The following is a 57,671-nucleotide window of genomic DNA, read 5'->3' on the forward strand; positions in this document are numbered from 1 at the left end:
TTGTTGATGCCCTTCCGGTAGTTATTCTTGGCATCAATCGGATCCATCAGCAGTTCGCCGGTACGGATCAGGTCGTTCAGAACCTGGTAAGCCAGGTACGGATAGACCGCTGTTGCACCAAAACCGAAGAGCACGGCGAAATGATGGGGATCGCGAGCCCAACCGGTTTCAACAACGATGTTGGAATCGCAACGCAGTCCTTTCTTGACCAGATGGTGGTGGACCGCACCGGTTGCCATCAGGGCATTGACCGGCAGTTCACCTTCCTTCAAATCTTTGTCGGTGAGGATCAGCAGCACCTTACCATCCCGGACGGCCTGTTCCGCTTCCTCACAAACCTGGCGAATCGCCTGCTCCAATCCCTGTTCCGGGCGGTAGCTCATGGAAATACGCGCGACCTCGAAACCCGGGCGCTCATTGTTGGCAATCTTGAGGAACTTGGCAGGCGACAGAACCGGTGTCGTCAGAATAATGCGGTCTGCGTGATCGGCGGTTTCCTCGAATACGTTGCGCTCGGCACCCAGACAGGTCTCCAGGGACATGACAATCGACTCACGCAGAGGGTCAATCGCCGGGTTGGTCACCTGGGCGAACTTCTGCCGGAAGTAGTCCGCCACGTGGCGTACCTTGCTCGAGAGCACGGCCATTGGGGTATCGTCGCCCATGGATCCAACCGCTTCCTGGCCGTTCTCCGCAAGCGGACGCAATACCTGGTCACGCTCTTCGAAGGAGACCATGAACATCTTCTGGTGCACCAGAAGCTCGTCGGAATCCATCAGCCTGAAATCCGGGGTGTCCTGATTCAGAGTGGTCTCGACGCGGAGAGCGTTTTCCCGCAGCCAGCGCTTGTAAGGCTGAGCGGTCTTGAGACGCTGATCAATGTCCTTGGTGTGCAGGACTTCACCGGACTCTGTGTCGATCGCCAGCATCTGACCCGGTCCGACACGGCCTTTGGCTACCACATCGTCCGGCTGATAACCGTAAGTTCCGATCTCTGAGGCCAGCGTGATGAAATCATCCTTGGTGATGACCCACCGGGCCGGGCGCAGACCATTCCGGTCGAGCATACAGACGGCATAGCGGCCGTCCGACATGACCAGACCGGCAGGACCATCCCAAGGCTCCATGTGCATGGAGTTGTACTCGTAAAACGCACGCAGCTCTGAATCCATGCTGTCGACATTCTGCCAGGCTGGCGGAATCATCATGCGGACCGCGCGGAACAGGTCAACACCGCCGGCAAGCAGCACTTCCAGCATGTTGTCCATGCTTGAGGAGTCAGAACCGGTGAGGTTCACCAGAGGCTGCAGGGTCTGCAGATCTGGCAATTCCGGAGAGCTGAACTTGGCGGCCCGGGCGATGGCCCAGTTACGGTTGCCGTCGATGGTGTTGATCTCACCGTTGTGAGCCAGATACCGGAACGGCTGGGCCAGCGGCCAGCGTGGCATGGTGTTGGTGGAGAACCGCTGATGGAAAACACAGATGGCGGTCTCGAGATCGGGGTCACCCAGATCCTTGTAGAAGTTGGCCAGATCTGCCGGCATCATCAGGCCTTTATAGGCCAGGGTGCGGTGTGACAGGCTACAGATGTAGAACTCGGGATCGTCGGCCATATCGCTTTCGGCGTGGCGACGGCCCACGAACAGACTGATCGCAAAATCACGCTCCGCCTTGCCACCAGGCACCACGAAGACCTGCTCGATACGGGGCAGGCAATCAAGCGCCATAGGACCGAGACAGCTGTCATCGACCGGCACTTCGCGCCAGCCGAGAATCTCCAGGCCCTGCTCGGTCAACCGTTTCTCGATGGCCGCACGACCAGCCGAAGCCTTGGCTTCGTCGGGGTTCAGGAAGACCTGGCCGACAGCAAAAAGATCACCCGGCTCCTTACCAAACGCTGCCTTGGCGGCTTTTTTCAGAAAGCCATCCGGGCTCTGGATCAGAAGGCCACAACCATCGCCGGTCTTTCCGTCTGCAGCGATACCACCTCGGTGGGTCATGCAGGTCAGAGACTCGATGGCAGTTTGCAACAACTTGTGGCTGGCCTCGCCCTTCATGTGGGCAATCAGACCGAATCCGCAGTTGTCCCTGAATTCATCGGGATGATACAAACCTGTCATCATAAGCGTTCTCTCGCGTAGAAATGCTTTTCAATCAAAGAGTTAATTGGCGCACAGCCAAACAACCACCCTTCGACACTGAAAATGGGGGCTGGCTATTTTACACACGTAGAAATACGTACTCAAATCGGCGTGACGTTATTGTGGGAAGCCGAAACCGGGATTACCAGTCGACAAGGTTATGGAACAACGAGTTAGCGCCGAAACAGCGGCGCTATAAATTGTCGACCGGACGCACCCAGGGTGACCTGGAAGCCAGCTCCTCTGGCAAACCAGCTGCCGCGGCATTTGCCGCCTCCCGGGTAGGAAACTCCCCATAGAATACCATAAACCAGGGCTGGCCTTGCCTTTCCCCGCGGGTGTAGACCAGATCACCAAGCTGTGAATAGCGGGAAATAACATTCAGAGCGGTCTGTTCGAGATTGCCGGCCACCAGTTGAATGGTCCAGCCTCCACGCGCCCGAACCTGATCAATCGCCGAAAAATACGCCGGGTTTGCCGGAGTGAAGCTCGGCGCGGCCTCTGGCTCTGGCTCTGGCTCTGGCTCTGGCTCTGGCTCTGGCTCTGGCTCTGGCTCTGGCTCTGGCTCTGGCTCTGGCTCTGGCTCTGGCTCTGGCTCTGGCTCTGGCTCTGGCTCTGGCTGGTCAGCTTCCGGCTCGGTTACCGGCTCTGTCAATACCGTTTCAGGCTCCACGGCAGGCTGGTCCTGCGACGGCTCTTCCGGGGATGGCACTGAATTCTCTGTTTCAGGCCCAATGGTTATACTCTTTCTCACCGGCTCCGGTGCTTTTACAGTCTCGCCGGCCACGGATTCATCATACTGGCGCGACACAAACCACCAGGAGCCCGCAAGGAGCACAAGGGCCAGCCCGGGCAAAAGGAACCGCTTCCACGGAACGTGCTTCGGGCGATCGACACTCGGCGAGGCCACAATGTCCAGCCAAACGCCCGGAGTCACACGCTTGAGTCGCGCAAAGCTACCCTGGCTCAGGGCGTGAATTTTGGAGACCCGGGCCGGACTCAGAAGTTCCCCTGCCTTGCCGCCGGCAGCGTGAACCCGTGGTTCCAGATAGGCAACGATTTCATCCCTGGTGAGAGGCCGCAGATGTATCTGGTGGACACTTGTGCTCGCATCATCCAGGCCCATCGACTGGACCAGACTATCCGTTCCGGCAAACACCGGGACGGCAGAAGAGCCACGCTCTGAAGCCAGATAGGCGGACAGGATAAGCCTTAGCAACTCCGTCGGCGCCCGGTCGGCATCGTCAATCAAAAGGACCATACGCTGGCCCTTTCGGACCCGCGATTCAGACCACTTGAAAAAGCCATAAACCAGGTCTCGGGGGCTGTCTTCCGGGCCGAGATTTGAGCGGGAAACCGCTTTCAGGTCCCGGGCAAGGGCCTGGACGCTGGTCAGCGCTGCCGCCGGTATACGGTGAAAGTCGAGTCTGGATGATTCGCTGCGGACCAGCTCCGCCAGTATTCGGGTTTTGCCCGAGCCAGCAGCTCCGGTCAATAACAGAGCCATATCACCGAAGCCGCATAGATGGCGCAACGCTTCCAGAGCGTGATGACGCATGGCATCCGGAAAGAACGGCGTCTCCATTTCCAGCGGGTTGGCACGGAGGCTGTAGCGCTGCTGCAACCTGGGGAACAGGCCTCCGCCATCAAGACTGTTCAAGCTTTCTTCAGTCACGGGTCTTCCTTGTCTTCTGGTCCGCTACCAAATCATTGATGCCTTCGGGCCGTCATCATGTCGAGCTGCAAAAACGTGCAAAGGTGAGAGCAAGGTTTTCAGGACTCGCTTCGGCTGTGACCACGGCGTCTCCAACCGACCGAAGCAGGACCAGCCTCAAAAGGCCATCCACGTTCTTCTTGTCGACAGCCATCAGCCCCATAAAGTCATCGGCCGTCATTGCAACCGGGGGCTTATCCGGTAAACCGGCCCGGAGGATCAGTCGGTTTATACGATCACAATCGTCACGGCTGATCATCCCTTCAAGCGCGGATAATTCGGCGGCCATCAGCATACCGGTGCCTACTGCTTCCCCGTGCAGCCAGTTGCCGTAACCGGCATAGGTTTCGATCGCGTGGCCGAAGGTGTGACCAAGATTCAGGATCGCCCTGAGGCCACCTTCGCGCTCGTCGAGTGCAACAATTTCGGCCTTGCAAGCGCAGGACCTGAAGATGGCTTCTGCCAGCGCCTCCGGATCAAGACTGACCAATGCATCCATATGCTCTTCAAGCCAGCCAAGAAAGCCCTGATCCCGGATCAGCCCATATTTGATAACTTCCGCCAGCCCCGCTGACACCTCTCTTGCGGGCAAAGTCTGTAGACTTGCCGTGTCTATCAACACCGCTTGCGGCTGATGGAAAGCCCCAACCATGTTCTTGCCAAGCGGGTGATTAATGCCAGTTTTGCCACCGACAGAAGAGTCGACCTGGGAAAGCAGCGTCGTTGGAATCTGGATGAACGGTACACCACGTTGATAACAGGCTGCTGCAAAACCAGCCATATCCCCGACCACACCTCCACCGAGGGCAACCAGAAGGGTTTTTCGGGTGTGGCGATGTTCAAGGAGACCGTCAAAGATGCTGTTAAGAGTCTGCCAATCCTTGAACCTCTCGCCATCCGGAAGTACGACGGTATCAACCCGCTTCCCCGGAAAGCTGGCTTTCGCCCGCTCAAGATAGAGTGGTGCCACAGTCTCATTGGTAACGATCATGACCTGCGCCCCGGAAACAAAAGCTGACAGATCCTGAGTGCCGAGAAGCCCCTCACCGATAAATATGGGGTAGCTGCGTTCACCGAGCTCTACCGAGAGCTCCCGATACCGATTAGACATGGTTGCGACCTTCCTTACGTATCTGCCTTTTGTGACGCGGCGTTTTCGGGTTCAGCCGATTGACCAGCTGACGCACCACCAGCCGGGGACTCTTTCTGTCCGTGAACATGATGATGTCCGCGAGACCTGAATACAGCGGATCGCGGATTGAGAAAAGTTTCCGCAAGACCGCCTCAGGGTCGTCGTTCTGTAGCAAAGGCCGATTGCGGTCCTTGCGTGTACGCTCTACCTGCTGCTCTATGGATGTTTTCAGATAGATGACCGTTGCATCTCTCTTGAGAATCGGGTGGTTTTCCTGGCGCATCACAGCTCCGCCACCAGTAGCCAGCACGGTTCGGTCCTCGTGGGACAACTCGTCCAGCATTGCTGTTTCCCGCAGACGGAAGCCGTCCTCCCCTTCAACATCAAATATCCACGGGATGTTGGCCCCGCACCGCTCTTCAATGATGCGATCAGAATCGAGGAAACGATAGCCGAGCTCTTTGGCGAGCATCCGGCCAATCGTGCTTTTCCCTGCTCCCATGGGGCCAACCAGGACAACGCGTTTCGGCAAAGACATAACTTCCGCTCAGTTTTGTTCAGGCGGGTGAGAATATCACAGGGCCGGTGATTGCATAAGTTCGGGGCCCGTCCTGGACAAAATTCAGGCACAAAAAAGCCGCCGGTTTTAAGCGGCGGCCTTTGAGCTAACCCGTTTAGCGCAGCAGATCGTTCTTGATGATCTTCGGTGTGATGAAGATCAGCAGTTCACTGCGCTCATCAATGTGTTCGGTGCGCTTGAAGATACGGCCCAGGTAGGGAATATCTCCGAGGAACGGCGTTTTGGTGGTCTGGGTCGCAACTTGCGACTGGAAGATACCACCCAGCACCACCGTCTCACCGTTGCCAACCAGAACCTGGGTGGTTACCTGGTTGGTATTGATCGAAGGAATACCGGCGGTAACTTCACCACGGGAGTCCTGGTTGACCACCAGATCCATAATAATCTTGTCATCCGGGGTGATTTGCGGCGTCACCTCGAGAGAAAGCACGGCTTCCTTGAACGAAACCGCTGTCGCACCGCTGGAAGCAGCTTGCTGGTACGGAATTTCCTCACCAGACTTGATCGACGCCGTCTGACGATCGGCAGTCACAACCCGGGGCTGGGAAACCACTTCAGCTTGACCATCACTCTCAAGGGCCGAGAGTTCAAGATCCACCAGGAAGTCGTCGCTGCCCCAACCGATTGCGAAGGAGGACGCTCCGTCACCACTCACTCCCAGATCTACCGCAAGTGCGCCGGGGAAAGACGTCTGGAAAGATCCCGGAGTCGCGGCGGAATCACGGGCATCTTGCACGCCATCAAGACCACCGCCGACCGAAAAGATGTTGTCTCCGCTAATGTCATATGCTGCGCCACCCCAGCGAACACCAAGGTTCTCAGCTACGTTGGTCTGGGCACGCACAATCCGGGCCTCAATAGAGACCTGCCGTACCGGCACATCCCATGTAGAGACCAGGCGGCGGATTTCATCAAGCTTTTCTGCAGTCTCACGAACACTGATGGTGTTGGTGCGGACATCCGAGGAAACGAAACCGCGATCAGAGATCAGTTCTTCGTCCTCTTGAATCAACCCAACGATATCGGCTGCCTTTGCGTAATTTACCTGAATAATATCCAGGCGAACCGGTGCCAATTCGGCGATCTGCTTGTTGGTCTCGAGCTCCAGCTTCTCCCTAGCTGCAATTTCATCGGCAGGGGCTACCAGCAACACATTACCGATCTGACGCTTATCAAGACCTTTGGTCTTCAGGATCAGATCAAGCGCCTGATCCCAGGGTACATTCTGAAGTCGCAGAGTGATGCTGCCACCTACGGTGTCACTGGCCACCAGATTCAGTCCAGTGAAGTCGGCGATCAACTGGAGCACCGAGCGCACTTCGATATCCTGGAAATTCAGGGACAGCTTGTCGCCGGTATACGGGAACTTCTCTTCCCGGCGGGATTCCGCTTCTTCCTGACTCAGCTCCTCGACACTGACGGTAAACTGAGTGCCAGACTGGTAAGCGATGTAGTCGTAGTTGCCCTGGGGGCTGATCTCAACAACGGCATTGCCATCTTCCACAAAGGTGTCAATGCGAGTAACCGGCGTGGCGAAATCCGTCACGTCGAGCCGGCGCCGCAGATCTGCAGGCACCGCAATACCATTCATCGTAAGACGAATTTTGCCGGAACGCTCTGTCAGGTCGACTGGCGTGCTGGAGCTGCCAAGATCCACAAGCACACGTCCTTCGCCGTCTTTGCCACGACGGAAATCGACGCCGGCAAGAGTATTAGATGGTGCCGCGTTGGTTGTTCCACTGCTCTGTGAAGAGGAGGTTGAGGCGCTGGCAACAACTCCCTCAGACTGCCCACCAATCGTCATGACCAGGGAGTTACCAGAACGAACTGTGTCATAGGGCACCAGCTCGACAAGGTTGAAAATCAACCGTGTTCGATCCTTGGTTTCGACCACGGTCATGCTCTGGGCATTACCCGACCCCAGAGGCACGCTTCGGCTATCAAGACCACTGGTCGTATCCCGAAGATCCACCGCGATCCGAGCGGGGCGCTCAATGGTGTAACCGGAGGGTTCCGGTGGCGCCCCATCAAATTGCAGTGTCACCTCAAGCCGCTCGCCCGGTAGCGACGAAAACGACACGTCTTCCAGCGTGACCGCGTTGGCCAGGCCGGATAACAACCCAAAAGCAATCACGCTGACGTATACATTGAGTTTTCTGAACATCGCTAGCCTCGACCCTAAACTTTTTTGTACGTGCATGTTTCTTTCAACTTTCATCCAGCCGCTCCTTAGCCTGCGCCCTCTTCCAGGGTCAGGGAGCGAGGACGCTCTACCCAGCCACCCCGGCCATTGGGAACGATTTCAATGAGCTCGATACGGGTTTCACTAACGCCCACAATGCGACCGTAGTTCTGCCCCATGTAATTTCCCGTGCGGACTCGATGGATCCCGCCGGTATCGTCTTCAATCAGAGCAAACAGATTACCCGATGCACCCTGAAGCGTGCCGACCATTTGAAGTGCTTTCAGGTCAAAATTCTCGAGAACCTCTCTGGGACGATCCAGATCCGGCTCCACATCACTGATCGGCTGTTCGTCCACCATAGTGAGCTGGACATCAATCGGCGGCTCAAATGGCGCCCGACGATCTGCCGCTGAGTAACTGAAAGCTTCGTACGCCTTGAACTCCGGCAAGGGCTCAACATACCCTCTCGGTTTTGCCCGCGTCTCGGCCATGAACTGATCAAGATCTGAAAATCCGCTGCCCTGGGAGCATGCTGTCAGGAGAGACACCAGACACACACCCAGCCAGGCTTTTACCGCATGCTTTCCTGTCATGCTCATTCTCCAGCCCGGTAGCGGTAAGTACGAGCCAAAACCTGCATATCAAGCCGGTCCGCATCTCCGCCAGTTGGTTTTATCGTCAAGTCGTGTAGCGTTACGATCCGTGGAAGGCTGGCAACGCTGCTGACAAATGATGCCAGCTCATGGTAAGAACCGGACACCCGAATATTGATTGGCAGCTCGGAATAGAAGTCCCGACGCTGTTCCGGTTGCAGCTTCACTTCCTGAAGTGCCAAACCACTACCCAAAGCCGTATTCGTAATGTCTTCAAGCAATCCTGGCACTTCGGTCTCACTTGGCAGCTGTCTTACCAAGGCGCCAAAGGTTTCTTCCATTTCCGCCATCTGGGCCTTGAAAACCTCAAGGTTTGCAACCTGATAGGCTTTCTCTTCATAAGTTTTCCGGAGTTCCTGCTCGGTGCGCTCTACACGCTCAAGTTGAGCATACTGATCCTTGATAAAGAACCAGTAACCACCTCCGGCAATCAGCCCGAAGATAATCAGAACTACGATGAACTTGATTGGAGCAGGCCAGATACCCGCGTTATTGACATCAAGGTCGTTGATATCAAATTCATTGAGACTTTTCAGAGAGTCCGCGAGGCTCATTACTTATCCTCCCCTTCGGGCTCGGGCGTTTTCTGTTTAACCGAGAGATTGAACTGGCTGTAACCGGCCCGGCGACTATCAGCTGCAGAGACATTCGAGAGGTTGGGATCCGTGAACCATTCGGAGTCCTCGAACTGGCGCATAAGCGTGGAAACCCGACTGTTAGACTCCGCCATCCCCACAATATCAACGCGCTCGCCGGTTCGCTTGAGATCGGTGTAGAACAAGCCATCGGGCAATGTCCGCACCAGTTCGTCGAAGACGCGCACGATCACGGGTCGCTTGCCCTGGAGATCCTGAATAACCTGCATTCTGGCAAGGAGCTCATCCCGCTTGCGCTTGAGGTTTTCGATCTCCTTGATCTGCTGATCCAGCTTTTTGGTGGCGGTCTCGATGTAGGCGTTGCGGGATTCCTGGTAGGCAATCCGGCTATCCATATCGGTTTTCCAGAGGAAGACCAGGCCGCCAGCAATGATCGCAGCGCCCAGAATCATGACCACAAACTGCTTCTGCTTCTCGGCACGAAGTTCCTCGCGCCACGGTCGAAGGTTAATCTTTGCCATCAGTCGAAGCTCCTCATTGCCAGGCCGCAGGCAATCATCAGGGAAGGCGCATCATTACTCAGTGCCGATGCGTTGACCCGTGACCCTACTGCCATGTCTGCAAAAGGATTCGCGACCATGGTCGGCGTTCCCGTCTTTTCTTCGACCATCTCCGTCAGCCCCTGAATCGAGGCAGTGCCTCCTGCCAGAACCACGTAATCGACAGCATTGTACTGACTGGCGCCAAAGAAGAACTGAAGTGCCCGGGCCACCTGCTGCACCACGGCTTCGCGGAACGGAGTCAGCACTTCGGATTCGTAGTCATCGGGCAATCCACCCTGTTTTTTGGCAAGACCGGCCTCTTCCAGAGACAGGCCGTAACGACGCTGGATCTCCTCGGTCAGTTGCTTGCCACCAAAAATCTGTTCGCGGGTGTAAACGGTTTTGCCGCCGGCCAGAACGCTCAGCGTGGTCATGGTCGCGCCGATGTCAACAATTGCCACCACCAGCTCCTCGCCCTGGGAGTCCAGCTGCGGCTCGATCAACGCGTAGGCCCGCTCAAGGGCGTAGGCTTCGACATCAACCACCTTGGTCGTCAAAGAGGCGATCTCGAGCGCATCTTCTCGAATGTCGACATTTTCCTTTCGGCATGCAGCCAAAAGAACATCTACCTGGTCGGGGTTGCTTTCGGAGGGGCCCTGAACTTCGAAATCGATGGCCACTTCATCCAGTGGGTATGGAATATACTGATCGGCCTCAAGGGCAATCTGGTCTTCCATCTCGAATTCGTTGAGGCCACCGTCCATCTGGATGACCTTGGTTATTACCGCCGAACCTGATACCGCAACTGCTACCTGCTTTACGCCGGAGCGGGACTTGGAAGCGACTCGCTTCATCACTTCGCCCACTGCTTCAACGTCCGTAATATTCTTTTCCACCACGGCATTGGCCGGTAACGGCTCCACCGCGTAGCTTTCGACCTTATAACGGTCACCCTGCTTTGACAGCTCCAGAAGTTTGACCGAGCTGGAGCTTATATCCACGCCCAGCACTGCACTGGATTTCTTTCCTAATCCAAACACGCGCTCACCCTATACCTGGTTAGATGCACCCGGTTACGTAACTTATGTGTTTTTTATTTAAGAGAATTTCTTCACCATTCCGTCTACAATGCCTGTTCTTCTTTAATTGAGAACTTTTGCAGCGGTGAAGAGACTCTTCCATCCTAAAGCAATTTCTCAAATGATAGACCTATATCCAACAGTTGTCAGAAAAAATGTCTCATTTGTTGCGCACATCTCGCCTTCTTGCCTGGTTGTTTCTTACCGGACTAAGTGTCGCCGTTATCGTAACCTCAGGCTTCTATCTTTACCTTCGTCCTGGCCTTCCGCCGGTACATCAGCTTCTGGACATCAAGCTTCAGACGCCATTACGGGTCTATAGCAAAGACAACAGATTAATAGCAGAATTCGGTGAAAAGAGAAGGACACCCATCACAATAGAACAGATCCCAACAATTCAGTTACAAGCCTTTATGGCGGCTGAAGACGCGCGCTTTTACGAGCACTTCGGGGTCGACATCAAAGGCCTGGCGCGGGCTGCCATCGAACTGATCTCCACCGGCGAGATCCAGTCCGGGGGCAGTACCATCACAATGCAGGTTGCAAAAAATTACTTTTTGTCACGGGACAGAACCTTTATACGGAAGTTCAACGAGATACTTCTGGCTCTTCAGATTGAACGTGAACTGGACAAAAACCGAATTCTCGAGCTCTACCTGAACAAGATCTATCTCGGAAACCGTGCATACGGGATTGCTGCCGCCGCTCAGGTTTATTACAACAAACCGGTCTCGGAACTTTCCCTGGCACAGATGGCGATGCTGGCCGGCTTGCCCAAGGCGCCCTCGGCCTTTAATCCACTGGCCAATCCCGACCGGGCGATGGTCCGCCGAAACTGGATCCTCGGACGCATGCAGGACCTGGGTTACATCACCCCGGATGCACGCGAGCTTGCGGTTTCTGCCCCCATCACTGCCAGCTATAACAGCACGGAGACAGAAGTCGACGCCGACTATGTTGCAGAAATGGCCCGATCCGAAATGGTTCGGCGGTTTGGTGAAGACGCCTATACCGACGGCTACACGGTTACCCTGACGGTTGACGGGCGGAAACAGCAGGTTGCCACTGAAGCCCTCAGGGACGGCCTAGAAGCTTATGATCGGCGGCACGGCTTCCGTGGTGCCATCGGGCAGATCGACCAGGAAACACTGGCAACCAGCGAACTGTCCGACCTGATTCTGAATTACCCACGCGTGGAGTCACTGTTACCTGCGATCGTCAAGGAAGTTAACGATGAAGCCGGCGAAGTCAGTGTTCACGTACGTCGCATTGGTCCAGCCATCATGCCTTTCGAGTCCATGACCTGGGCCAGGCGGTATAAAACCGAAAACCTCACCGGCCCAGAGCCGGAGAAACCTTCGGACGTAGTTTCCCGCGGCGATGTCGTCTATGTGCGCGCTCAAAACCCGGAAAAGACCACCCCGGAGAACGAGACCGACGATACCGAAACCCTGAACGACGAGACGGCGCGCCCCCAAACAGCGACCGTCACACTCGCACAGATTCCCAGGGCCGAGGGCGCCCTGATCTCACTCGAGGCCAAAACCGGTGCCATTGAGGCCCTGAGCGGGGGGTACAGCTTTGGCCAGAGCAAATACAACCGGGCAACCCAGGCACGAAGACAGCCGGGCTCTACGTTCAAACCCTTCCTTTACCTGAGCGCTCTGGAAAGTGGCATGACACCTGCGACCATCTACAACGATGCGCCCATTGTGTTCGATGACTCCGAACTGGAGACCGCCTGGCGGCCCCAGAACTCCTCTGGACAGTTCTATGGCCCCACCCGTCTCCGGGAAGCGCTTTACCGATCGCGCAACCTGGTTTCCATCCGGCTCCTGCGTGATCTGGGCATAGAGAATACTCTCAACTACCTGGCTAAGCTGGAAATTCCGACTGAAAACATGCCCGACGACCTGTCGCTTTCGCTCGGCAGCGGCCAGCTTACTCCCATGGAACTGGCCAGAGGCATGGCGGTGATCGCCAACGGCGGCTATGACGTTGAACCCTACCTGATCGATACCATCAGCGACTTCAGGGGCGAAACCATCTACCAGGCTCCGAAAACCATTCTGTGCGATGAAAACTGCGACGAGCTTGCAGAACAAGCAACATCGGGCATGGAGGAAGGCGATGCAAGCGCGGACGAGGAGTCGTCGGAAACGGGCGACCAATCGCCAGACGTCCGCGTGATGCGCAGACTGGCAGACGAACGTGCGGTTTTCATCCTGCACTCAATGATGCAGGACGTGATTCGCCGCGGCACCGGTCGCCGGGCACTGGCACTGGGCCGGGATGACATTGCCGGTAAAACCGGTACCACGAACGAGCAGAAAGACACCTGGTTCGCCGGCTTCAATCATGAAGTGGCCACAACCACCTGGGTAGGATTCGACCAACCGGCACCGCTTGGCAGACGTGAGTTCGGCGCCAGCACCGCGCTACCCATCTGGCTGGACTACATGGAAGTGGCCCTCGAAGGAGCACCCTCATCTCTTATGCCTCGCCCCAACGGCATCGTCAATATCCGGATCAACCCCGAAACCGGACAGCGGGCAAGGCCCGGTGAAGACGGCGTATTTGAGGTCTTCCGCGAAGAAGACGCGCCACCGCCGCTGACATCAGAAACCGAGAACGATGGTAACGGCGGTTCCGAGGAAGACGACCTCTCACGAAGAATCTTCTGACATTCTGAACAGGCATAAAAAAACCGGCGGGATCACCGCCGGTTTTTTTATTACCCTGAACGACAGATCAGATAATGTCGTCCATGGACTTGAGCGGGTAGTGCGCAGGGTATGCGTTACGGGCAACCCCGGAATCCACGGCAGCGCGGGCAACCGCCGCGGGCACCACTTCCAGCAAGCGGACGTCCATCGGCTTGGGAATGATGTACTCTTTCCCGAACTCGAAACTCTCCACACCGTATGCCTCGCAAATTTCCTGAGGCACAGGCTCCTTGGCCAGCTCACGGATTGCATTGACGGCCGCCACCTTCATTTCCTCATTGATCGCGGTGGCACGAACGTCCAGCGCTCCACGGAAAATGAACGGGAAACCCAACACATTGTTAACCTGGTTCGGATAATCAGAGCGACCGGTGGCCATGATCAGATCATCGCGGGTTGCCAGGGCAATTTCCGGGCTGATCTCCGGATCCGGGTTGGAGCAGGCGAAAACGATCGGCTTGGGAGCCATTTTCTTGAGCTGTTCAGCAGTCAGGAGATCCGGACCGGACAGCCCCAGGAATACGTCAGCACCATCAATCGCGTCGTCCAGAGTGCGCTTGTCCGTGTCGTTGGCGAACATTGCCTTGTACTGATTCAAATCATCACGACCAGAGTGGATCACACCCTTGCGGTCAAGCATGAAGATGTTCTCAGAACGAATACCGCAGCTGATCAGAATCTTCATGCAGGCAATGGCGGCAGCACCGGCACCCAGGCAGACCACCCTCGCCTCTTCAATCTTTTTGCCCTGCAGCTCGAGGGCATTGATCATGCCGGCTGCAGTTACGATGGCAGTACCATGCTGGTCATCGTGGAAGATGGGCACGTTGCACTTTTCGATCAGCGCGCGCTCAATTTCAAAGCACTCGGGCGCTTTGATGTCTTCCAGATTGATACCACCGAAGGTATCTGCAATACGCTCAACTGTTTCGATAAACGCCTGCGGGCTCTCGGAATTGACTTCAATATCGAAGACATCAATTCCGGCAAAGCGCTTGAACAGTACGCCCTTGCCTTCCATAACCGGCTTGCTTGCCAGCGGACCCAGGTTACCCAGACCAAGAATCGCAGAACCATCAGAGATGACAGCCACCAGGTTGCCCTTGGCAGTGTACTTGTATGCGTTCTCCGGGTCCTTTGCGATCTCGCGGACCGGTTCGGCAACCCCGGGGCTATACGCCAGGGAAAGGTCGCGGGAGGTCTTGGTTGGCTTGGTGATTTCGACACTCAGCTTACCAGGCCGCGGCTTGGCGTGATATTCAAGGGCTGCTTCTTTCAGATCTTGAGACATTGCCACTGTTCCGTTTGTCACGTTTAAAGGTAGTGAACCGCCGAAGCCAGAGAGCCTCAGATCAACTCCGAATCGAAGGCCCCTACTCGGCGGAGCGCGCCATTATGGCCCGCCAGCCCGGAAACGACAAGTGCCTCATGAACATTTTGTGAACAGTCAATAGGGCTAATTGCGTATGTATCTTATAGATACACTCTGACAACCGAGCACAAAAAAAACGCCCGAAGGCGCTTTTCCCGAATCCAGCTCAATCAGTCTTTCTTGGCGCCGATGCGACCACCGAAACGCTTCTGGAAACGGTCGATACGACCACCGGTATCCATAACTTTCTGCTTGCCGGTGTAGAATGGGTGGCACTGGGAACACACATCCAGCTGCAGATCATGGGTGTAGGTAGAACGAGTCTTGAATGTATTACCGCAAGAGCAGGTCGCAGTAATCTCTTCGTACTTCGGGTGGATACCTTCTTTCATGGCGAACCTCGTTAGGTCATGCCGCTACCTGATCACGGGGCATCGAATCTGCCCAGGCGCCAGGCACCGCACGTTTGAATCAATTGAGAAGACGGGGCACAATCATGCCCTGCCGGAAACAGACCGCGAATCTTACTTGCAATTAGTTCTGCAGGCAAGCACCACACTGACTTCCGGACTCGCCCACCTTGGATTTCGCGGCAGGCCGCCGACTAGACAGGATAAGGAAAAACCGTGACACCCGTCATCCCGTGGAGCACTCAGTGCCGTTGATCGCACGCATTGCCTTGAATCGTCCCCTGCGTCGACTCTTCGATTACATTATCCCGGAAGGCCTTGAACTGACGCCTGGTCAGAGGGTGCGAATACCCTTTGGCCGGCAGCAGGCAACGGGTCTTGTTGTTCAGGTGGGCGTTGAGCCTCCTCCCGGCATCACTCTCAAGGCTGTGGCAGGGGCAATGGAAAACTGGCCTGCATTGCCCGTGGAAACCTTCAAGCTTCTCAGTTGGGCAAGCGACTATTACCAGCATCCGCTCGGCGAATGCCTGTTCACTGCCCTGCCCCCAGCACTCAGACGAGGACGCATTGCAGAGGAAAAAAAGGATCAGTGGTGGCTGGCAATCGACAGCGGCTCGACGATTCCCGCGAATGCGCATAAACAAAAAGCCCTTTGGGATTGGCTGAACCAGCGATCCAACGGCGCCCCGACAACCGATATTCTGAGGGCGGGATTCAACCGGGCGCAACTCAAGGCACTGCAGGAGAAGCAACTGATCGAGGTTGTCTCGCCAGCCCGACCGGCGGATTTCAATGAAGCCCCCGAGCTGCTGGCCCGCCGACCCAGATTATCCGAGGCGCAGACATCTGCCGCCGAGCAGCTGGCTACCCCGGACGAAGGGTTTTCCGCCTTCCTTCTGTACGGCATCACCGGTAGCGGAAAAACCGAGATCTACCTTCATTACCTTAAAGAACACCTGGGAAATCAGGATCAGGCCCTGGTACTGGTTCCGGAGATCAATCTGACGCCCCAAACGGTCGCCCGATTCCAGCGCTATTTTGGCGCACGGATTGTCGTATGGCACTCAGCGCTGAACGACAGTGAACGTCTGACGACATGGCTGAAAGTGCGGAACGGCGAGCCCGTTATCCTTGTAGGTACGCGATCGGCTGCTTTGCTACCGTTCACCAACCTGCGAACCATCATTGTCGATGAAGAGCACGACAGCTCTTACAAGCAGGGTGAAGGTTTTCGGTACTCCGGCCGGGACCTGGCCGTCTACCGCGCACACCTGAACAAATGCCCCGTAATTCTGGGATCCGCCACTCCGTCGCTGGAATCCGTTCATAATGCAGAGCAGGCCAAATACCATCTGGTAAAGCTTGAAGAGCGCGCCGGCAATGCTGCGCCCCCGGTCATCAGCTTGCTGGATATCCGGAGTCGCCCATTGGAGGGCGGCCTCTCCCGCCCTGCCTTGAATGCCATCGAACAGATTCTGGCAAAAGGTGAGCAGGCGCTGGTTTTCGTCAATCGGCGAGGGTTTGCCCCGGTCATGATGTGCTTTGACTGCGGCCACATGGTTGAATGCCCGCGCTGCGACACTCGCCTGACCTACCACCGCCGGGACCGGGCGATGAGATGCCACCACTGCGACTACCAGACGGCGGCGACCGAGCAGTGCCCAAAGTGCAAGAGTGAGGCCTTCAAACCGGTTGGGCAGGGCACCGAGAGAACGGAGGACATTCTTGCCACGGCTTTCCCGGATACACCGGTGGTGCGAGTGGATCGCGACAGCACGCAGCGCAAAGGCAGCATCCAGGGCATCCTGAACCAGGTAAACACCGGCAAACCGTGCGTGCTTGTGGGCACCCAGATGCTGGCGAAAGGACACGACTTCCCGAATGTCACACTCGTGGTGGTGGTAAACGCGGATGGTGGGCTGTTCAGCGTGGACTTTCGCGCCCCCGAGCAACTCATACAGACCCTTCTGCAGGTCAGTGGCCGCGCCGGACGGGGCACAAAGCCCGGCAAAGTGCTTGTGCAAACCTGCCACAGCGACCACCCGCTGTTAAAGACACTGTGCGAAGGCCACTACCTCGACATCGCCGACCAACTCCTGAAAGAGCGGGAAGAAGGCCAATTCCCGCCATTCCGCGCCATGGCTATCTTCAGGGCAGAAGGCGACACCATGGAGAAAAGCTTGCAAGTGCTGGATACAATTAAGCCCCTCGCGAATACCACAGGCATCGAAACCTGGGGACCGTTGCCAGCCATGATTGCCCGGCGCGCCGACAAGCACCGCGCGCAACTGATCCTCAACGCCCGCAACCGGAAAAAGCTGAACAGCCTGCTTACCGGAATCTGTCAGGAACTGGACCAGAGAAAGCTGCCTGCCGGGGTCAAATGGATGATTGATGTTGATCCGCAGGAAACAGGATAATTTGAGCCGAGACTGCGGAATCCCGAGCCTTTTGCTTGCAGCCAAACTTTCCGCGATAATAGCCGCCTTCTGTTTTCAACGGGCCTCCTGCCCCGAATCCAATTCTCCTGTAAACCGAGTCATCTGACAGCATGAAAGAGACCGTTTCCGATCTGCTCCAGTCTGCACTGGCAGCACTCCAAGCCGATGGCACGCTGCCTGCGGACCAGTCCTTCACTCCACAGGTGGGCAATACCAAGGACAAGTCCCACGGCGACTATGCCTGCAACATTGCCCTGGTTGCCTCGAAAGCTGCCGGTTGCCCGCCTCGCAAACTGGCGGAGGCGCTTATCGAGAAGCTGCCGCAGAGCAACGCGGTGGAGAAAGTGGAGATTGCCGGGCCCGGTTTCATCAACTTCTTTATGAGCACGGCCAGTGCTTTTGAAGTGGTCAACACCATACTGAATGAAGGCGATCGTTTTGGCCGCAACAACCAGGGCCAGGGCGAAAAAGTTCAGGTGGAGTTTGTTTCGGCCAATCCCACAGGCCCACTCCACGTTGGCCACGGGCGTGGCGCGGCGATTGGCGACTGCCTTTGCCGGCTGCTCGAAGCAAACGGCTACGATGTGACCCGGGAGTTCTACTACAACGACGCCGGGGCCCAGATTGATAACCTGGCACTCTCAGTTCAGTCGCGGGTGAAAGGTCTGACGCCGGACGACGAGAGCTGGCCGGCGGACGGCTACCGGGGCGACTACATCGTTGATGTCGCCAAGGCCTACCTTGCCGGCGACACCGTTACTGCAGACGATCGGGAAGTGACCGCCAAGGCGGATCCGGAGGACCGCGATGCCATCCGCGAATTCGCCGTCGCCTACCTGCGGCGGGAGCAGGATCTGGACCTGAAAGCCTTCGGGGTTCAGTTCGATGTCTATTTCCTGGAATCCTCCCTGTACGAAGACGGCAAGGTCGAAGCCACGGTCAAGCGCCTGCAGGAAAATGGCTACACCTACGAGCAGGATGGCGCCATGTGGCTGAAGACCACCGAGTTCGGCGATGACAAGGACCGGGTCATGCGCAAGAAGGATGGTGGTTACACCTACTTCCTGCCGGATGTCGCCTATCATCTGGACAAGTGGCAACGGGGCTTCACCACCGTGATTAACGAACAGGGTGCCGATCATCACTCAACCGTTACCCGCGTCCGCGCCGGCTTGCAGGCACTGAATGCTGGCATTCCTCAAGGCTGGCCTGATTACGTGCTGCACCAGATGGTAATGGTGACCCGCTCCGGCCAAGAGGTAAAAATCTCCAAACGCGCGGGCAGCTATGTCACAGTCCGGGACCTGATTGATGAAGTGGGCCGCGATGCCACCCGATTCTTCCTGGCCGCGCGCCGCGTCGATTCACAATTGACCTTCGATATCGATCTGGCTCGCTCCCAGACCAATGAAAACCCGGTCTATTACGTTCAGTATGCCCACGCGCGCATCTGCAGCGTGCTTCGAAAACTGGCCGAGGAAGGTGTAGAGCGCAGTCGCAACGAATGTATTGGCGACCTCTCTCTGCTGACGCTTGACGAGGAAAAGGACCTGGCCAACCAGCTGGCCAAGTATCCGGAGCTCATTGCCAATTCCGCCGCGCAACGTGAGCCGCACCATCTCACGCACTACCTGCGGGACCTGGCGGGCCAGTTCCATACGTATTACAACGCCCACAAGGTATTGATCGAAGATACGGCGATTCGTGATGCCAGGGTCAGCCTCTACCTTGCCATCCGGCAGGTTATTGCCAACGGCCTGGACCTGTTGGGCGTCAGCGCACCGGAAGAGATGTAACACGAATGTCCCGAGATTACGCCCGCAAGGACAGGCCCGCCAAAGCGTCGGCCACGTCGCGCACGAAACCGGCGAGGCAGACAAAGCCAAAAGCGGCCCGCCCAAAACCCAAGGCCAGTGCCCGTGCCCAGCACGGCAGTTTGTCACTCAAGTGGATTCTGTCCCTGGCGGCCGTGGGCGGCTTCATCGGGTTTATCTTTTATCTGAACTCCCTTCCTGCAAACCCGGGTTCGCAATCGCAAGCGGTCAGTGAGAAGCCGGCCCAGAAATCTGCAAAGACGCCTCCGGAAACAGCCAAGGAAGAAGACAAGCCCGGGTTCCGGTTCTACGAGATGCTGCCGGAATCCGAGGTGGTACCGCCCAAAGTCGAAGAATACACGCCCGGACCAACGCAAACGGATTTCAATTATCTGCTTCAATCCGGCTCGTTCCGCAGCAAGGAAGACGCTGAACGACAGCGGGCCCAGATCGCCTTCCAGGGCTTGCGGGCAAGTACCCAGAGGATTGACCTGGACAACGGCTCCGTCTGGTACCGTGTCAACGTTGGCCCTTTTACATCCAGAAGCCAGATGAATTCTGCTATCGACAAACTGGTTTCCCTGAATATCCAGCCACTGGTCCGGAAGATCCCCAAGGAAGGCTGATCTTTCGGGCCTGGTGCGAACACCTTGAATTCGCACCAGAAGCCTCCATAACAACGGGATACCAATTTCAATCAGGCAATTGGAGCCCAAATGACTACCATTCTTTCCGTCAGGCGCGATGACGAAGTTGCCATGGGTGGCGACGGCCAGGTTTCCCTCGGCAATACCGTAATGAAAGGCAATGCCCGGAAGGTTCGCCGCCTCTACAACGGCCAGGTGATCGCCGGCTTCGCGGGCGGTACCGCCGATGCCTTCACCCTGTTCGAGCGATTCGAAGCCCAGCTTGAAAAACACCAGGGCAACCTCACCAGGGCTGCGGTGGAATTGGCGAAAGACTGGCGAACTGACCGTGCGCTGCGCCGGCTCGAGGCCTTGCTGGCTGTAGCGGACAAAACCGCCTCGCTGATCATCACCGGCAACGGGGATGTGATTGAGCCGGAACAGGGCCTGATTGCCATCGGGTCTGGCGGCCCCTTTGCCCAGGCTTCAGCCCGGGCCTTACTGGAAAACACAGACCTGTCCGCCCACGAGATAGTTGAGAAAGGTCTGGATATCGCCGCCGACATTTGTATCTACACCAACCACAATCGCACCCTTGAAGTGCTCTCCAAAAACGACTGATCCGGAGCGACCATGTCTGCAATGACTCCCCGTGAGATTGTCCACGAGCTCAACAAACACATCGTGGGCCAGGAAGAAGCCAAGCGGGCGGTGGCTATCGCCCTGAGAAATCGCTGGCGCCGGATGCAGCTGGACAGCAGCCTGCGCGATGAGATCACTCCCAAGAACATCCTGATGATCGGTCCCACGGGTGTGGGTAAAACCGAGATTGCCCGGCGCCTCGCAAAATTGGCCGATGCCCCGTTTCTGAAAGTGGAGGCCACCAAATTCACCGAAGTCGGCTACGTCGGCCGCGACGTGGAATCCATCATTCGTGATCTGGCGGATATGGCCGTCAAGATGCTGCGCGAAGCAGAAATGAAGCGTCACGAAGAACGGGCATTGGACGCGGCGGAAGAGCGCATCCTTGATGCACTGATCCCGCCGCCCCGGGATTTCGGTGAAGACAGCCAACGCAGTTCCGACTCCTCCACTCGCCAGCTGTTCCGGAAAAAACTCCGGGAGGGCGAACTGGATGACAAGGAAATCGAGATCGACCTGCGTAATTCCAGCGCAGGAGTCGAAATTATGGCGCCTCCGGGCATGGAGGAGATGACCAATCAGCTGCAGAGCATGTTCTCCAACCTGTCTTCCGACAAGCGAAAAACACGGAAGATGAAGGTTTCTGACGCCCTCAAGCGGGCCAAGGAAGAAGAGGCTGCGAAGCTGGTCAACGAAGAAGAGATCAAGCAGAAAGCCATTCAGGCCGTCGAGCAGAATGGCATCGTGTTCGTGGACGAGATCGACAAGGTCGCCAAGCGATCCGAGAATACCTCGTCGGATGTTTCCCGCGAGGGCGTCCAGCGCGATCTGCTCCCGTTAATTGAGGGCAGCACCGTAAGCACGAAATACGGATCTGTGCGCACCGATCATATTCTGTTCATCGCTTCCGGCGCGTTCCACCTGTCCAAGCCCTCGGATCTGATTCCGGAGCTGCAGGGCCGCTTGCCGATCCGCGTTGAGCTTCAGGCACTGACACCCGAGGACTTCAAACGCATCCTGACCGAACCGGATGCCTCCCTGGTGCAGCAGTACGAAGCGCTGATGCTGACCGAAGGTGTGAAACTGACCTTCCGGGAGGATGCCATTGCACGTATCGCCGAGGTTGCCTGGAAGGTGAACGAGAGCACTGAAAACATCGGTGCCCGTCGGCTGCATACCGTCCTTGAGCGGTTGCTTGAAACCCTTTCCTTCGATGCCGGTGACAAGGTTACCGATGGCTTCGAGGTAACCGCCGAATACGTCGATGAAAAGCTTGGAGAGTTGTCCGAAGACGAGGATCTGAGCCGGTACATTCTGTAGGCGTGAGCGAGGGGGCAGATGACACAGTCATCTGCCCCCTCGCCTACTGAACATTATTGCGCCTTTGAAAAGAGGTGCGAAACGTTAGTCAAGCCACCCGCCAACCGGCCCTTCTCGGCTTTTTTCTTCCTGCCCTTGGCCACATACAGTGGCAGCATTTCGCCGTATAGACTGGTACTGATCGTCCGCTGCTCGTCTTCAAGGCGATCCCGGCGAAGCTTGATGCCATATTTCGCCAGCTTGGGCTCCAGCTGATCTGCACGACTCAGAAGATCCCGCCGTGTCATCTGATAGGCGTGCTCACACACCATTCTACGGGACTGGAAGCTGAATACGTTGGAGAAGAACAGCTTGGCGTCGTCTCGGGTGGGTTCAAACAGCAGAATATCCTTGTCGGGATAATCCCGGGCATACTGGGCAATGCCCGACTGCATCCTTGAGTACACCATGGTCCTGAAGGTCTGTGACAGAACGTTTGGCATACCTGAGCGGGTCAGCTCGCCCGGCTTCATGGAGCCGGCCCGGACCGCCGCACTGGCGTCAATCGGCACCTGGGGATTCACGGCGAAAACCAGGTCGGCACCGTCTTCAAAAGCCACGGAGGCGTGCAAACCCTTGCGCAGTGTACCGTCCACATAATACCGCCCATCGATTTCCACTGGCACATACAACCCCGGCGAGGCAGTGCTGGCCTGAATCGCCTTGGAAATGGGCACATGGTCAAAACCGGGAGCGCCAAAACAGACCGCTTCGGTACTCTCAACATCGGCAGCCACGATGTAGAGGCTGCGCTTGAGCTGACGGAAATCATTGGTGCGCCCGAGCATGGTGAAGGCCCGTTTGAGATACTCATGCAGGCCTTCGTTATCAAACAGCCCGGCCGGCGCTGCCTGGGCCAGGATGGTCATGGCTTCCAGCAGACTCTGATCGTAGGGGTTGTTGACGAAGCGGCTTACCGCCGTGGAAACCAGGCCGGGAATTGCCAGCAATCGACTGCCAATCTCCCGGAAAGCCGGGCGATAGAATACTTCCGGATGGAACGGGTGCACTTCCGCCTCGTTGCGCACGAAAATCCGGCAAAGTTGCGCCGTGGTCATCTGGTTGGCGAGATTCGCCGCCACAAAAGAGCCGCCATTTACACCAACATAAACATCGATGTTGTTGAAATCGAGACCATCAAGTGCCTCATCCAGCGCCCGGAGCGCTCCGATTTCATAAATGCCGCCCAGAGGACCACCGCCACCAAGGGCAAGCCCGATGCGGGGAGCGGGTTTATGGTCAATTGGCGAGCTCATAGCCTTCCCTTTTCCGGATTAAGAATGCGGGCCCGTCGGGCAGGCCGCCGGATAATTCCATTCTCAAGATAACAACCGTATTTAGAGTGCGCACCCTATATTGCCCAAACCCGCACCTGCGATCAGGAAACGGCGGCCTCTGATACCGCCATGGCCGTTGACTTGCCGGGGCGCAGGTAACGGCCGAAGCCGGCATTACGCAACGCCAGGTCGACACAGCTCTTGATCACGTGAGGCGAGTCCAGCAACAACACATCTTCCAATAGCTGAATGGCCCACTCACGGCTGACACTGCGAATCACCGATTTGACCTTCGGCAAGCTGGCGGCGTTCATGGACAGGGAATCGTAACCCATGGCCATCAACAGCAGCGCACCGCCGGGATCACCCGCCAGTTCACCGCAGATGCCAACGGGCTTGCCCACCGAGTGAGCGTCCTGGGCGATTCGCACCAGCGCCTGGAGTACCGCCGGGTGATACGAGTGATAGAGCTGGGCAACCCGGGGATTGTTACGATCCACCGCCAGCAGATACTGGGTCAGGTCGTTGGAACCAACAGAGAGGAAGTCCACCCTGTCCGCCAGTTCCCGAATCTGGTAAACGGCAGCGGGGATTTCGACCATCACGCCCACCTTGGGCATGTGAATGTCGTAACCCTCTTCCCGAACCTCGTGGTACACCCGGTAAATCAAGTGCAGGGACTCCTCCACCTCCGAGATGTTGGAGATCATTGGCAGCATGATCTGGAGGTTGTTCAATCCCTCGCTGGCCTTGAGCATGGCCCGAACCTGAACCAGGAAGATCTCCGGGTGGTCGAGGGTAACGCGGATACCCCGCCAGCCCAGGAACGGGTTTTCCTCCTGGATCGGGAAATAGGTCAGCGCCTTGTCGCCGCCAATATCCAGCGTACGCATGGTAACGGGGCTCGGCGCGAAGGCTTCAAGCTGCTCCCGGTAATACTCTCGCTGCTCCTGCTCTGAGGGGAAGCGGTCCTTGATCATGAAGGGAACTTCGGTCCGGTAAAGACCGATACCCTCGGCACCGTGCGAGAGCGAGCGCACCACATCGGTCATCAACCCGGTGTTCACCAGAAGTGAGACCCGATGGTGATCGGTGGTTTCACAGGGCTTGTCCTTGAGAACTTCAAGCCCGCGAATAAGTTCGTCTTCTTCGTCGCAGATCGCCTGGTAGTAGGACCGGAGGTCTGCCGATGGCGAAGCAAAAATCTGGCCCTCAAAGCCGTCTACGATCAGCTCCTTGCCGTCGAGCTGGTTTACGGGAATATCGACCAGCCCCATAACAGTGGGCACGCCCATGGCACGTGCCAGAATGGCGACATGAGAGTTACTGGAGCCTTTGACCGACACCAGACCCACCAGCTGCCCCTTGGGGACCTCGCCAAGCATGGCCGGTGTCAGCTCTTCGCTGACCAGGACCGTGCGCTCGGGGTAGTTCAGGTGCTTCTGCTCGCCTTCCTGCAGATGAGACAGCAGACGGCGGCCCAGGTCCCGGATATCAACAGCGCGTTCCTGCAGGTAGTGATCGTCCATCATCTCGAAATGACGGATGTACTGCTGGACCACCTGCTTGAGAGCGCCCTGGGCCCAGATCCCTTCTCTGATCTTGTTCGACACTTCACCAGGCATGGCATCGTCACCCAGCATTCTCAGATAGACATCGAACAGGGCCTGCTCTTCAGGACGCAGCTGCGAAGCCAACCGCTTGGCAACCCGCTCGATATCTTCCCTGACCGCTTTCACCGAAGCTCCAAACAGGGCCAGCTCCTGATCGATATCGTCTGTGGGCTTTTCCGGAACCACATCAAGATCGGCAGACGGATAAACCACAACGCCACTGCCGATGGCTACGCCTGGCGCCCCGGGGACGCCATTGAAGCTGACATCATGAGCCTCCTCACCGGTCAGGGACAGACCACTGATGGCACCGGTGGCCTCACTGTGGGCTATGACCCCCGCCAGCTGTGCGGAGACTGTGACCAGAAAGGCTTCTTCGCCTTCATCAAAACACCGGGAACTTTCCCGCTGCTGGACAACGAGCACGCCCAGCACCCGGCGATGGTGAATAATCGGAACACCCAGGAACGAGCGGAAGCGCTCCTCACCAGTCTCGGGGAAATAGCGGTAGCGCGGGTGGGACGGTGCATCTTCAAGGTTGATGGGTTCTTCGCGGGAACCCACGAGACCGACAAGGCCCTCAGAGTAAGCCAGGCTCACCTGGCCTACCGCCTTGCGGTAAAGGCCTTCGGTGGCCATCAAAATGTAGCGGTTGGTCGCAGGGTCAAGCAGATAGACGGAACAGACCTCGGTTCCCATGGCTTTCTGCACCCGCGATACAATGATATCCAGCGCCTCCTGCAGATCGCGGGCGCTGTTTACCTCTTGTACTAGACTTCGCAGAATGCTCAGCATGGCGGTGTCAGTCCGTCATTTCTGGTGTTCCTGTAAACGCCGATTCTGCTCCGCCCGATGCCACTGCTCCATGTTGTAGAACAGTCGCGGCGCAAGCTCTCTCAGCGCGCGTCGATACACTTCTCGCTTGAATGAAACCACCTGCCCCAACGGATACCAGTAGCTTACCCACTGCCAGCCGTCGAACTCCGGTGAATCCGTACCATCCACGCAAACCTGCGCGTCCGGCGATAACATCCTCAGCAGGAACCATTTCTGTTTTTGGCCCACACAAACGGGGTGGGAGTTTTGGCGTACCATCCTCCTCGGGAGTCGATACCTCAGCCAGCCTCGGGTGCAACTGATGATTTCCACATCGCTTGCACACAGGCCGATTTCCTCTCCAAGCTCCCGGTACAGTGCATCCTCGGGCGATTCATCATGTTTGATGCCACCCTGGGGGAACTGCCAGGAGTCCTGCCCTATTCGCCTTGCCCAGAGAACTTCTCCTCTGTGATTGGCCAGAATGATTCCGACGTTGGGTCTGAAACCGTCTGAATCGATCACGGCACAGTCCTCTCAAAAGTCGGTGGACCGGTCAAAAATTCACCGGTCGGATTTGTCCAAGTTGCTCTCATTCTTACAGAATCCCAAGGGTTCGGCAAACGGAGCCGTTGGGGACAGGTCATGATAGACTTGGCGTTTTACTGCAAGCCCTGTGATCACCGGAGGTAGCCGCTTGACGCTCGCAATTTTTGATCTCGACAACACCCTTTTAGCCGGAGACAGCGACCACGCCTGGGGCGAATTTCTGGTGGAGGAAGGCATTGTCGATGCCGAGGAATACCGCCTTGCCAACGACCGCTTCTATCAGGAATACCTGAACGGCGAGCTGGATATCCTGCACTACCTGGGGTTTGCCCTTCAGCCGTTGGCCAGTCACAACATGGAAGAGCTACTGGCGTGGCGGGAAGCCTTTATGGAGAAAAAAGTGCGCCCCATGATGCAGGCCACTGCAGATACGCTGCTGGACAGCCACCGGGAGCAGGGTCACACCCTGATGATCATCACCGCCACCAACCGTTTTGTGACTGAACCCATTGCCGAGGCCCTCGGCATAGAACATCTGATCGCCACCGAGCCCGAGCTTGTCAACGGCCGTTATACAGGCGAAGTGGCCGGCACTCCGAGCTTTCAGGATGGCAAAGTCGCGCGACTGGATGACTGGCTGAGTGCCCATAACAGGACACTCGAGGGGGCCTGGTTCTACAGCGACTCCCACAATGACTTGCCGCTGCTGAAAAAAGTGGACAACCCGGTAGCCGTCGACCCGGACCCGACCCTGGAGCAATTTGCCCGGGACAACGGCTGGAAAGTGATGTCACTGAGAGGCTGAAATGTGAATATGGGGTCAGATGAAAGCTTTCATCTGACCCCGACTTCAAATGCTTCAGAAGAAGCCTGTTAGTGAGCGTACAAAGCAGGACTTGATGTAATCGGTCTCGGGGATGCCCGGAATCACCGGGTGATCCGGAGCCTGATGCCCCTGCTCGAGCAACTGGACAAAGCGGTCGATCTTGCGGCCGCTGCCTCGAATGATGTCCACCAGCTTCTCCTGCGAGAGATGCATCGAACAGGACGCGGAAACCAGTATCCCATCGCGCTCCAGCAACCGCAGACCGAGCTGGTTCAGCCGGGCATAGGCCTCTTCACCCGCCTTCTGGTCCCTGCGCCGGGGAATCAGTGCCGGCGGATCGAGAACCACCACATCAAACTTCTCCTTCTCATCCGCCAGCGCCTTCAGGGCCTCGAAGGCATCTCCCTCAATGGTTTCCACATTGTCGAGGCCATTGAGCCTGGCGTTGTGGTGAACCGAATCAATGGCACCGGCCGAACTGTCGACACAGGTCACTTGGGTGGCCCCGGCACAAGCGGCCTGAATGCCCCAGCCACCGACATAACTGAACACATCCAACACCCGCTTGCCCGGCGCATAGGCCTGCAAACGGGCACGGTTCATCCGATGATCGTAAAACCAGCCCGTCTTCTGGCCGCCTTCCAACGGCACCTCGAACCGGACACCGTTCTCCTCCACCTCCAGCAGACTCACCGCAGCGCCATGGGCCTGCTCCACGTAGGTATCCAGCCCCTCCACCTTGCGCATCTTGCCATCGTTCTTGAGGATGATCGCCTCAGGGTGCACCAGCCGCTGGACTGCCCGAACAACTGCCTCCTTCATCGCTTCCATACCGGCCGTGGAAATCTGCACCACCACCGTGGAATCAAACCGGTCAATCACCAGCCCCGAAAGCCCGTCACTGTCGCCAAACACCCAACGGTAAAACGGCTTGTCGAAAAGCCGTTCTCTGAGCGCAAGCGCAGCCTCCATCCGCTGGGTCAACCGCTGGGGCGTCATACCGTGGCCCGGATCCCGACTGATCAGCCGGCCACAAATCAGCGCATGGGGATTAACGAACACTGTACCCAGAGGCTTGTCGTTCGACGCCCGAAGCTCCGCCTGAACACCGGCCTCGAATTCCGTCAGCGGACTGCGGCGGGTGTCCACCTCATTGCTGTAAACCCATAGATGGCCAGCACGGAGACGGCGCTCTGCGCCTTTTCGAAGATACAGAACCGGAAAATTCATAAAGACCACCTGGAAAGGAAAGACAGGGATTATACAAGATGAGTTGAAACTGATACCGATGTATGACGGGCTGACGGGGCGGGCCTTCCAAAACTGTGCGGAGCCAGGGATGGCGGAGCCAAGCGTACAGGGACGTATTCACAGCGTGTTTTGGAAGGCCCGCCCCGTCAGGCCAGCCTCCCAAGCGGAAGTGTTATTCCTCGGCCGCCACATGCTCCGCATAAGCTGTAGAATCCATCAGGCCATCCAGCTCACCAGCATCCTCAAGCCGCACCTTGTAAAGCCAGCCGTCACCGTAGGGATCTTCGTTGACCTTCTCCGGCTCGTCCTCAAGGCTCTCATTCACCTCGATAACCTCACCGGTCACCGGGCTGAACACATCCGAAGCCGACTTCACAGACTCAGCGACTCCGGCTTCCTCTCCACCGTTAACCGTTGCGCCCACATCCGGAACACCGATGTATACCACATCACCCAGTTGCTCCTGGGCAAAATCCGTAATACCGACAGTCGCCGTGCCATCGTCTGACACGCGAACCCATTGATGGGTCTCAATGTATTTCAGGTCTGCGGGTATCTCACTCATAGTCTGGTTTCCTGAACGAATTTTTTGCGCAGTTTAACTGAAGAGGTTAATTCCAGCGAACCTCACGTGCCAGCTTCATGAACGAATTCAGGTAATCCACCTCCCGATCCCGCTCACGAAGTCCCAAAAAGATCTGTTTCGGAATCCCCGTTTCCCCGAGCTGAACCGGCCGAACCGGAATCCGGGTACCGTAATCCTCGACCAGCCAGCGTGGGAGCGCGGCCACCCCGCGCCCTGCCGCAACCATTTGCAACATGATATCGGTGGTCTCGATGGTTTTGTGCCGCGCGGGACTGGCGTGGGCCGGAAGCAAGAACCGCGTGTAGATATCCAGACGTTCGATTTCCACCGGGTAGGTGATCAGGGTTTCTTTCTCCAGATCCCCGGGTTCAGCCCAGGCCTTGTCCGCCAGAGCATGGTCCGCGGCCACCACCAACACCTGCTCGTAGTCGAACACCGGCTCGAAAACCAGGCCCGGGCGCTGCAGGGGGTCCGGAGTTACCAGCATGTCGATGTCGTGACCGAACAGGGCGCCAATGCCGCCAAACTGGAATTTCTGTTTTACATCCACATCCACCCCGGGCCAGCCCTCCAGATAGGGCCCGACTACTTTCAACAGCCATTGATAGCAGGGATGGCACTCCATTCCGATACGCAGCGTGCCACGCTGCCCCCTGGCAAACTGGCCGATCAGCATCTCCGCGTGCTCCATCTGCGGCAGCAGCCTGTTGGCCAGCGAAAGCAGGTATTCCCCCGACTGGGTCAGTCGCAACTGCCGCCCTTCCCGCACCCAGACGTCGGTACCCAACTGGTGTTCCAGCTTACGGATGGAATGGCTGAGGGCAGATTGCGTCAAGTGCAGGCACTCGGCGGCCGCCGTCAAAGACCCCTGCTGATTCACTGCCCGGAGAATTTCCAGATGGCTTCGCTCGATCATTATCACCCTTCGCATGAGCAATATTCATTGATCTCTGAAATAATACCATTATTTTTCATTCCGCCAGGTGGATATTCTGCACTTTCTTCAAAATCACGAAATCAAGCAGAGGACACACCATGGTAACCACCCACAATCTCGGCTTCCCACGAATCGGGGCCCGCCGCGAGCTGAAGTTTGCCCAGGAAGCCTTCTGGAAAGGCCGGATAAACGAGGAGGATCTGCAGATTACCGGTGCCGATCTCCGGCGCAGGCATTGGCAGAACCAACGCCCACTGGACCGAGTGCCCGTCGGAGACTTCTCCTTTTACGATCAGATACTGGATATGAGTGTCACCCTGGGCAACCTGCCTGAGCGGGTGAACGACACCAAAGGCAGCGAACTCGACCGTTATTTCCGGGTAGCCCGGGGGCGTTCCGGGCAGGAATCAGCCTGCTGTGGTGTTCAGGCAGGGGAAATGACCAAATGGTTCGACACCAACTATCACTACATCGTGCCCGAGTTCCACCAAAACACCCGCTTTCGACTCAATGGCAACCGACTAATCGATCAGATCGACGAGGCGCGAGCCCAAGGATTAACACCAAAGCCGGTGATTATCGGCCCCGTCACCTATCTCTGGCTTGGCAAAGCCAAAGACGACAGCGACCGACTATTGCTGCTGGAGTCTTTACTGCCCGTGTACTCAGAGCTTCTGGAACTGTTAGCAGACCGTGGCGTTGAGTGGGTTCAGGTAGACGAACCCGCGCTTGTGACCGACCTGGATGCGGACTGGCGCCACGCCTTCAGCCTCGCTTATCACCACCTCAAGACAAGCACGCCGAAGTTGTTGGTAACCACTTACTTCGGTGAATTGCGAGAAAATCTGCAGCTGGCCTGTGAATTACCCGTGGCCGGATTGCACCTCGATGCCATCAGTGCGCCACAGGAAGTCCCCCGTGTGGTCGACTGGCTACCGCCCCACAAGCAACTTTCTTTGGGCGTTATCAATGGCCGGAATATCTGGCGATCGGATCTGGAGAAGACCCTCGACTGGCTCGAACCGGTCTATGAAAAGTTGGGGAATCGTCTCTGGCTCGCGCCATCCTGCTCACTGATTCATGTGCCTGTCGATCTAACGAGTGAAGACAAGCTTGACCCGGAAATCCGCAGCTGGCTGGCATTCGCCGTCCAGAAACTGGATGAACTGAAGACTCTCGCCACAGCGTTGAGTAATGGAAGAGCGGCCGTTCGCGAACAACTGGCGGAATCGACGGTAGCCGTCAACAGTCGGGCAACATCCGAACAAGTTCACAGCGCTTCTGTGCAGGCCCGTCTCGCCGACGTCAGTCCGGCACTCGGTCAGCGGCAAAGCCGTTTCCCGGACCGCATCGCCATACAGCAACGGAAGCTTGGCCTACCCCGCTTCCCGACAACCACCATCGGGTCCTTTCCCCAAACACGGGATATCCGCCAGACCCGCTTGCAGTTCCGAAAGGGTGAGCTAACGGAGCCGCAATACAACGCCCGGATTCGCGAAGAGGTTCGTCGCTGCATTGTCGAGCAGGAGGCCCTGGGGCTCGATGTGCTTGTTCACGGCGAAGCCGAGCGAAACGACATGGTCGAATATTTCGGCGAACAACTGGACGGCTATGCCTTCAGTCAGTTCGGGTGGGTTCAGTCCTACGGCTCGCGATGCGTGAAACCACCCATCCTGTTCGGAGACATATCTCGCCCGAAAGCCATGACCGTCGAATGGATCCGCTATGCCCAGTCGCTCACGAAAAAGCCTCTGAAGGGCATGCTGACCGGACCTGTCACCATCCTCAACTGGTCGTTCGTGCGGGACGACCAGCCACGGCGAGAGACCTGCCTTCAACTGGCACTGGCCATCCGGGAGGAGGTGCTGGATCTGGAGGCCTCGGGCGCCCGAATTATCCAGATCGATGAAGCCGCCCTTCGGGAGGGCTTGCCGCTGCGGCAAGCCGATTGGAAGAACTATCTGGACTGGGCCATCGAGTCATTCCGGATATCTGCCAACGGCGTTCGAGACGAAACCCAGATCCACACCCACATGTGCTATTCGGAGTTCAACGACATTATCGAAGCCATCGCCCGGATGGACGCTGATGTGATTACCATCGAGACCTCCCGGTCGGACATGGAGCTTCTCGATGCCTTCCGTGGTTTCCATTACCCGAACGACATCGGGCCCGGTGTCTATGACATACACTCGCCGAATATTCCCGACAGCGAGCAGATTCGATCATTGATGATAAAGGCGGCAGAGCGGATACCAGCAGAGCGGCTATGGGTGAACCCAGACTGTGGCCTGAAGACCCGTCAGTGGGAGGAGGTCCGCCCTGCCCTGAAAGGCATGGTCGCCGCCGCTCGGGAACTCAGAGAAAGTATTCAGTAACCGGAACTGTTCTGATCCAGCTCGAACTGGAAATCCTCGGCCCGGCGGACTTCCGTTGCGAAGTCGCCATAATCGTGGAATTCGAACCAGCGGTAACCGGGCGGTAAATCCTCAACCGAGAACTTACTGGAACCGGAAGTAAACTGGATGCAGGTGGACGGCGTGGCCAACAGCTGCACGCCGTTGCGCTCGCGCTCGTGCTCCTGATGGATATGCCCCCACAACACGATCCTGACCTGAGGAAATCGATCTAGCACCTGCCAGAACGCATCGCGATTGGTTAGGCCAATTTTCTCCATCCAGTCGGAGCCGATATCCACCGGATGATGATGGAGTGCAATCACTGCCGGTATGTCCGGATGTTGCTCAAGCGTCTCCGAGAGGAACGCCAGTTCGGATTCAGCCAAAGCGCCGAAAACCTTGCCGGGCACAGAGGAATCCAGCATCACAAACTGCCAGCCACCCTGAATCACGTGACGATCAGAAGCGTTGTACTCGCGAGAAACCTGGAGCAGGTTATCGATATGATCGTGATTACCAGCGATCCAGACTGAGGGACAGGAGAAAGACTTCAGGCTCTCACCAAAGACTCGGTACGCTTCCACCGACCCGTCTTGAGCGAGATCCCCGGTAGCCAGAATCAGATCCGGCTGACCGTGCACTTTCAATACCTCTGCAATAACCGCCTGCAGGCTTTCCCGGGTTCTAACGCCCAACAGATCTCCGTCGGCACGCGCCATCAGGTGCGGATCAGTCAGCTGCAGTACCCGCAGTGGCCGGTTTTTTTCCTTCGTGGTCATGGCGTTCTGGATCTACTCGCTGGCAATACGTGGTCTGATAACAAGTGTACGACGCCGATTCACAGATTTATCACTTTCGAATCGAACCCGGGTCACATTCTGGCAAGGCTTAGACGATATATTGCAATTTTTGACAACTATGGCACATCGGTGCGCCATAGCCACACCACTTTAGTACAGGATAAGCGTGTATCGAACCGCCTCAGTCGACGCCTTCGCCGGCAGACCAGGCTGCATGTTCCATGGGCAGGTGACCAAACCTGAGACAGTAATCCAGCCAATCGGCGAGGAAGCCGTTGACCTGGACCTTTTCATCCGGATGGTGCATGAAGCGATTGGGGTAATCGTTGACGGGAGCAATCTGGCGATCACGGTAGCAGCTGATCACTTCCGCCATGCTGGCGTCGTGGTAGACCCGTACGGTCATTTGAGGGTTGTTTAACCAACGACCGGAATTATGGACCTGCTCAAGCAACAGGGTTTCGGTGAACTTTGCTGTCTGGAGCACCTGAATCCGGACTCGTCCCAGGTAGTGGTTCTCCCGATGCAGCTCGAACTCGCACACGGGCTTGCCGTCCACCTCCAGCTGCCTCAGCTTACGGAGCCGCTGATAGTTTCCGTCACACAAGGCGCCGAGCTGTCTGAGATCCGGAACATACCGCCTGGGTTTCATGGTCCACTCGCCCATCACTGCCACCCTTTCCTCAAACGGGCCCGATTCAGCTCGAGCCACTGCAGGGCTATAATGGCGGCCGCGTTGTTGATGCGACCATCGTGGATCATCGCTATGGCGTCGTCGGATGACACCACATGGGCACGGATATCCTCATGTTCATGTTCCATACCATACAGACCACCGGCATCCGCGGTGCTGACACACCCGCAATAAAGGTGAATCATTTCCGTGCTGCCGCCGGGTGACACCAGGTAATCGCAGATTTTTTCCAGCGGCTCAAAGGTAAGTCCGGCCTCTTCCTGGCCCTCGCGTTGAGCGACTTCTTCAGGGCTCTCGCCGTCTTCGTTCATACCAGCCACCAGCTCCAGCAGCCACGGCGACTGATCACGACCCAGGGCACCAAGACGGAACTGCTCAAGAAGGACTACCTCGTCCCGTTCCGGGTCGTAGGGAAGTACACAGGTGGCATCGCCACGAATGAAGAGTTCTCGGGTAAACACCGGCATGTCCCGGCCGTCAAAACGCGGATGGGTCAACCAGAGCTTATCCATGCGGAAGAAGCCCTGGAAGACGGTTTCACGTTTTTCGACGTTGACGTCGTCGGCGTTGAACTGGAACGGTTTGGCCATTTTTTGTCCGGTCGTTGAATCGACTTGGAACGATAGCCTTTAGTTGGGTATTACTTCAAGTTCAAACCTTGTCGTAAAGCTTACTCCCGGACTCCACGAACTCGCGGGATTTCTCCTGCATGCCGGCATCCACTGCCGACACCTCATCCAGGCCGTGCTCCTTCGCATAATCCCGAACTTCCTGGGAAATCTGCATGGAGCAGAACTTCGGTCCGCACATGGAACAGAAATGCGCCACCTTGGCGGATTCCTTCGGCAGGGTCTCATCGTGGTAGGCGCGAGCCGTATCCGGGTCCAGACCGAGGTTGAACTGGTCTTCCCAACGGAATTCGAAACGGGCCTTGGAGAGGGCGTTATCGCGGATCTGGGCGCCAGGATGGCCTTTGGCCAGGTCGGCGGCGTGGGCGGCGATCTTGTAGGTGATGATACCGGTTTTCACATCATCCTTGTTGGGCAGGCCAAGGTGCTCCTTGGGTGTGACGTAGCAGAGCATGGCACAGCCGTACCAACCTATCATGGCGGCACCAATGCCGGACGTGATGTGGTCGTAGCCGGGGGCGATGTCGGTGATCAGGGGGCCAAGTGTGTAAAACGGCGCTTCGTCACAGCATTCGAGCTGCTTGTCCATGTTCTCCTTTACCAGATGCATGGGCACGTGGCCCGGGCCCTCGATCATGCACTGTACGTCGTGTTTCCAGGCGATCTTGGTGAGCTCACCGAGGGTTTCCAGTTCGCCGAACTGGGCTGCGTCGTTGGCGTCGGCGATGGAGCCGGGGCGCAGGCCGTCGCCAAGGCTGAAAGAGACATCGTAGGCTTTCATGATTTCGCAGATGTCTTCGAAGTGCTCGTACAGGAAGCTTTCCTTGTGGTGAGCCAGGCACCATTTGGCCATGATCGAACCACCCCGGGAGACGATGCCTGTGGTGCGCTTGGCAGTCATAGGCACATGGTGCAGGCGGACGCCCGCATGGATGGTGAAGTAATCCACGCCCTGCTCGGCCTGTTCGATCAGGGTATCCCGGAAGATTTCCCAGGTCAGGTCCTCGGCCACGCCGCCGACTTTTTCCAGGGCCTGGTAAATCGGCACGGTGCCGATGGGTACCGGGGAGTTGCGGATGATCCATTCCCGGGTCTCGTGAATGTTCTTGCCGGTAGACAGGTCCATGATGGTATCGGCGCCCCAGCGGATGCCCCAGGTCAGTTTCTCGACTTCTTCCTCAATGGAGGAGCTGACCGCTGAGTTGCCAATGTTGCCGTTAATCTTCACCAGAAAGTTACGGCCAATGATCATCGGCTCGGATTCCGGGTGATTGATGTTCGCGGGGATAATGGCGCGGCCGCGAGCTACCTCGTCTCGGACGAACTCCGGGGTGATTTCCGCAGGCAGATTGGCGCCGAAGGACTGGCCGGGATGCTGGTCTTTCAGCAGACCCTGTTCCCGGGCCTCCTGCAGCTTCATGTTTTCACGGATGGCGATGTACTCCATCTCCGGGGTCACGATACCCTGCCGGGCGTAGTGCATCTGGGAAACGTTTTGGCCAGGTTTGGCCCGTAGCGGTTTTCGCTCGTCCATGAACCTCAGCGGGTCAAGCTGGGGGTCTTTCATGCGGCGGCGGGTGAACCCGGAAGAGTAGTCCGGAAGCTGCTCCACATCACCGCGTTCGGCGATCCAGGCGGCGCGGACTTGTTTGAGACCTTTACGAAGATCAATAGCAGCTTCAGGATCTGTGTACGGGCCGGACGTATCGTACACAACCACCGGAGGGTTCGGCTCGCCGCCCATCTCCGTGGGCGTGTCCTGCACGGTAATTTCCCGCATAGGTACCCGCAGATCGGATCGGCTACCCTGCACGTATACTTTTCGTGAGCCTGATAATGGTTTGATGGCGGCGGAATCCGCCGCTGCGGATTCACTGAGATAGGCTGGCAAGTCCGTCATGGTCTGCTCCCGGTATTGGAGGGTTGTCGGGTCGCGTATGACGGGCCTTCCGGTACGGAAGAGGCTGGAACCAGCACGTTTTGAATGGTCTTAATCCCTACGCCGGCATTATCCGGATCAGGTTGCGGGTTCCGCACTGCAATCTCAGCCAACCACCGGTTTTCGGTGTATCAGCACCCCGTCAAGACGCGAACTGCTCACAAAATGAGTGAACTCTGCAAGTGTAGAAGCGGAGGCGTTTATTGTCCATAATGAGCAACCAATACCTTTGGGTCACCGTCGGCACCGGCCCATACCTTGAATACAGGCCTTCCGAACCCCCTATCCAGATCAGGGATACCCGGAGATAGTTTGTCAGGAGAAGCAATGAATAAGCGTTTACTTCCAGGATTGATCAGCCTGCTCGCAGCCCAGCCTGCGTTCTCTCTGGATCTGATGGAAACCTATGAAAAGGCACTGTCCTATGACTCCGGCATTGCCTCGTCCCTGGCGCAGTTCCAGGCACAGCAGGCAACCAGCGATGTCAGCAAGAGCGCCCTGCTGCCCAAAATCTCGGCGGTTGGGTCAGCAAGCTACACAAGTTTCGAGCCCAGGAATATACCCGGGGGGGCAAACGCCGATGAACTGACGCGGCAACTCTTCTCGGGAGACAGTTATCGCACCTACCGCTACGGAATCGAACTGACTCAGCCACTGTTCCGGGCTCAAGACTGGTTCAGCTATGAGGCCAGCCAGTTCCAGACCGAGGCGGCCGAGGCCCAGTACAACCTGGCCCAGCAACAGCTGATTCTTGATGTAGCAACCGCCTACTTCGATGTCTTGCGCGCCAAAGACACCGTCACAACCGCCAAAGCAACTGAAACGGCCATCCAGCGCCAGTACGAACAGGCCCAGGAACGGTTTGACGTGGGGCTCATTGCCATCACCGAAGTCTATGAGGCGCGTGCCAGCTACGACGATGCCAGAAGCCAGCGCATCGCCGCCGACAACGACCTCAATGTGGCCAAAGAACAACTGGCCCGGTTAACCGGAGAATATCCGGACGCCATGGAAAATCTCAGGCAGAATTTTCCGCTCGGGCGCCCGGAGCCTATGGATCCAACTTCCTGGGAAACAACCGCCGTGGAGCAGAACTGGTCCATTCAGGCGGCCCAGAGACAGTTCAGTGCCAGCGAAGCCAGCCTGAAAGCGGCAAAGTCTGATCATTTACCAACTCTTGAGCTGAGCGCCTCCTACCAGGAAACCAGTCTGGAGAACGCCCTTTTTACTCAGCAAGAAGGCAACCAATCGATTGTCTCACTGTCACTGACCATCCCGTTCTACACGGGCGGCGGCACCCAGGCCGGCGTCCGGGAACAGCGCTCGCTGCTCACCGCCGCCGAACAGGACCTGAATACGGTGCGCCGGGACGTACGGGTGAATACCCGGAGCCTGTTCCTGACGGTCAACAACAATATAGAGACCGCTTCCGCCCTGGAACAGACCATCATCTCTCGCCGCAGCGCCCTCGACGCCACCCGCGCCGGCTATGAGGTTGGAACGCGCAATATTGTGGAAGTACTGGATGCGGAACGGGCCTACTACGTAGCCCTGAGAGATTACGCCAACGCCCGCTATGATTACCTGATCAACTCGCTTCAGCTCAAACAGGCCGCCGGAACCCTGACCCCTCGGGACCTGATCGACCTGAACAACTGGCTGAGCGCCGCTGCACCCGGCATCGAGGCGCTGGCCAACGAGAAGAAAACCTTGGACGATCCTACCCAGTAACCACCAGGGCGGGCCCGAAGGCTCGCCCGCATCTTTTGGGCGGATGTATCACACCCGCTCAATAATCCCATCAACCACCTTGTCTAACGCCCCGCGGTTCTTGTTCACCACTTCCAGGGCTCGCTGACCAATCGCTTCACGTTCCTGACCGTCACTAAAAAGAGACGACACGTGAGCGGCCAGATCATCTGCATCGGTAACCAGTTTAACGCCCCGGTCATTCAGCAGGCTCTGGTATATAGTTTCGAAATTAAAGATATGCGGGCCTGAAAACACCGGAATACCCCATCCGGCGGGTTCGAGGGGGTTGTGGCCGCCGCGCTCGATCAGTGAGCCGCCTACAAAGGCCAGGTCACTGGCGCCGTAAAGCATCATCAGCTCCCCCATGGTATCTCCGAGATACACCTGGGCCTGGGCAGGGCCCTCTCCAAGGGAGCGACGGGCCAGAGTCAGCCCCTCCTTGACCGCTTTTTCTGCCACAGGCTCAAAGCGGTCGGGGTGTCTCGGAACCAGGATCAGCAGAGCGCCTGGATGTTCTGCCAAAACTTTTCCATGAGCCGCCAGCAGTTGATCGTTTTCGCTGCCGTGGGTGCTGCCGGCAATCCAGACTGGCCGCCCCGCCAGCTCCTGTCGGAGCGCCATAGCCGCAGCTCGCACATCTTCAGGGATATCAACGTCAAATTTGACACTACCCGTTACGGCCACTTTCTCAGGCGCAACGCCAATTCGCCGAAACCTCTCGGCGTCTTTCTCTGCCTGGGCCGCCACCCAACTGATACTGCGCATGATTGGGGCTGCGAGGCCGCGAATACGCTCATAGCCCCGGGCGGATCGTTCTGACAGGCGGGCGTTGATCAAAAACACCGGAACCCGGCGAGCCCGGCACTGACGAATCATGTTCGGCCAGATTTCGGTTTCCATGATGACCAGTATTCGCGGGCTGGCGCGATCCAGGAAACGCCGGATGGCGCCCGGCGTATCATAGGGTGCGTAGGCGTACTGCACCTGATCACCAAACATCTTGCGTGCCTGGGCCAGGCCGGTGTCGGTCATGGCTGTCATCAGGATGGTGATACCCGGGTTCCGGGCCAGCAATCGTCGAACCATGGGCGCTGCCGCTATGGTTTCACCCACCGAGACAGCATGAACCCACACAACCGTGCCGCTAGCCCGGGGCACAATGCCCAAGCGCTGGTACCAGTTGCGCCTGAGTTCCGGAGCTCGACGTCCGTTCCACCACAGGCGCAGCAGAATGAACGGCAGAATCAGCCTAATAAGCTGGGAATAGATAAATTGCAGCACACAGGACTCCGGGCAAAACAGTGCGCTATCATAGCGCAAAACCTATTGATTTGCTTCCGATTGATGGCTCGGGCCATTGTGCCACCATCAATCGATTCAGACTTTGCAGGACCGGCTTTACGTGAAAACGAAATACCGCAAAATACCGCGAAACACGGATTACTCGGCCTACCGCCATCCCCGATGGTGGCCCACCTGGCTGGGAGTCTTTTTGATGTGGTGTGTGTCCCGGCTGCCAATACGCGTTCAGTGGTGGCTGGGCAAACTGGCGGGACTGCTGGCGTTCCGCCTTGCCCGGGAACGTCGGCACATCGCCGAGGTGAACATTCGGCTGTGCTTCCCGGAACTCACGGCCGCTCAGCAATCTGCGCTGGTTCGGAAAGCGTTTATTGCCAATGGTATTGGCTTGCTGGAAATTGGCATCGCCTGGTTCCGCGATCCAGCCAAACTGACAGGCATCACACAGGTCCATGGCCTTGAGCATTTCGAGCATGCTCTGGCGCAGGGCAAAGGCGTTTTATTACTGGGAGGCCATTACAGCACTCTGGATCTGGGCGGGAGCCTGGTGACCGAGTTCATTGAAGCAGACGTGATGCAGCGGGACCATAACAACCCTTTGATGAACGCCGTGATGACGAGAGCCCGTGAACGCCGGTATGGCAACGTGCTCGGCGCCAAGGACCTCCGGGGCCTGTTTCGCAGCCTTAAGAAAAACCGGGCCGTCTGGTATGCCACCGATCAGGATTACGGCCGCAAGGATATTGTCTTTGCGCCCTTCTTCGGAATACCGGCGGGCACGATTACCGCTACGTCCAGGATCGCGGAGCGCAGCGGCTGCAAGGTCGTCCCGTTCAGTCATTTCCGACGTGACGATGGTCCGGGTTACGACATCTACTTCCATCCTGCCCTTGAGAGCTTTCCCAGCGGGGACGATCTTCAGGATGCAACATTGATCAACCAGACTATCGAGCGAGAAGTGCGGCGCGCCCCGGATCAATATCTGTGGATGCACCGGCGCTTCAAGACCCGCCCTGATGAGAACGATCCGGGATTCTACAAACGCCGGTAATAACGAACTCAGGCAACACGGAGGCCGGCAATACATGCCGGAACACCATGGCCAAACCCGAGCCCAGAACGCAGGATGCATCCACTCCGGTGGTGTGGCTTCTGACCGACAACAAGCCGGGTCACCGGAATCAGCTGAAGGGGCTTGGCAACCGGCTTCGCGTCCTGGCGGGAGCAAGCACCTACTGGGTTGATGCCTCCACCGTAGAGGTACCTCTGTGGCGGGCATTGCTGGCCTCTTCGCCACGTATGGAGGCGTCACTGCCTCGCCCCGATCTTGTCGTCGCGGCAGGGTCCGGCACGCATCGATTACTGCTTGCGCTGCGAAAACGTCGCGGGACCCGAACGCTGGTCATCATGAAGCCCGCGTTTCCGCTGTCTCTGGTCAGCGGCGCCCTGATTCCAGCCCATGATCGCGTCCAACCAGGCCCGCGGGTGCTGTTAACCGAAGGCGTTCTGAACACCATCACACCCCTGGCCAGAATCACCGAGAAACGGGAAGCGTTATTACTCATAGGCGGGCCTTCGCCGCACTTCGACTGGGACGACGATGTCGTCGTGGGCCAGGTATCGCATCTGATCGGCCATTATCCCGACTGGCGCTGGACCATCAGCACCTCCAGGCGAACACCGGAACCCCTTCAGGAACGCCTCGAGGAGATGGCCGGGCTGAGAATTACCGTCGTTCACCCCGGGCAGACCCACGAAGACTGGCTAAGCCACCAACTCTCGGCCTCAAGAGCCGCCTGGGTGACGCCGGACAGCATGTCCATGGTCTGTGAGGCCGCAACCTCCGGGGTGCCAACCGGCCTGTTCGAACTGCCGGCCAGAACCGGCAGCCGGGTTGTGGAGGGTGTGGAACGGCTGGTCCGGGACGGCTATGTTGCCAAGTGGACAGACCATGCCAGCGTCATGGCTGGCAGAGCCGACCATGAAAAGACTCTCTGGGAGGCCAATCGTGCAGCCCACTGGGTGCTGGAGCGAGGACTCCTGCCAAAGAGCCAGAAAACCAATCAACGCCTGCACAAGGGGACCAAACCTTGAGAATTCTTCAGGCACTTCCGGCGCTATACAGTGGCGGCGTGGAAAGGGGGACCGTAGAGTTCGCTGCGGACCTCGTTAAACGCGGCCACGAATCCTTTGTCGTCTCCAAGGGCGGCCCCATGGCGGAACAACTGCGGGGACAGGGTTCGAAGCATATTTTCATGCCGATTCACCGGAAGAATCCAGCGTCCTTCGGGCAAATCCTGCCGATGCGAAAACTGCTTCTTGAACTGAAGCCGGACATCGTTCATGTCCGCTCACGCATGCCCGCCTGGATTATCTTCCTGGCCCTGAAAAGCATCCCGAAACGGGAACGCCCGGCGGTTGTGTCCACCTTCCACGGTATGTATTCCGTGACTCCCTACAGCGCCATCATGACCCGCGCCGATCACATCATTGCTGTGTCCCAGTGTGTGCGGGACTACGTGATGAACAACTACCCCGTTCCGGCGGAGAAGCTGACGGTTATTCAGCGTGGTGTCGATGTGGATGCGTTCCACCAACGTGAACTTAGCCAGCAATGGCTGGACCGCTGGTTCCGTCAGTATCCGCAGCTTGCCGGCAAGAAAATCATCATGATGCCCGGACGGATTTCCCGCTGGAAAGGCCAACTGGATTTCCTGGCCATGATGGCGAAACTGGTGCGGGAGCGGCCCGATTGCCACGGTATTATTGTGGGTGGTGCCGAGCCCGGCAAAGAGCATTTCCTGGATGAACTGGAGAAGGAGCGGTCTCGCCTGGACCTGACCGAAAAGGTCAGCTTCCTGGGCCAGCGAAATGACATGACCAACCTGTATCTGCTCTCCGACGTGGTCTGTCACATGAGCACCAAACCCGAGCCCTTTGGCCGGACAGTGACCGAAGCCCTGGCTTCGGGAACACCGGTCGTGGCCTATAATCGTGGCGGGGCGGCGGAAACACTGCAGGCGTGCTTCCGGGAAGGCCTGGTGGCGCCGGATAACGTGGAGGAGTTCGCAAAGGCCGTTTCCCGGATGTTGGATGCCGGGCCTCCGGCCATTGAGATCCCCTACCGGTTCCGCCTGGAGGCACAAACAGAAGCGAGCCTGGCCGTTTACGAGACGGTGCTTCAGAATGCCGCAAGTCGATCATGACCTCACCGCCCCGATTTACGATCGCCCTTCTGATTGCCACGCCCGGCACAACCTGGGGCGGCATGGAAAAACACACCGCCGATCTGGCAGCCAACCTGGCCAGACGGGGGCATTGCGTCCATGTAGTGGCTCACAAAGACTACCGGGATAGATTTCATTCCGGCATCCACTTTCATGCGCTGCCCGTTCAACTGGGGCGACGGAACCTCTGGCTCCAACTGGCCCTCCGCCGGCGACTTCGAGAAATAGCACCTGATATTCTGCACGCCCAAGGCAACAAGGCTGCACAACTCGCGGCGAAAACCGGAAACCTTGTCCGCGTGCGAATCGGCACGGTGCACGGCACCAAGTCCAACCATAAGGCATTTGATCGACTTGATGAGGTCATTGCCGTAAGCCCCCAAATTCTGGCAGCCCTGCGACATCCCCGAAAACACTTGATCTATAACGGCGTGAACTGCAAGGGCCAAGGAATTAAAACTGACGACGGCCCGAAGCTACCGTCAGGAGTCACCAATGTCATCGCCGTGGGACGACTCGAAACCGTTAAAGGTTTTGATGCGCTGATCAGAGCCTGGGCCATGCTCGGCGACTCCACTCATCGCTGCCATCTCACTATTTTCGGCGAGGGCAGCCAACGGTCACAGCTGGAAAAGTTCATCCGTCAGTCTAAACTGGAACAGTCGGTCACTCTGGCAGGGTTCAGGGAGGATCTGGCGCCCGTCTATGACAAGGCCGAATTGACGGTGATCAGTTCCGAACGGGAAGGCTTTCCCTATGTACTGGCGGAGTCCCTTCTCAGTGGTTGCCCAGTGGTCTCCACTCCGGTGTCCGGACCGCGGGATATTCTTCCAGAATCGTCTCTCAGCGCAGGGCATCGGGATCGGGACCTTGCCGAACTGATAACACGAGCGCTCTCTGATCTGGAAACACTGAAACAGAGCGAGCAGCCCGCCATGGATTTTGCCCGTAAAACTCTCACGATCAACGCCATGGGGGAGCAAACGGAAGCGCTGTACCTGAGGGCAATGGGCGAGCAACGAGGCACCTGATGTCCGCTGTATTCGGCAGAGACCTACCGGGTATTTTCCCTCTCAAATTCGGATAGCATCTGCATCTCCCGAGCCTTGGCCAAGCGCATGAAGTTCCTGTTGGCTGCGGTAATGGCAACGCTTAGACCAAACCAACCGTTCAGGATCTGGCGGTGCAGCAGGTAATATTTCAGGAACTTCAGGGGAAACTCGGCAAACAGGCGGGGGCTGGAAATTCGCCGTCCCTTTGCGGCGATAAAGCGGGCCTGCTCCGTCGACAACTGGCAGTACTTGCGCTCCATCTGCTCCAGAGAAATCAGCGTGCGGTGCAACACATCGCCCTTTAAATCCACAACCCGGCCAGCCTTCACCTGCGGCCGGTCATTGTTGCTGTCTTTTTCGGGCTCAATCACTGCCTTGTTACGATTGTAGAGCCTGAGGATCTTCTTCGATTTATCATGGCGGAACGGATGCCGGGGATCCGGCTGGGACAGCACCCAGCGCATCCGGAATCCCGCAATGGCCGGGTCAATCGGCTTTGAAAACAGGTCCTGGATGTTGGCCACAAGCTCGTCCGACAGCACCTCATCCGCATCCAGGTCCAGCACCCAGTCATTACGACAAAGGCTTGCAGCAAAGGCTTTCTGGCAGGCAAACCCCTGCCAGTCGTTATGAACAAAACGGGCACCCGCCGCTTCAACAATGTCACGGGTTCGGTCAATACTTCCGGAATCGACTACGATAATCTCATCAACCCAGCCGGAAACCTTTGCGAGGGATTCCGGCAATCGCAGTTCTTCATCCTGGGTGATGTAATAAACGGATAACGGTAGCTTCATCAAAATTCCTGGTATCGGGCAATCAGTTTACGGACTGGTCAAAACAATATCATGGTTGCCTTATGATAAGATGGCGCGCCTGATTTTGATGTTTTTCTTGGCATTCTCTAACTCAAGCCCGGAGTGTACAGATGATTCACCCCGTCATTATGGCTGGCGGTACCGGCTCACGCCTTTGGCCGATGTCGCGCCAGCTGAATCCGAAGCAGTTCCTGAAACTGACCAACGGCCCCCTGTCGATGTTGCAGGCCACCGTTGCGCGGCTTGAGGGCATGGACGCAGCAAACCCTCTTCTGATCTGCAACGAGGAACACCGGTTCCTGGCTGCGGAACAAATGCGGCAATCCGGCCACGAGGATACGCGGATCATTCTGGAGCCCTGTGGCCGGAATACGGCGCCGGCGATTGCCTTGGCAGCGCTGCAGCTGACCGAGGCTGCAGAAAGCGGTGCCGATGATCCCCTGATGCTGGTGCTGGCAGCCGACCACCTGATCAAGGACGTCACCGCCTTTCAGGAAGGGGTGAAGAAAGCCATTCCGCTGGCGCGGGAAGGGAAGCTGGTCACCTTCGGCATTGTCCCGAACCATCCTGAAACTGGCTACGGCTACATTCATCGTGGCACCGAGCTGGGCCCTGACAGCTACCTGGTGGACAAGTTTGTCGAAAAGCCGGACCAGGCGACCGCCAATGGTTACCTCGATTCCGGAGAGTACCTCTGGAACAGCGGAATGTTCCTGTTTGGTGCCCGTCAGTACCTCGAGGAGCTGGAAGCCCATCGCCCTGATATCCTGGCCGCGTGCCGTGCCGCCATCGCAGACACCGCCGATGACCTGCACTTCACGCGAATCAACGCCGAACGCTTCGCCGAATGCCCGTCAGACTCGGTGGACTACGCCGTCATGGAGAAGACCGACAAGGCCGCCGTGGTTTCCCTGGATGCCGGCTGGAGCGATATTGGCTCCTGGTCCGCGCTATGGGAAGTCAGTGACAAGGACGCGGCCGGCAACAGCCTGACCGGCGACGTGATCACCCATAACACCGCCAACACGCTGATCCGTGCCGATAGCCGGCTGGTGGCCACCGTTGGTGTGGACAACCTGGTGGTTATCGAAACCAAGGATGCCCTGCTGGTCGCCCATAAAGACAGTGTTCAGGACGTCAAAACCGTGGTGGAACGGATAAAGACCGATGGCCGCCACGAACACATGAACCATCGGGAAGTCTACCGCCCCTGGGGCGTCTACGATTCCATCGACAACGGTGCCCGCTATCAGGTCAAACGCATCACTGTGAAACCCGGCGCCAAGCTCTCCGTGCAGATGCATCACCATCGCGCCGAGCACTGGATCGTGGTAAGCGGCACGGCCCGGGTCACCAACGGCGAGAAAACCTACCTGGTCACCGAGAACCAGTCCACCTACATTCCGGTTGGTCAGGTGCACTCGTTGGAGAATCCGGGCGTCATCGACCTGGAACTGATCGAAGTTCAGTCCGGCTCTTACCTGGGTGAAGACGACATTGTTCGTTACGAGGATCGGTACGGTAGGAAATGAGCAAGCTCAAGTATTTCATCATCGCCGGGCTGCTCAGGATTGCCGGCTGGCTATCCCTTGCCGGTGCCCAGAGGGTAGGTCGTTTCGTCGGTTATCTGGTATGGCGATTGCCCACCAAATCTCGCCAGGTAACCGACATTAACCTGTCCATTTGCTTCCCCGAACTTTCAGACACCGAACGCGCGGTTATGTCAAAGAGATCCCTGGCCCAGACCGGCATGACCATGCTCGAGGTGCCCTTGATGTGGGAGTGGCCGGTGGAGAAATGCCTTGGCCTGATCCGGGAAACCGAAGGCCTGGATCTTATCGACGAGGCCATGGCCGGCGACAAAGGCCTGATTCTCCTGGCGCCGCACCTCGGTAACTGGGAGCTGGCCGGGTTGTTCTTTTCCTCACGCTACAAAATGGCAGCGCTCTATAGTCCGCCGAATATGCCCGAGTTCGAGGACTACATGATCAAGGTACGCGGGCGACTTGGCTCGGAGCTGGTCCGGGGCGACCGCCGCGGCCTGGCCAGGCTCGCCTCGATTCTTCGGGAAGGCGGGGTTGCCGGAATCCTGCCGGACCAGTCGCCCCGCGGAAAGGGCAACGCCTTTGCGCCTTTCTTCGGCATGGAAGTGAAAACCATGACTCTCGTATCCAAGCTGATTCAGCGCACCGGTGCCAACGTGCTGATTACTTATGCCGAGCGCCTGCCCGACGCTTCCGGGTTCCGGATCGTTGTACGTGAGACCGGCCCGGGCCTCGGTGACAAGGATCCTGTTGCCGCGACCAGTGCCATGAATCAGGCGATTGAGCAATGCGTGCGAGAGATCCCCGAGCAGTATCAATGGGAATACAAGCGTATGCGCCATCGGCCGCCCGGCGAAATCAACCCCTATAATCCGGACCGAGTATGTTGAACCCCAGACTCGCCTTTCATGCGCTGCTGATCATCGGGCTCGGCGGCGCGCTCCTGTCCTCAAGCATCCTGGCCGGCGCGACTCTCTTGCTTGCGATTGCCGGAATGGTGCTCAGTGCCCGCAAATCTTTGTATAAAGACGGCTGGGACAAACCCAAAGAGCTCAGGCTGCTTCACTTTTCCTTCTGGTTCTTCGTGCTGGTGAGTTTTCTGTCCTGGGCCCTTGAAGGGTTTGATTACGAGGGTGGAAAAACCCTTGGCACGCACGCCCGGTTCATCCTGTTCTGGCCCCTGATTGTTGCCATCAGCTATGCAAGGATTGGCGCCCGCACGACTTTCGCCGCCATCGGACTGGTGGCCGTGTCTATCATCGGGATTTTTCTGGTGACCATTGCTGCCCGCCAGGGCGCGCTTGGTCAGGTCTTGAATTCCCGTTTTGGCGGTGGAATCAACCCTATCAGCTTTGGCAATCTCGCCCTCCTGGGGGGCATGTTGACGATCGTCGCTGCCATGTTTTTTATCCGGGAAAAACGGGGGGGCCTGGCGGTACTGTTTTTTATCGGTGGAACGGCGGCCGTTCTCATTTCCATGTTGTCGGAAACCCGCAGCAATCTGGTCGCTCTACCCTTCCTTCTGATTGCTTTGACACCGCTAGTCGGTAAAAGACTTCGAATTGCCGGATTGATTGTTGTGCCAATGCTCGTCGCCGGCGCGATTATTACCAGCGACCGCATGTCCAGCTCGCTCAATGGACTGCTACATGATGGCCAACTGGACTCCGGCATGGAAATTCGCCTGGAGGTCTGGGGGCAGGCGCTGAACATGCTCAGAGAAAGCCCCTGGTCGGGCGCTGGCCTTGGTGGCTATACCCACCGCATAGAATCGGAAGTTGCCGCGGGCAATCTGCCAGAGCATTTCCTGGACTGTTGCACGGGGCATGCGCATAACGATCTGCTGAACAATGCCGCAACCAGCGGTATTCCCGGCATTCTCAGCTGGGCCCTGCTTATTTTCATTCCGCTGGCCATCTTTGGCAGAAACCTGTCCAGCCCCCACGCAGCCACCGCGCACCTTGCGGCGGCTGGCTGCATGGTATCCCTTGGATACTTTTTCTTTGGCCTGACCGAAGCCACCTTCAATCGGACTTTGTTCCTCACCTTCTACCTGCTGGCTGTTAGCTCCATCGCCTCGGCCATGTTTACAGAGTTGAGTGCGTCCTATGTTCGAAACAGGGCCCGCAAGGTGTCTGCCACTATCATCACGAAAAACGAAGAAGACCACATCACCGACTGCTTGAAGTCCGCAAGGCTGGTTGCCGACGAAATTATCGTTCTGGATAGCGGCAGTACTGACAGAACGGTGGAACTGGCCAGAGAGCTTGCAGATGTTGTCGAAGTCACAGACTGGCCTGGCTTTGGCATCCAGAAACAGCGAGCTCTCGAGAAAGCGACAGGAGAGTGGGTGCTGTCACTGGATGCCGATGAGCGTGTCACACCCGAGCTGGCAAGGGAGATCAACGATCACCTGGCAGATCCTGACGCGGACGCGTACAAGCTTCCCTGGGCCGTAACGATTTACGGCAGCCGCCTGGATTTCGGGCGCAGCGGCCGAGCCCCCCTCCGGCTGTTCCGTCGCGAGGGAGTAAGCTTTTCGGACGCCCTCGTACACGAGCGGATACTGATTCCGTCCGGACGCAAGATCAAAACCCTAAGGGGCCGCCTGACACACTATACACACAGGGATTTCGGCCACTCGCTGGAAAAAAGCGCCAAGTACGCCTGGCTTGGCTCACTGGAGAAACATCGCAAAGGCAAGAAGACCCGCACCATGATCTACCCCACCCTGCGGGGCCTGATGACATTCGTGCAGGTGTACTTTATTCGGTTCGGGTTTCTGGACGGTGCTGTGGGCTATCTTACCGCTGTGACGTACGCACAGGTAACGTTCAACAAATATGCAGGGTTATGGACTCTGGACCGGCCGGCCCGCTTCGAAAAGTCGTGACCCCCGAAGGAGCGTCGTTTCCACGCCGACGCTCCCGAACATACGCCTTATTTCGTCATAGTAAGGGAGCCGGGCGCCCAGAGCGGCATCATCGATCTGGAACACCCGGATTTCCGGGAATATCTTTTTCAGGGTAAACAGAGCGGTTGAAGCAAAGCTGTAGAAAGCGAGATAGATTTCCCCGGACAGAGCCACTTCGACCTCGATCGGACGACCGGCCTGCCGTATCTCGAGCGGAAATTCTGCCAGCAAAGCCTCCAACTCTCCCCTGCTTTCCTTTCGGTGCATGAAGTACACCACACGACTATCAGGATGACGCTCCACCACGTGCTGGATTTGCAGTTTCAATTGCTGAAGCCGATCCTCACCACCAAAGGGTTGGCCAAGGAACCCGACCATGGGCGTCTGGCTATTGTCACAGGGCGTTTTTTTGAAAGTTTTACGAAACACCGGGAAATCGTGAACACGCACCTGGACAAGCTCGGAGTTCGGTAACGGAAAGAAGGTGAAGAATGCGATCACCTCCGGAACAACACGATGGATCCTGATCCCCATGGTTCGCAAAAGTCGCTTCTTGGCCGGTGAAATCCGGGAGGCGATGCCCTCGTCGTGAATGGCATGGTAATAGGTTACTGTTGCCAGGCCGTCATCCACGAAAATCAGCTGTTCGCTGTCGAATCCCCGATAAAACACTTCGTGAATCCAGCTGGATTTGTTTCCGATAAACAACCTCTCAATAGTTCGCTTTGAGAGACTCCTGGCAACTGACCCCAGACGAAGGTAAAAGGAACTCTTTTTAAGATAGATGGTTTCGATGCCCTGCCAGCCCAACGCCTCGGCCAGGAAAGCCATTTGTCCCTCGGTCTCGCGATTATCAGGTCTAGCAATGATGAGCAGTGTTTTTTCGGAGCTGCAGCCATAGTGGTAACGAGCCTCGGAGCAACTGATCAGTTGCAGGGGCGTACTCGCAACAAAGACATTGATTGGGCTTGCGGCGCTGATCAAATCGTTCGTTTCCTGGTCGGGATCTTTGCTTGGTCTATCCTGAGCTTTCAGGTGCCATGCGTGCAAGTTCCTTCCGCAACCGGCGCCGGACTTTCAGTTTGCGTAACAGGTTTATCGGCTTTCGCTTGAGTTGGCTACGCTTGTTGATCAGGAAGTCCTCGACCGCATCAAGAAGCCGCTTGCTGGAACGACCATCCCGGAAACTGTGCAACTGGTCGCAAAGAGCTCGCGTTTCTTTCATCAGCGGATCGGGATACTGCACCGCCTCTTCGAGAGCTTTCTCAACGTTCGTCACTTCCTGGACATCGATCAGATAGGGTCCCGGCATTTTGGTTCTGAACGTGACCACCGGGCGATCCAGGAACATGAACTCGAACATGATGGACGAGGTATCGCAGAGCATCACATCCGCCTCAGGAAGCAGGGGCAGCAAATCCTCATCGCTTTCGACAAAGCGAAGGTTCTCGCCGCTCAGATTGCGATACTGATCCACAACCGCCGGATCCATCTTCGGATGAAGCGTTACAATGAACTTCCAGCGACCACTTCTGGAGAGCTCGCCGATCTTCTCCACCAGATCCGGAGCTGACGTAACGGACCGGCTGAACGTTGAAGCGTAAAAAACAACCGGCAACTCATTTTCCAGACGGTTTCTCTTCCCGATTTCATTCCGCGACAGCAATGGATCGAGCTTTGGCCAACCTGTGTGAGCAACCCCGAAATGCTGGTACCGCTCGGCCAGTTCACGGAACTTTTCCGTGTCTTTAAGGGCATGCGTACAGTAAAGATCAAACCATCCCCGAATTCGGTAATGGTCACTTTCATCTTCGCTGCTATGGCCCCTTTTGTTGCGCGCCATGCCATGGAATACCTCAACCTTGATTCCGGGAAAAAAGTAAGGCACCCAATCACCGGGAACGAAGGTCGCATCCGCGTTGTAATCCATGACCTCTTTTACGGAAACGAGACGGCGCTCATCGGCCTGAAGTGGAGCTGTTGAGCACCCGGCGACGAACCAGGCAGCCTCATCGCCCCGGCGCCGTATCTCTTCCTGCAGCGGTCGCAGTATTGAATAGGAATAGGGTTGGTTTACAAAAAACAGGTACCGGCGCATTCAAGCCCTGCCCGTCAGCGATTTGTATAGCTCACCCGTCTCAGTGACGGTCTGTGAGGTGTGAAAATGCCGGGCTATCCGTTGCCTCGCAGCCTGCCCAAGAGAGGCCGCCAATTCACGATCGCGGTAAAGCCGCTCAATAGCCGCTGAAAGCCCGGGAGCATTTTTCGGTTCAACCACAATACCGCTGACGCCATCTTCCACCAGCTCCGGCATACCGCCAACACTGGTCACTACCGGCGTCACTCCGTAGACCATCGCCTCGATGACCGCACGGGGCAGACCTTCCCTTTCCTTCGAGGGAAGCACAAACACATCACTGGCCGCCGCTATGGCCGGCGCATCGTTGCGGTAACCCGTAAAGTGAATCCGCTCGGGGTGAGAGGTGGCAGCGGCCTGCGCCTGAATCTCTTTGTTATCAATAACGTCTCCCACCAGCAGCAAATGTATATCTACATCCTCAGGCAGCTTATCGATCGCTTCAATCAGGTCATCGAAGCCTTTTCTCGGGGTATTTCTCCCGGTGCAGCACACCACGAAGGCATCTTCCGGAACACCAAACTGTGTCAGGTCGGCCTTGGGCGATTGATACCAGTCCAGGTCGTGCCCTTTGTAGATTCTCTGAAGCTTCCGTTCAGGAATGTGCATCCACAGAAACCGGAGGCTGGCCAGGTAATCCTTGATGGCATCAGCGACACAGACAATCTTGCTGACGCGAGGATGCAGGAAGGTAATCCAGGATTCCGGATTGAGAAAACTGATGTTACCGATCACACCACGATAGGCGACGATCTTGATATCCGTGCCCCGGGAAGCCCGTAATCCGCATGCCAGGGCCCGGGGATTATAGGCATGAATGACCTCGTAGTTTTTCTTGGCCAGTTGTTGGCGGATGGACTCGGTGCCCTCTTTGTCAAAGCGGTTCTTCAAGGCCATGGGGCAGGCAACCATGCCCTCGTCGACAAGACGCTGATAGTTCCGGCCCTTGGGGTTACACATGACGTCGACGTCGAACCCGGCCTTTCTGAGCCCGATAAAGAGTTCAGTCTCCGGACGATCACAGGCATCCGTAAGACAAAGTATCGACGGAAGCGATCCGCCCTGTTGTGGATTGGTCAAGTGGCCATTCCCCTGTTGTATCCGTTCATGAAATAACTCCAGGTTTTTGCCCGTGCGTCTTCTCCGGCCACCTTTACCAGCGATCGCGAGAAGCGATCAAGATTGGCCTCTTTCCAGCGCGCCGGGGCACTACCAGTCATCAACCTGCTCTTGTCGAAATCAATCAGAAAGTATTCGTTGCCCCGGACCAGTACATTGAAGCAGTTCAGGTCCGCATGCATGACGCCGGCGTCGTGAAATCGACGAATGGTTTCTCCAATGGACGTCCACGCCTCATTGTCCAGCTCCGAGATAAGGTCAGCCAGGGGCGTAGTGTTCTCCAACCGTTCAATGATGATGGCGGCCCGGTACTGAATTGGCGACAGTTTGCGATACCAGGCCGCAACAGGACAGGGTACGGGAAGCCCCTGGCTAACCAGTTTGTTGAGCAACCGGAACTCTGCAAAGGACCGCACATACTCCTCGCCGGTGAAGGCATAGGCGTATCGCGCAAATTTCGCCATCAACCCGCCCCGGCGATATTCTCGAAGCACCAGTCTGTCCTCTCCGGCCTGCAAAAACCAGGCGCCGCCGCGGCCCCCGCTGCTTACCGGGCGGGCTTGATTGCCCCAAGAGGCGGAATTGAACCAGTCCTCGGTAACCCTGCCCTCGTAATCCGGGTGAATCAGCATTGCCGAAGCCCTTTCCCGGATACAGATTTCAGACTCCACCATGCTGGGTCCCCGGTCACCGAAATTGAAAGAAGGCACGTAATACCCACTCACGCCGGGACGGAAACGCGCGAGTAAGTTAGAATGACGGCCAGTTTACCAATGATTGCCGACAAAGCTCCACAGCACCAGGCCACAACCTGAACCGGATCAATATCTGATGAACTCCATCTGCATTCTTCGCCTGTCCGCCATCGGCGACGTGACTCACGTAATACCTGTCGTACTGAGCCTCCAGGAGCAGCTTCCCGGCGTGAAGATTACCTGGGTTATCGGCAAGATCGAAGCCAAGCTGGTTGGCGATCTGCCCGGCGTTGAGTTCATTATTTTCGACAAAAAGACTGGTCGCAAAGGCTACGCTGAGCTTCGCAGACAAATGACGGATCGCAAGTTTGACGCGCTGCTTCACATGCAGGTGGCTTTCCGAGCCAACCTCGCCGCTGCCTGCATTCCGGCCAGAGTCAGAATTGGCTATGACAAGGCCCGCAGCAAGGATCTGCACAGCCTGTTTATCAACCACCGGATCAAACCGGCACCGAAGCAGCACGTGCGAGACTGCCTTGCCAGCTTCCTCGAACCTTTGGACCTCAAGGCCGCGCCGCCGCGCTGGCAGATTCCGTTGAAGGATTCAGACCATGAGTTTGCGCGCGAGCAACTGGCTAATGACCGCAAGAACCTTGTAATAAGTCCGTGTGCCAGCCACACACTGCGTAACTGGCCCGCTGAGCGTTACGCACAGCTGGCTGATCACGCGATTCAGAAGCACGGTATGAAGGTGATTCTGGTGGGCAGCCCCGCCCCGTTCGAGGCCGAGTACTGCGCCGCCATCGAAGCCGCAATGAAGGAAAAAGCGCACAACATCTGCGGCAAGGACACCCTGAAGCAACTGACAGCGTTAATGACCCATGCCGACCTCGTGGTAGCGCCCGATACTGGGCCGGCACATATCGCCAGTGCGGTGGGCACCGATGTCCTTGGGTTGTTTGCCGCAAGCAATCCTTACCGCTCCGGGCCCTATAATTCTCTGGACTGGTGTGTGAACCGGTATCCTGAAGCACTGGAGAAGTTTACCGGCAAAACGGTGGAACAGGCCCGGTGGGGGGCGAAAGCAGAGTTCGAGGGGGCGATGGACCTGATCACGGTTGCAGATGCCACGAATATGCTGGATCGGTGGGTTGAAGTTAACCCGGTGGCCAAAGCTGAAAGCTGGGTCAGATGAAAGCGTTCATCTGACCCAAAATTTCACTTCCGTGCGGTGTAGTCCTGGTAGGACTTCTCTTCCACGAAACGAGACCCCAGGGCCAGGTTGACCTCTTTTTTGATCGCAGCGCGCTTGTCATTGGTGACGTATACAGCGCGTGCCAGCTCAATAAATCTCGCGCCAAAGTCCTGGGCGGCTTCCTGATCCCGAATATCGTCTTCAATCACCCACAGCTCTTCGTTGACCGCTTTCAGCTGCTTGCGGAGATCGGCGATTTCAGCAGCCTTGTCCTTTACTGCCTCGTCCCAGGTAGCGCTCAGCTCATCAAGCTCAAGCCGGACATTCTTGACCTTGGTTTCATCCTTGATGCGCTCGGACTTGATTTCGAGAATGGTGATTTTGTCCAGCACCTCGCCAAAAGATACCGGTACCTTGATAACGTCTGCCATTTGCTCGTCCCGCCAGTAAACAGGGTGTGTTAAACAACAAAGCCGCCGGGCTGAAACAGCAAACGGCGGCCTGCGATTATTCTGGAATCAGCCTTTTACGTGGGTCAGCCAACCGCTGTGCTCAGCCAGCTTACCCTTGACTGCATCAAAGTACATAGCCTGGAGCTTCTCGGTCACCGGGCCACGCTTGCCGGCACCGATCACACGGCCATCCAGTTCGCGGATCGGCAGCACCTCGGCCGCTGTGCCTGTGAAGAAGGCTTCATCGGCGATGTAGACCTCATCGCGGGTAATCCGGCGCTCCTTGATCGGAATGTTGAGCTCACGCGCAAAATCCATGATCGTGGCACGGGTAATACCCTCCAGGCAGGAGGTGAGTTCAGGCGTATGCAGCACACCATCACGCATGATGAAAATGTTTTCTCCGGAGCCTTCGGCAACGTAACCTTCGTTGTCCAGCAGCAGGGCTTCCTCGGCACCACCGGAAATGGCCTCGTTCAGGGCCAGCATCGAGTTAATGTAGTTGCCGTTCGCCTTGGCCTTGCACATGGTGATATTGACGTGGTGACGCGTGTAGGAGGACGTGCGCACCTTGATCCCCATTTCCTTCGCTTCCGGTGACATGTAGGAAGGCCAGCTCCAGGCCGCAACCATTACGTGCACCTTTAGGTTATCAGCCCTGAGCCCCATACCCTCGGAACCGAGAAACGCCATTGGGCGGAGGTAGGCTTCGTCAAGATTGTTTTCCCGAACCGCCGCACGCTGGGCCTCGTTGATCTCGTCCTTGCTGAACGGCATTTTCATGTTCAGAATGTGGGCGGAACGGAAAAGACGATCCGTGTGCTCTTTCAGGCGGAAAATGGCCGGGCCATTCGCGGTGTTGTAGGCCCGCACACCTTCAAAACAGCCCAGGCCGTAATGCAGGGTGTGAGTAAGGACGTGGGTCTTGGCATCCCGCCAGGGAACCATCTCACCATCCATCCAGATAACGCCATCGCGATCAGCCATCGACATTCTTCATTGCTCCTAAAAAAGCGTTTTTCGAGGGAACCGGCATTCTAGCAGGAAAATCTGCCGGAATTGAATTTGCCTCAGGCCTCAATCATCACTTTTTTCCACATGGCACGGATGTAGTCACGCTCCTCTGTGAAGGCATCGCCATCGACCTGGCTATTGAGGTTCTGGAGCGCCCGTCGGTGGATGGTGGAGCGAAGGGCGATGAAGGTTTCCCTGAGTTTTTCGGCATCTTCCACAGCCATCACCCCGGCGCGCCCCAGCTCCTCCATCTGGCGAATGTTATCGGACCACTGGGTCAGCTCCGGGTGCTCAGCGGACCACGCCAGCATCAGGTACTGGACGATAAACTCGATATCAACGATGCCGCCGGTATCATGCTTGATATGAAACACCTCGTCCTGCCGGCTTTCCGGCGTGGCCAGACTGGCCCGCATCTTCTCCCGCATTTCGACCACTTCGTTCCGGAGTTTCTCACGGTCACGGGGCTGACAAAGGATCTCGTGGCGTATGGATTCAAAAGCTTCAAGGGTCTCCGTGCATCCGGCAACACCCCGGGCCCGGGCAAGCGCCTGATGCTCCCAGGTCCAGGCGTCCTCGCGCTGATATTTTTCGAAGGCCTGCAGAGTACTGACCAGCAGCCCGGAGTTACCGGACGGCCTCAAGCGCATATCAACCTCATAAAGCTGCCCCGAGGGCGTCTGGGTGTTGAGGATGTGGACGATCCTTTGCCCAAGCCGCGTGTAAAAAACCGCATTGTCGATGGGCTTTTCACCGTCGGTGGCCAGCTCCGGATCAGCTTTGTGCACAAACACCAGGTCAAGATCGGAGGTATAGCCCAGTTCGATCCCGCCCAGCTTGCCATAGCCAATGATGGCAAAATCGGTTTCACAGGCGGAGCCATCTTCCCGGCGCGGATAGCCGTGGCGGCTGACCAGGTTGGCGAAGGCTACGTCCACCACATGATCCAGAACAACCTCGGCGATCCAGGTGAGGTAGTCACTGACCTTCATCAACGGTAATGTGCCTTTCAGTTCGGACGCCGCAACCCGCAGGATATGGGCTTTCTTGAAATGCCGCAGTGACTCCATCTGCTCTTCCAGATCCTCAAACGGAATCCGAAGCATCTGCTGGCGCAAATCATCCTGCAATTCTGCTTTCGCGGGTGGGCTGTACAGGCTCTCGGCGTTCAACAGCTCATCCAGCAGGAGCGGTGTTTCCGCCAGCTGCCTGGCAATCCAGGGGCTCTCACTGCACAACCGCACCAGTTGGGTACAGGCGCCCGGATTTTCCAGCAGCAACACCATGTAGGCCGTGCGACGCAGTATGGCTTCCACCAGCTGCAACACCCTGGACAGGGTCTCGGACGGGTTATCAACCTGGGTGAGCGCCTCAAGCAGCATGGGCATGAACTGATTGAGTCGCCGGCGCCCCTGGGTCTGTAGATTCTGAACAGTCCTGTTTTCACGAAGTTCAGCCAGCTCCGCCAACGTAGCACCGGGGTCTTCATAGCCCCGTGATTTGAGCCAGTCGGCGGCGGCCGCCTCTTCCATTTCGGAAAGCCAGAGCTCGAACCACCCTTCTTCGAGGGCCCCCTGCCCCTCATCTTCGTCATCTTCCGTGGTAATAATGTTGGAAAAATGCGTGGCGACCCGCTCCCGGTGTTCTCTGAGGCACTGTTCGCACGCCTGCCAGTTCTCGAAATCCATAATTGTGGCGACCCGTGCCCGGGACAGCTCATCTTCCGGCAGCAACTGGGTTTGCTTGTCTTCCATACCCTGGAGCGCATGCTCCAGGTTTCTGAGAAACACATAGGCGTCGCGAAGCTCACCAACCACCGGCGACGGCAACAGCTCGAGCTCTTCCAGCTCTTTCAGGATGACCAGCAGCTCCCGCTGCTGAAGCTCCCTGTCCCGGCCACCGCGAATGAGCTGGAATGCCTGAACCACAAACTCGATCTCTCGGATACCGCCGCTACCCAGCTTGATATTGTTTTCGAGCCCCTTTCTGCGCACCTCCCGGCCAATCATGGCCTTCATGCTACGCAGGGACTCGAACGCGCTGAAATCGATGTACTTGCGGTACACGAAGGGGCGCAGCGTCTCCATGAGCACCTGACCCGCCCTTTGATCGCCCGCCACCACCC

The 57,671-nt window shown here is 57.2% G+C and carries 47 protein-coding genes and 1 riboswitch (2 of these 48 cut by a window edge); of the genes, 17 read left to right on the plus strand and 30 right to left on the minus strand.

The genetic code is table 11. From position 1 onward, the window contains the following. The 9 genes from gltB to KYE_RS04360 form a co-directional block, all read right to left on the minus strand. On the minus strand, positions 1–2,123 hold the 5' portion of the coding sequence (gene gltB / locus KYE_RS04320; RefSeq protein WP_008170784.1) for a glutamate synthase large subunit. The gene continues 2,326 nt to the left of window position 1, outside the view; the window shows 2,123 of its 4,449 coding nt (coding positions 1–2,123); it begins with the start codon at positions 2,121–2,123; its stop codon lies off the left edge, out of view. A 211-nt stretch (positions 2,124–2,334) separates the two neighbouring features. Then, entirely contained in the window at positions 2,335–3,816 is a 1,482-nt protein-coding gene (locus KYE_RS04325; protein ID WP_008170786.1) for an SPOR domain-containing protein, read from the minus strand. Positions 3,817–3,871: 55 nt separating this feature from the next. Next, positions 3,872–4,966 (minus strand): 3-dehydroquinate synthase, encoded by a 1,095-nt coding sequence (gene aroB, locus KYE_RS04330; RefSeq protein WP_008170788.1) that lies wholly within the window; start codon positions 4,964–4,966, stop codon positions 3,872–3,874. Continuing rightward, positions 4,959–5,525, minus strand: a complete 567-nt coding sequence (gene aroK / locus KYE_RS04335) for a shikimate kinase AroK (RefSeq protein ID WP_008170790.1) — start codon at positions 5,523–5,525, stop codon at positions 4,959–4,961. Before aroK ends, aroB begins: the two co-directional genes overlap by 8 nt. Positions 5,526–5,661: 136 nt before the next feature. After that, entirely contained in the window at positions 5,662–7,731 is a 2,070-nt protein-coding gene (gene pilQ, locus KYE_RS04340; RefSeq protein ID WP_008170792.1) for a type IV pilus secretin PilQ, read from the minus strand. 65 nt (positions 7,732–7,796) lie between these two features. Then, positions 7,797–8,345 carry a pilus assembly protein PilP gene (locus KYE_RS04345; RefSeq protein ID WP_008170793.1) on the minus strand — a complete coding sequence of 183 codons (549 nt, stop codon included), beginning with the start codon at positions 8,343–8,345 and terminating at the stop codon, positions 7,797–7,799. 2 nt (positions 8,346–8,347) lie between these two features. Continuing rightward, positions 8,348–8,959: a type 4a pilus biogenesis protein PilO gene (locus tag KYE_RS04350; protein WP_008170795.1), complete on the minus strand. Its 612-nt coding sequence runs from the start codon at positions 8,957–8,959 to the stop codon at positions 8,348–8,350. Then, on the minus strand, positions 8,959–9,522 hold the full coding sequence (locus tag KYE_RS04355; protein WP_008170797.1) for a PilN domain-containing protein: 564 nt from the start codon (positions 9,520–9,522) through the stop codon (positions 8,959–8,961). The genes KYE_RS04350 and KYE_RS04355 overlap by 1 nt, the downstream gene beginning before the upstream one ends. Continuing rightward, positions 9,522–10,583: a pilus assembly protein PilM gene (locus KYE_RS04360; RefSeq protein WP_008170799.1), complete on the minus strand. Its 1,062-nt coding sequence runs from the start codon at positions 10,581–10,583 to the stop codon at positions 9,522–9,524. Before KYE_RS04360 ends, KYE_RS04355 begins: the two co-directional genes overlap by 1 nt. Positions 10,584–10,777: 194 nt before the next feature. Here KYE_RS04360 and KYE_RS04365 point away from each other — a divergent pair, with 194 nt between their 5' ends. Next, complete coding sequence (locus tag KYE_RS04365; RefSeq protein ID WP_039881842.1) at positions 10,778–13,306, plus strand: penicillin-binding protein 1A; 2,529 nt, start codon at positions 10,778–10,780, stop codon at positions 13,304–13,306. Between the two features lie 67 nt (positions 13,307–13,373). On the opposite strand, the gene KYE_RS04370 is transcribed toward KYE_RS04365, so the two are convergent. Together KYE_RS04370 and rpmE are read right to left on the minus strand one after the other, a co-directional pair. Next, positions 13,374–14,639, minus strand: coding sequence for a malic enzyme-like NAD(P)-binding protein (locus KYE_RS04370; RefSeq protein ID WP_008170803.1), 1,266 nt, complete (start codon positions 14,637–14,639; stop codon positions 13,374–13,376). Positions 14,640–14,890: 251 nt separating this feature from the next. Next, a complete protein-coding gene (rpmE, locus tag KYE_RS04375; RefSeq protein WP_008170804.1) occupies positions 14,891–15,112 on the minus strand; it encodes a 50S ribosomal protein L31 in 222 nt (73 codons plus the stop codon). Positions 15,113–15,375: 263 nt separating this feature from the next. On the opposite strand from rpmE, the gene KYE_RS04380 reads away from it, so the two are divergent. The 5 genes from KYE_RS04380 (at position 15,376) to hslU (ending at position 21,973) form a co-directional block, all read left to right on the plus strand. Next, positions 15,376–17,550: a primosomal protein N' gene (locus KYE_RS04380; RefSeq protein ID WP_085986433.1), complete on the plus strand. Its 2,175-nt coding sequence runs from the start codon at positions 15,376–15,378 to the stop codon at positions 17,548–17,550. Between the two features lie 131 nt (positions 17,551–17,681). Then, positions 17,682–19,367: an arginine--tRNA ligase gene (gene argS / locus KYE_RS04385; RefSeq protein ID WP_008170808.1), complete on the plus strand. Its 1,686-nt coding sequence runs from the start codon at positions 17,682–17,684 to the stop codon at positions 19,365–19,367. 5 nt (positions 19,368–19,372) lie between these two features. After that, positions 19,373–20,011, plus strand: a complete 639-nt coding sequence (locus KYE_RS04390; protein ID WP_008170809.1) for an SPOR domain-containing protein — start codon at positions 19,373–19,375, stop codon at positions 20,009–20,011. Positions 20,012–20,101: 90 nt separating this feature from the next. After that, on the plus strand, positions 20,102–20,632 hold the full coding sequence (hslV, locus tag KYE_RS04395; protein WP_008170810.1) for an ATP-dependent protease subunit HslV: 531 nt from the start codon (positions 20,102–20,104) through the stop codon (positions 20,630–20,632). A 12-nt stretch (positions 20,633–20,644) separates the two neighbouring features. Then, positions 20,645–21,973, plus strand: a complete 1,329-nt coding sequence (gene hslU, locus KYE_RS04400; protein WP_008170812.1) for an HslU--HslV peptidase ATPase subunit — start codon at positions 20,645–20,647, stop codon at positions 21,971–21,973. A gap of 53 nt (positions 21,974–22,026) precedes the next feature. Here the strand turns inward: hslU and KYE_RS04405 are convergent, their stop codons facing one another. The 3 genes from KYE_RS04405 to KYE_RS04415 all read right to left on the minus strand — a co-directional run bounded on the left by KYE_RS04405 (position 22,027) and on the right by KYE_RS04415 (position 26,243). Further along, positions 22,027–23,268, minus strand: coding sequence for a patatin-like phospholipase family protein (locus KYE_RS04405; protein WP_008170814.1), 1,242 nt, complete (start codon positions 23,266–23,268; stop codon positions 22,027–22,029). 122 nt (positions 23,269–23,390) lie between these two features. Further along, positions 23,391–25,697 carry a phosphoenolpyruvate--protein phosphotransferase gene (ptsP, locus tag KYE_RS04410; protein ID WP_008170816.1) on the minus strand — a complete coding sequence of 769 codons (2,307 nt, stop codon included), beginning with the start codon at positions 25,695–25,697 and terminating at the stop codon, positions 23,391–23,393. A gap of 15 nt (positions 25,698–25,712) precedes the next feature. Continuing rightward, the gene (locus KYE_RS04415; RefSeq protein ID WP_008170817.1) at positions 25,713–26,243 is read right to left on the minus strand and encodes an RNA pyrophosphohydrolase; all 531 of its coding nucleotides are present in this window, start codon (positions 26,241–26,243) and stop codon (positions 25,713–25,715) included. Positions 26,244–26,415: 172 nt separating this feature from the next. Here KYE_RS04415 and KYE_RS04420 point away from each other — a divergent pair, with 172 nt between their 5' ends. Further along, the gene (locus tag KYE_RS04420; RefSeq protein WP_008170819.1) at positions 26,416–27,072 is read left to right on the plus strand and encodes an HAD family hydrolase; all 657 of its coding nucleotides are present in this window, start codon (positions 26,416–26,418) and stop codon (positions 27,070–27,072) included. Between the two features lie 54 nt (positions 27,073–27,126). Here the strand turns inward: KYE_RS04420 and KYE_RS04425 are convergent, their stop codons facing one another. The 3 genes from KYE_RS04425 to KYE_RS04435 form a co-directional block, all read right to left on the minus strand. Further along, complete coding sequence (locus KYE_RS04425) at positions 27,127–28,323, minus strand: class I SAM-dependent rRNA methyltransferase (RefSeq protein ID WP_008170821.1); 1,197 nt, start codon at positions 28,321–28,323, stop codon at positions 27,127–27,129. A gap of 193 nt (positions 28,324–28,516) precedes the next feature. Then, on the minus strand, positions 28,517–28,909 hold the full coding sequence (gene gcvH / locus KYE_RS04430; RefSeq protein ID WP_008170823.1) for a glycine cleavage system protein GcvH: 393 nt from the start codon (positions 28,907–28,909) through the stop codon (positions 28,517–28,519). Positions 28,910–28,955: 46 nt separating this feature from the next. Beyond that, positions 28,956–29,846 (minus strand): LysR family transcriptional regulator, encoded by an 891-nt coding sequence (locus KYE_RS04435; protein ID WP_008170824.1) that lies wholly within the window; start codon positions 29,844–29,846, stop codon positions 28,956–28,958. 119 nt (positions 29,847–29,965) lie between these two features. Here KYE_RS04435 and metE point away from each other — a divergent pair, with 119 nt between their 5' ends. Further along, complete coding sequence (gene metE, locus KYE_RS04440) at positions 29,966–32,245, plus strand: 5-methyltetrahydropteroyltriglutamate--homocysteine S-methyltransferase (RefSeq protein ID WP_008170826.1); 2,280 nt, start codon at positions 29,966–29,968, stop codon at positions 32,243–32,245. Here the strand turns inward: metE and cpdA are convergent. The 4 genes from cpdA to thiC form a co-directional block, all read right to left on the minus strand. Continuing rightward, positions 32,239–33,045 (minus strand): 3',5'-cyclic-AMP phosphodiesterase, encoded by an 807-nt coding sequence (gene cpdA, locus KYE_RS04445; protein ID WP_008170828.1) that lies wholly within the window; start codon positions 33,043–33,045, stop codon positions 32,239–32,241. The two genes, metE and cpdA, sit on opposite strands and share 7 nt — an antisense overlap. A 202-nt stretch (positions 33,046–33,247) precedes the next feature. Then, entirely contained in the window at positions 33,248–33,733 is a 486-nt protein-coding gene (locus KYE_RS04450) for a DUF1249 domain-containing protein (RefSeq protein WP_008170830.1), read from the minus strand. After that, positions 33,733–34,350 (minus strand): NUDIX domain-containing protein, encoded by a 618-nt coding sequence (locus KYE_RS04455; protein ID WP_008170832.1) that lies wholly within the window; start codon positions 34,348–34,350, stop codon positions 33,733–33,735. Before KYE_RS04455 ends, KYE_RS04450 begins: the two co-directional genes overlap by 1 nt. Positions 34,351–34,411: 61 nt before the next feature. Next, complete coding sequence (gene thiC, locus KYE_RS04460) at positions 34,412–36,289, minus strand: phosphomethylpyrimidine synthase ThiC (protein ID WP_008170834.1); 1,878 nt, start codon at positions 36,287–36,289, stop codon at positions 34,412–34,414. 77 nt (positions 36,290–36,366) lie between these two features. Next, a riboswitch (TPP riboswitch) is annotated at positions 36,367–36,480 on the minus strand. 175 nt (positions 36,481–36,655) lie between these two features. Between thiC and KYE_RS04465 the strand changes: the two genes are divergently transcribed. Further along, a complete protein-coding gene (locus KYE_RS04465) occupies positions 36,656–38,059 on the plus strand; it encodes a TolC family outer membrane protein (RefSeq protein ID WP_008170837.1) in 1,404 nt (467 codons plus the stop codon). 48 nt (positions 38,060–38,107) lie between these two features. On the opposite strand, the gene waaA is transcribed toward KYE_RS04465, so the two are convergent. After that, complete coding sequence (gene waaA / locus KYE_RS04470; RefSeq protein ID WP_008170840.1) at positions 38,108–39,361, minus strand: lipid IV(A) 3-deoxy-D-manno-octulosonic acid transferase; 1,254 nt, start codon at positions 39,359–39,361, stop codon at positions 38,108–38,110. Between the two features lie 121 nt (positions 39,362–39,482). Between waaA and lpxL the strand changes: the two genes are divergently transcribed. Genes lpxL through KYE_RS04490 form a run of 4 tightly spaced genes read left to right on the plus strand, consistent with a single transcriptional unit; the run spans position 39,483 to position 43,637 of the window. Next, entirely contained in the window at positions 39,483–40,430 is a 948-nt protein-coding gene (gene lpxL, locus KYE_RS04475; RefSeq protein WP_075267653.1) for an LpxL/LpxP family Kdo(2)-lipid IV(A) lauroyl/palmitoleoyl acyltransferase, read from the plus strand. Positions 40,431–40,477: 47 nt separating this feature from the next. After that, positions 40,478–41,473 (plus strand): mitochondrial fission ELM1 family protein, encoded by a 996-nt coding sequence (locus KYE_RS04480; protein WP_008170843.1) that lies wholly within the window; start codon positions 40,478–40,480, stop codon positions 41,471–41,473. Then, positions 41,470–42,585, plus strand: a complete 1,116-nt coding sequence (locus KYE_RS04485) for a glycosyltransferase family 4 protein (protein ID WP_008170845.1) — start codon at positions 41,470–41,472, stop codon at positions 42,583–42,585. The genes KYE_RS04480 and KYE_RS04485 overlap by 4 nt, the downstream gene beginning before the upstream one ends. Beyond that, the gene (locus tag KYE_RS04490) at positions 42,582–43,637 is read left to right on the plus strand and encodes a glycosyltransferase (RefSeq protein WP_008170847.1); all 1,056 of its coding nucleotides are present in this window, start codon (positions 42,582–42,584) and stop codon (positions 43,635–43,637) included. Before KYE_RS04485 ends, KYE_RS04490 begins: the two co-directional genes overlap by 4 nt. 23 nt (positions 43,638–43,660) lie before the next feature. Here KYE_RS04490 and KYE_RS04495 read toward each other — a convergent pair whose 3' ends face one another. Next, the gene (locus tag KYE_RS04495) at positions 43,661–44,455 is read right to left on the minus strand and encodes a glycosyltransferase family 2 protein (protein WP_008170849.1); all 795 of its coding nucleotides are present in this window, start codon (positions 44,453–44,455) and stop codon (positions 43,661–43,663) included. Between the two features lie 131 nt (positions 44,456–44,586). Here KYE_RS04495 and KYE_RS04500 point away from each other — a divergent pair, with 131 nt between their 5' ends. The 3 genes from KYE_RS04500 to KYE_RS04510 are packed head-to-tail and all read left to right on the plus strand — an operon-like array spanning position 44,587 to position 48,913. Continuing rightward, positions 44,587–46,008: a mannose-1-phosphate guanylyltransferase/mannose-6-phosphate isomerase gene (locus KYE_RS04500; RefSeq protein ID WP_008170851.1), complete on the plus strand. Its 1,422-nt coding sequence runs from the start codon at positions 44,587–44,589 to the stop codon at positions 46,006–46,008. Then, the gene (locus KYE_RS04505) at positions 46,005–46,910 is read left to right on the plus strand and encodes a lysophospholipid acyltransferase family protein (RefSeq protein ID WP_008170855.1); all 906 of its coding nucleotides are present in this window, start codon (positions 46,005–46,007) and stop codon (positions 46,908–46,910) included. The genes KYE_RS04500 and KYE_RS04505 overlap by 4 nt, the downstream gene beginning before the upstream one ends. Continuing rightward, positions 46,904–48,913, plus strand: a complete 2,010-nt coding sequence (locus KYE_RS04510) for a glycosyltransferase (protein ID WP_008170858.1) — start codon at positions 46,904–46,906, stop codon at positions 48,911–48,913. The genes KYE_RS04505 and KYE_RS04510 overlap by 7 nt, the downstream gene beginning before the upstream one ends. Here the strand turns inward: KYE_RS04510 and KYE_RS04515 are convergent. Genes KYE_RS04515 through KYE_RS04530 form a run of 4 tightly spaced genes read right to left on the minus strand, consistent with a single transcriptional unit; the run spans position 48,872 to position 52,864 of the window. Beyond that, a complete protein-coding gene (locus KYE_RS04515) occupies positions 48,872–49,918 on the minus strand; it encodes a polysialyltransferase family glycosyltransferase (protein WP_008170860.1) in 1,047 nt (348 codons plus the stop codon). The two genes, KYE_RS04510 and KYE_RS04515, sit on opposite strands and share 42 nt — an antisense overlap. A gap of 34 nt (positions 49,919–49,952) precedes the next feature. After that, positions 49,953–51,032 carry a CDP-glycerol--glycerophosphate glycerophosphotransferase gene (locus tag KYE_RS04520; RefSeq protein ID WP_008170862.1) on the minus strand — a complete coding sequence of 360 codons (1,080 nt, stop codon included), beginning with the start codon at positions 51,030–51,032 and terminating at the stop codon, positions 49,953–49,955. Next, on the minus strand, positions 51,033–52,151 hold the full coding sequence (locus KYE_RS04525) for a glycosyltransferase family 4 protein (protein ID WP_050898251.1): 1,119 nt from the start codon (positions 52,149–52,151) through the stop codon (positions 51,033–51,035). It abuts the gene before it with no gap. Then, positions 52,148–52,864 carry a 3-deoxy-D-manno-octulosonic acid kinase gene (locus KYE_RS04530; RefSeq protein ID WP_008170870.1) on the minus strand — a complete coding sequence of 239 codons (717 nt, stop codon included), beginning with the start codon at positions 52,862–52,864 and terminating at the stop codon, positions 52,148–52,150. Before KYE_RS04530 ends, KYE_RS04525 begins: the two co-directional genes overlap by 4 nt. Before the next feature lie 157 nt (positions 52,865–53,021). On the opposite strand from KYE_RS04530, the gene KYE_RS04535 reads away from it, so the two are divergent. Then, positions 53,022–54,080 carry a glycosyltransferase family 9 protein gene (locus tag KYE_RS04535; RefSeq protein WP_008170871.1) on the plus strand — a complete coding sequence of 353 codons (1,059 nt, stop codon included), beginning with the start codon at positions 53,022–53,024 and terminating at the stop codon, positions 54,078–54,080. A 23-nt stretch (positions 54,081–54,103) separates the two neighbouring features. Here the strand turns inward: KYE_RS04535 and KYE_RS04540 are convergent, their stop codons facing one another. The 3 genes from KYE_RS04540 to glnE all read right to left on the minus strand — a co-directional run. Continuing rightward, on the minus strand, positions 54,104–54,511 hold the full coding sequence (locus KYE_RS04540; RefSeq protein WP_008170872.1) for a DUF6165 family protein: 408 nt from the start codon (positions 54,509–54,511) through the stop codon (positions 54,104–54,106). Positions 54,512–54,598: 87 nt separating this feature from the next. After that, the gene (locus KYE_RS04545) at positions 54,599–55,525 is read right to left on the minus strand and encodes a branched-chain amino acid transaminase (protein WP_008170880.1); all 927 of its coding nucleotides are present in this window, start codon (positions 55,523–55,525) and stop codon (positions 54,599–54,601) included. Positions 55,526–55,602: 77 nt separating this feature from the next. Next, positions 55,603–57,671, minus strand: the 3' portion of a protein-coding gene (gene glnE / locus KYE_RS04550) for a bifunctional [glutamate--ammonia ligase]-adenylyl-L-tyrosine phosphorylase/[glutamate--ammonia-ligase] adenylyltransferase (RefSeq protein ID WP_008170882.1). It continues 838 nt past the right edge of the window; only the last 2,069 of its 2,907 coding nucleotides appear in the window; its start codon lies off the right edge, out of view; it ends in the stop codon at positions 55,603–55,605.

The organism is Marinobacter manganoxydans MnI7-9, from assembly GCF_000235625.1.
Taxonomy (GTDB): domain Bacteria; phylum Pseudomonadota; class Gammaproteobacteria; order Pseudomonadales; family Oleiphilaceae; genus Marinobacter; species Marinobacter manganoxydans.

What these genes read in the sequence shown, in the direction of transcription:
- aroB (WP_008170788.1), bottom strand. Translation starts at nt 4,966, where the DNA reads ATGTCTAATCGGTATCGGGAGCTCTCGGTAGAGCTCGGTGAACGCAGC.
- aroK (WP_008170790.1), bottom strand. Translation starts at nt 5,525, where the DNA reads ATGTCTTTGCCGAAACGCGTTGTCCTGGTTGGCCCCATGGGAGCAGGG.
- pilQ (WP_008170792.1), bottom strand. Translation starts at nt 7,731, where the DNA reads ATGTTCAGAAAACTCAATGTATACGTCAGCGTGATTGCTTTTGGGTTG.
- KYE_RS04345 (WP_008170793.1), bottom strand. Translation starts at nt 8,345, where the DNA reads ATGACAGGAAAGCATGCGGTAAAAGCCTGGCTGGGTGTGTGTCTGGTG.
- KYE_RS04350 (WP_008170795.1), bottom strand. Translation starts at nt 8,959, where the DNA reads ATGAGCCTCGCGGACTCTCTGAAAAGTCTCAATGAATTTGATATCAAC.
- KYE_RS04355 (WP_008170797.1), bottom strand. Translation starts at nt 9,522, where the DNA reads ATGGCAAAGATTAACCTTCGACCGTGGCGCGAGGAACTTCGTGCCGAG.
- KYE_RS04365 (WP_039881842.1), top strand. Translation starts at nt 10,778, where the DNA reads ATGTCTCATTTGTTGCGCACATCTCGCCTTCTTGCCTGGTTGTTTCTT.
- KYE_RS04370 (WP_008170803.1), bottom strand. Translation starts at nt 14,639, where the DNA reads ATGTCTCAAGATCTGAAAGAAGCAGCCCTTGAATATCACGCCAAGCCG.
- rpmE (WP_008170804.1), bottom strand. Translation starts at nt 15,112, where the DNA reads ATGAAAGAAGGTATCCACCCGAAGTACGAAGAGATTACTGCGACCTGC.
- argS (WP_008170808.1), top strand. Translation starts at nt 17,682, where the DNA reads ATGAAAGAGACCGTTTCCGATCTGCTCCAGTCTGCACTGGCAGCACTC.
- KYE_RS04390 (WP_008170809.1), top strand. Translation starts at nt 19,373, where the DNA reads ATGTCCCGAGATTACGCCCGCAAGGACAGGCCCGCCAAAGCGTCGGCC.
- hslV (WP_008170810.1), top strand. Translation starts at nt 20,102, where the DNA reads ATGACTACCATTCTTTCCGTCAGGCGCGATGACGAAGTTGCCATGGGT.
- hslU (WP_008170812.1), top strand. Translation starts at nt 20,645, where the DNA reads ATGTCTGCAATGACTCCCCGTGAGATTGTCCACGAGCTCAACAAACAC.
- KYE_RS04405 (WP_008170814.1), bottom strand. Translation starts at nt 23,268, where the DNA reads ATGAGCTCGCCAATTGACCATAAACCCGCTCCCCGCATCGGGCTTGCC.
- ptsP (WP_008170816.1), bottom strand. Translation starts at nt 25,697, where the DNA reads ATGCTGAGCATTCTGCGAAGTCTAGTACAAGAGGTAAACAGCGCCCGC.
- KYE_RS04425 (WP_008170821.1), bottom strand. Translation starts at nt 28,323, where the DNA reads ATGAATTTTCCGGTTCTGTATCTTCGAAAAGGCGCAGAGCGCCGTCTC.
- gcvH (WP_008170823.1), bottom strand. Translation starts at nt 28,909, where the DNA reads ATGAGTGAGATACCCGCAGACCTGAAATACATTGAGACCCATCAATGG.
- KYE_RS04435 (WP_008170824.1), bottom strand. Translation starts at nt 29,846, where the DNA reads ATGATCGAGCGAAGCCATCTGGAAATTCTCCGGGCAGTGAATCAGCAG.
- metE (WP_008170826.1), top strand. Translation starts at nt 29,966, where the DNA reads ATGGTAACCACCCACAATCTCGGCTTCCCACGAATCGGGGCCCGCCGC.
- cpdA (WP_008170828.1), bottom strand. Translation starts at nt 33,045, where the DNA reads ATGACCACGAAGGAAAAAAACCGGCCACTGCGGGTACTGCAGCTGACT.
- KYE_RS04450 (WP_008170830.1), bottom strand. Translation starts at nt 33,733, where the DNA reads ATGGGCGAGTGGACCATGAAACCCAGGCGGTATGTTCCGGATCTCAGA.
- KYE_RS04455 (WP_008170832.1), bottom strand. Translation starts at nt 34,350, where the DNA reads ATGGCCAAACCGTTCCAGTTCAACGCCGACGACGTCAACGTCGAAAAA.
- thiC (WP_008170834.1), bottom strand. Translation starts at nt 36,289, where the DNA reads ATGACGGACTTGCCAGCCTATCTCAGTGAATCCGCAGCGGCGGATTCC.
- KYE_RS04465 (WP_008170837.1), top strand. Translation starts at nt 36,656, where the DNA reads ATGAATAAGCGTTTACTTCCAGGATTGATCAGCCTGCTCGCAGCCCAG.
- KYE_RS04480 (WP_008170843.1), top strand. Translation starts at nt 40,478, where the DNA reads ATGGCCAAACCCGAGCCCAGAACGCAGGATGCATCCACTCCGGTGGTG.
- KYE_RS04490 (WP_008170847.1), top strand. Translation starts at nt 42,582, where the DNA reads ATGACCTCACCGCCCCGATTTACGATCGCCCTTCTGATTGCCACGCCC.
- KYE_RS04495 (WP_008170849.1), bottom strand. Translation starts at nt 44,455, where the DNA reads ATGAAGCTACCGTTATCCGTTTATTACATCACCCAGGATGAAGAACTG.
- KYE_RS04500 (WP_008170851.1), top strand. Translation starts at nt 44,587, where the DNA reads ATGATTCACCCCGTCATTATGGCTGGCGGTACCGGCTCACGCCTTTGG.
- KYE_RS04505 (WP_008170855.1), top strand. Translation starts at nt 46,005, where the DNA reads ATGAGCAAGCTCAAGTATTTCATCATCGCCGGGCTGCTCAGGATTGCC.
- KYE_RS04510 (WP_008170858.1), top strand. Translation starts at nt 46,904, where the DNA reads ATGTTGAACCCCAGACTCGCCTTTCATGCGCTGCTGATCATCGGGCTC.
- KYE_RS04520 (WP_008170862.1), bottom strand. Translation starts at nt 51,032, where the DNA reads ATGCGCCGGTACCTGTTTTTTGTAAACCAACCCTATTCCTATTCAATA.
- KYE_RS04530 (WP_008170870.1), bottom strand. Translation starts at nt 52,864, where the DNA reads ATGGTGGAGTCTGAAATCTGTATCCGGGAAAGGGCTTCGGCAATGCTG.
- KYE_RS04535 (WP_008170871.1), top strand. Translation starts at nt 53,022, where the DNA reads ATGAACTCCATCTGCATTCTTCGCCTGTCCGCCATCGGCGACGTGACT.
- KYE_RS04540 (WP_008170872.1), bottom strand. Translation starts at nt 54,511, where the DNA reads ATGGCAGACGTTATCAAGGTACCGGTATCTTTTGGCGAGGTGCTGGAC.
- KYE_RS04545 (WP_008170880.1), bottom strand. Translation starts at nt 55,525, where the DNA reads ATGTCGATGGCTGATCGCGATGGCGTTATCTGGATGGATGGTGAGATG.